54 protein-coding genes, 10 tRNA genes, 3 rRNA genes and 1 pseudogene (2 of these 68 cut by a window edge) are annotated in these 57,671 nt (G+C 37.7%); 61 read left to right on the top strand and 7 right to left on the bottom strand.

Features of this window, described 5'->3' with window-relative positions; genetic code table 11:
- The 16 genes from ABC371_RS04730 to fni all read left to right on the top strand — a co-directional run.
- Nucleotides 1–103: the end of an adenylate kinase gene (locus ABC371_RS04730; RefSeq protein WP_412895778.1), read on the top strand. 548 nt of this gene lie to the left of the window's left edge; 103 of the gene's 651 nt are visible here — the last part of the coding sequence; the start codon falls outside the window, past its left edge; it ends in the stop codon at nt 101–103.
- Nucleotides 104–850 (top strand): type I methionyl aminopeptidase, encoded by a 747-nt coding sequence (gene map, locus ABC371_RS04725; protein WP_412895777.1) that lies wholly within the window; start codon nt 104–106, stop codon nt 848–850.
- Between the two features lie 172 nt (nt 851–1,022).
- A complete protein-coding gene (gene infA / locus ABC371_RS04720) occupies nt 1,023–1,241 on the top strand; it encodes a translation initiation factor IF-1 (protein WP_010285101.1) in 219 nt (72 codons plus the stop codon).
- A gap of 32 nt (nt 1,242–1,273) precedes the next feature.
- Nucleotides 1,274–1,387, top strand: a complete 114-nt coding sequence (rpmJ, locus tag ABC371_RS04715) for a 50S ribosomal protein L36 (RefSeq protein ID WP_003156543.1) — start codon at nt 1,274–1,276, stop codon at nt 1,385–1,387.
- A gap of 23 nt (nt 1,388–1,410) precedes the next feature.
- Nucleotides 1,411–1,776: a 30S ribosomal protein S13 gene (gene rpsM / locus ABC371_RS04710; protein WP_010285107.1), complete on the top strand. Its 366-nt coding sequence runs from the start codon at nt 1,411–1,413 to the stop codon at nt 1,774–1,776.
- Between the two features lie 19 nt (nt 1,777–1,795).
- A complete protein-coding gene (gene rpsK, locus ABC371_RS04705) occupies nt 1,796–2,185 on the top strand; it encodes a 30S ribosomal protein S11 (RefSeq protein WP_099352759.1) in 390 nt (129 codons plus the stop codon).
- A 289-nt stretch (nt 2,186–2,474) separates the two neighbouring features.
- A complete protein-coding gene (locus tag ABC371_RS04700; RefSeq protein ID WP_412895776.1) occupies nt 2,475–3,419 on the top strand; it encodes a DNA-directed RNA polymerase subunit alpha in 945 nt (314 codons plus the stop codon).
- A 113-nt stretch (nt 3,420–3,532) separates the two neighbouring features.
- Nucleotides 3,533–3,895 carry a 50S ribosomal protein L17 gene (gene rplQ, locus ABC371_RS04695; RefSeq protein ID WP_116354123.1) on the top strand — a complete coding sequence of 121 codons (363 nt, stop codon included), beginning with the start codon at nt 3,533–3,535 and terminating at the stop codon, nt 3,893–3,895.
- A 312-nt stretch (nt 3,896–4,207) separates the two neighbouring features.
- On the top strand, nt 4,208–5,047 hold the full coding sequence (locus ABC371_RS04690) for an energy-coupling factor ABC transporter ATP-binding protein (protein WP_412895775.1): 840 nt from the start codon (nt 4,208–4,210) through the stop codon (nt 5,045–5,047).
- Nucleotides 5,023–5,898, top strand: a complete 876-nt coding sequence (locus ABC371_RS04685; protein ID WP_412895774.1) for an energy-coupling factor ABC transporter ATP-binding protein — start codon at nt 5,023–5,025, stop codon at nt 5,896–5,898. The genes ABC371_RS04690 and ABC371_RS04685 overlap by 25 nt, the downstream gene beginning before the upstream one ends.
- Entirely contained in the window at nt 5,895–6,686 is a 792-nt protein-coding gene (locus ABC371_RS04680; protein WP_412895773.1) for an energy-coupling factor transporter transmembrane component T family protein, read from the top strand. Before ABC371_RS04685 ends, ABC371_RS04680 begins: the two co-directional genes overlap by 4 nt.
- Before the next feature lie 11 nt (nt 6,687–6,697).
- Entirely contained in the window at nt 6,698–7,450 is a 753-nt protein-coding gene (gene truA / locus ABC371_RS04675) for a tRNA pseudouridine(38-40) synthase TruA (RefSeq protein WP_412895772.1), read from the top strand.
- 171 nt (nt 7,451–7,621) lie between these two features.
- Entirely contained in the window at nt 7,622–8,059 is a 438-nt protein-coding gene (gene rplM, locus ABC371_RS04670) for a 50S ribosomal protein L13 (RefSeq protein ID WP_116354118.1), read from the top strand.
- A 20-nt stretch (nt 8,060–8,079) separates the two neighbouring features.
- Complete coding sequence (gene rpsI / locus ABC371_RS04665; protein WP_116354117.1) at nt 8,080–8,472, top strand: 30S ribosomal protein S9; 393 nt, start codon at nt 8,080–8,082, stop codon at nt 8,470–8,472.
- A 407-nt stretch (nt 8,473–8,879) separates the two neighbouring features.
- Nucleotides 8,880–9,692 carry a squalene/phytoene synthase family protein gene (locus ABC371_RS04660; protein ID WP_412895771.1) on the top strand — a complete coding sequence of 271 codons (813 nt, stop codon included), beginning with the start codon at nt 8,880–8,882 and terminating at the stop codon, nt 9,690–9,692.
- Nucleotides 9,693–9,768: 76 nt separating this feature from the next.
- Nucleotides 9,769–10,797, top strand: a complete 1,029-nt coding sequence (gene fni, locus ABC371_RS04655) for a type 2 isopentenyl-diphosphate Delta-isomerase (protein ID WP_412895770.1) — start codon at nt 9,769–9,771, stop codon at nt 10,795–10,797.
- A gap of 88 nt (nt 10,798–10,885) precedes the next feature.
- Here fni and ABC371_RS04650 read toward each other — a convergent pair whose 3' ends face one another.
- From ABC371_RS04650 to ABC371_RS04630, 5 genes are read right to left on the bottom strand one after another with little or no spacing between them, the layout of a single operon-like run.
- Nucleotides 10,886–11,521, bottom strand: a complete 636-nt coding sequence (locus tag ABC371_RS04650) for a response regulator (RefSeq protein ID WP_412895769.1) — start codon at nt 11,519–11,521, stop codon at nt 10,886–10,888.
- 12 nt (nt 11,522–11,533) lie between these two features.
- Complete coding sequence (locus ABC371_RS04645) at nt 11,534–12,652, bottom strand: GAF domain-containing sensor histidine kinase (RefSeq protein ID WP_412895768.1); 1,119 nt, start codon at nt 12,650–12,652, stop codon at nt 11,534–11,536.
- A gap of 43 nt (nt 12,653–12,695) precedes the next feature.
- The gene (locus ABC371_RS04640; RefSeq protein ID WP_412895767.1) at nt 12,696–13,049 is read right to left on the bottom strand and encodes a VOC family protein; all 354 of its coding nucleotides are present in this window, start codon (nt 13,047–13,049) and stop codon (nt 12,696–12,698) included.
- 4 nt (nt 13,050–13,053) lie between these two features.
- Nucleotides 13,054–14,088 (bottom strand): S-adenosylmethionine:tRNA ribosyltransferase-isomerase, encoded by a 1,035-nt coding sequence (locus tag ABC371_RS04635; protein ID WP_412895766.1) that lies wholly within the window; start codon nt 14,086–14,088, stop codon nt 13,054–13,056.
- 2 nt (nt 14,089–14,090) lie between these two features.
- Nucleotides 14,091–14,810 (bottom strand): SDR family NAD(P)-dependent oxidoreductase, encoded by a 720-nt coding sequence (locus ABC371_RS04630; protein WP_412895765.1) that lies wholly within the window; start codon nt 14,808–14,810, stop codon nt 14,091–14,093.
- A 239-nt stretch (nt 14,811–15,049) separates the two neighbouring features.
- Here ABC371_RS04630 and ABC371_RS04625 point away from each other — a divergent pair, with 239 nt between their 5' ends.
- The 4 genes from ABC371_RS04625 to ABC371_RS04610 all read left to right on the top strand — a co-directional run bounded on the left by ABC371_RS04625 (nt 15,050) and on the right by ABC371_RS04610 (nt 17,915).
- The gene (locus tag ABC371_RS04625; protein ID WP_412895764.1) at nt 15,050–15,280 is read left to right on the top strand and encodes a hypothetical protein; all 231 of its coding nucleotides are present in this window, start codon (nt 15,050–15,052) and stop codon (nt 15,278–15,280) included.
- Between the two features lie 242 nt (nt 15,281–15,522).
- Entirely contained in the window at nt 15,523–15,966 is a 444-nt protein-coding gene (locus ABC371_RS04620; protein WP_412895763.1) for a YbaK family protein, read from the top strand.
- Between the two features lie 66 nt (nt 15,967–16,032).
- A complete protein-coding gene (cwlD, locus tag ABC371_RS04615) occupies nt 16,033–16,746 on the top strand; it encodes an N-acetylmuramoyl-L-alanine amidase CwlD (RefSeq protein WP_412895762.1) in 714 nt (237 codons plus the stop codon).
- 119 nt (nt 16,747–16,865) lie between these two features.
- Nucleotides 16,866–17,915, top strand: a complete 1,050-nt coding sequence (locus ABC371_RS04610) for an Mrp/NBP35 family ATP-binding protein (RefSeq protein ID WP_412895761.1) — start codon at nt 16,866–16,868, stop codon at nt 17,913–17,915.
- Between the two features lie 49 nt (nt 17,916–17,964).
- On the opposite strand, the gene gerD is transcribed toward ABC371_RS04610, so the two are convergent.
- Complete coding sequence (gene gerD / locus ABC371_RS04605; RefSeq protein WP_412895760.1) at nt 17,965–18,561, bottom strand: spore germination lipoprotein GerD; 597 nt, start codon at nt 18,559–18,561, stop codon at nt 17,965–17,967.
- 148 nt (nt 18,562–18,709) lie between these two features.
- Here gerD and ABC371_RS04600 point away from each other — a divergent pair, with 148 nt between their 5' ends.
- Entirely contained in the window at nt 18,710–19,306 is a 597-nt protein-coding gene (locus ABC371_RS04600; RefSeq protein WP_412895759.1) for a KinB-signaling pathway activation protein, read from the top strand.
- Nucleotides 19,307–19,332: 26 nt separating this feature from the next.
- On the opposite strand, the gene pdaB is transcribed toward ABC371_RS04600, so the two are convergent.
- Nucleotides 19,333–20,097 (bottom strand): polysaccharide deacetylase family sporulation protein PdaB, encoded by a 765-nt coding sequence (gene pdaB / locus ABC371_RS04595; RefSeq protein WP_412895758.1) that lies wholly within the window; start codon nt 20,095–20,097, stop codon nt 19,333–19,335.
- Between the two features lie 144 nt (nt 20,098–20,241).
- On the opposite strand from pdaB, the gene ABC371_RS04590 reads away from it, so the two are divergent.
- The 40 genes and pseudogenes from ABC371_RS04590 to ABC371_RS04395 all read left to right on the top strand — a co-directional run.
- Nucleotides 20,242–20,472: a hypothetical protein gene (locus ABC371_RS04590; RefSeq protein ID WP_058000176.1), complete on the top strand. Its 231-nt coding sequence runs from the start codon at nt 20,242–20,244 to the stop codon at nt 20,470–20,472.
- Nucleotides 20,473–20,751: 279 nt separating this feature from the next.
- Nucleotides 20,752–22,300: ribosomal RNA gene (locus ABC371_RS04585) — 16S ribosomal RNA — on the top strand.
- Nucleotides 22,301–22,576: 276 nt separating this feature from the next.
- Nucleotides 22,577–25,507 (top strand): 23S ribosomal RNA (locus ABC371_RS04580).
- 55 nt (nt 25,508–25,562) lie between these two features.
- Nucleotides 25,563–25,678: ribosomal RNA gene (gene rrf, locus ABC371_RS04575) — 5S ribosomal RNA — on the top strand.
- The 16S, 23S and 5S rRNA genes sit together here with 10 tRNA genes alongside, the layout of an rRNA operon.
- A 6-nt stretch (nt 25,679–25,684) precedes the next feature.
- Nucleotides 25,685–25,759, top strand: a tRNA-Asn gene (locus ABC371_RS04570).
- A gap of 2 nt (nt 25,760–25,761) precedes the next feature.
- A tRNA-Thr gene (locus ABC371_RS04565) sits at nt 25,762–25,834 on the top strand.
- 21 nt (nt 25,835–25,855) lie between these two features.
- Nucleotides 25,856–25,930: transfer RNA gene (locus tag ABC371_RS04560), tRNA-Glu, on the top strand.
- Nucleotides 25,931–25,933: 3 nt separating this feature from the next.
- A tRNA-Val gene (locus ABC371_RS04555) sits at nt 25,934–26,009 on the top strand.
- A gap of 161 nt (nt 26,010–26,170) precedes the next feature.
- Nucleotides 26,171–26,246 (top strand) — tRNA-Thr (locus tag ABC371_RS04550).
- A gap of 8 nt (nt 26,247–26,254) precedes the next feature.
- Nucleotides 26,255–26,339, top strand: a tRNA-Tyr gene (locus ABC371_RS04545).
- A 187-nt stretch (nt 26,340–26,526) separates the two neighbouring features.
- Nucleotides 26,527–26,601, top strand: a tRNA-Gln gene (locus ABC371_RS04540).
- Nucleotides 26,602–26,606: 5 nt separating this feature from the next.
- A tRNA-Lys gene (locus ABC371_RS04535) sits at nt 26,607–26,679 on the top strand.
- An 8-nt stretch (nt 26,680–26,687) separates the two neighbouring features.
- Nucleotides 26,688–26,762, top strand: a tRNA-Gly gene (locus ABC371_RS04530).
- A 24-nt stretch (nt 26,763–26,786) separates the two neighbouring features.
- Nucleotides 26,787–26,862: transfer RNA gene (locus ABC371_RS04525), tRNA-Ala, on the top strand.
- A gap of 172 nt (nt 26,863–27,034) precedes the next feature.
- Nucleotides 27,035–27,937: an arginase gene (rocF, locus tag ABC371_RS04520; RefSeq protein WP_412895757.1), complete on the top strand. Its 903-nt coding sequence runs from the start codon at nt 27,035–27,037 to the stop codon at nt 27,935–27,937.
- A gap of 172 nt (nt 27,938–28,109) precedes the next feature.
- Nucleotides 28,110–28,673 (top strand): RNA polymerase sigma factor SigW, encoded by a 564-nt coding sequence (gene sigW / locus ABC371_RS04515; RefSeq protein WP_116354749.1) that lies wholly within the window; start codon nt 28,110–28,112, stop codon nt 28,671–28,673.
- 12 nt (nt 28,674–28,685) lie between these two features.
- A complete protein-coding gene (locus ABC371_RS04510) occupies nt 28,686–29,309 on the top strand; it encodes a zf-HC2 domain-containing protein (RefSeq protein ID WP_412895756.1) in 624 nt (207 codons plus the stop codon).
- Between the two features lie 141 nt (nt 29,310–29,450).
- The gene (cdaA, locus tag ABC371_RS04505; protein ID WP_412895755.1) at nt 29,451–30,272 is read left to right on the top strand and encodes a diadenylate cyclase CdaA; all 822 of its coding nucleotides are present in this window, start codon (nt 29,451–29,453) and stop codon (nt 30,270–30,272) included.
- Complete coding sequence (locus ABC371_RS04500) at nt 30,265–31,503, top strand: CdaR family protein (protein WP_412895754.1); 1,239 nt, start codon at nt 30,265–30,267, stop codon at nt 31,501–31,503. Before cdaA ends, ABC371_RS04500 begins: the two co-directional genes overlap by 8 nt.
- A 32-nt stretch (nt 31,504–31,535) precedes the next feature.
- Entirely contained in the window at nt 31,536–32,882 is a 1,347-nt protein-coding gene (gene glmM / locus ABC371_RS04495; protein ID WP_412895753.1) for a phosphoglucosamine mutase, read from the top strand.
- Between the two features lie 451 nt (nt 32,883–33,333).
- Nucleotides 33,334–35,136, top strand: a complete 1,803-nt coding sequence (glmS, locus tag ABC371_RS04490; RefSeq protein WP_412895752.1) for a glutamine--fructose-6-phosphate transaminase (isomerizing) — start codon at nt 33,334–33,336, stop codon at nt 35,134–35,136.
- Between the two features lie 352 nt (nt 35,137–35,488).
- Nucleotides 35,489–36,328 carry a TnsA endonuclease N-terminal domain-containing protein gene (locus tag ABC371_RS04485; protein WP_412895751.1) on the top strand — a complete coding sequence of 280 codons (840 nt, stop codon included), beginning with the start codon at nt 35,489–35,491 and terminating at the stop codon, nt 36,326–36,328.
- Entirely contained in the window at nt 36,325–38,517 is a 2,193-nt protein-coding gene (locus tag ABC371_RS04480) for a Mu transposase C-terminal domain-containing protein (protein WP_412895750.1), read from the top strand. The genes ABC371_RS04485 and ABC371_RS04480 overlap by 4 nt, the downstream gene beginning before the upstream one ends.
- Nucleotides 38,514–40,220, top strand: a complete 1,707-nt coding sequence (locus ABC371_RS04475) for an ATP-binding protein (RefSeq protein WP_412895749.1) — start codon at nt 38,514–38,516, stop codon at nt 40,218–40,220. The genes ABC371_RS04480 and ABC371_RS04475 overlap by 4 nt, the downstream gene beginning before the upstream one ends.
- Nucleotides 40,221–40,231: 11 nt before the next feature.
- Nucleotides 40,232–42,094, top strand: coding sequence for a TnsD family Tn7-like transposition protein (locus ABC371_RS04470; RefSeq protein WP_412895748.1), 1,863 nt, complete (start codon nt 40,232–40,234; stop codon nt 42,092–42,094).
- 27 nt (nt 42,095–42,121) lie between these two features.
- Nucleotides 42,122–42,327: pseudogene (locus tag ABC371_RS04465) on the top strand (4-hydroxyphenylacetate 3-hydroxylase C-terminal domain-containing protein); the annotation flags it as partial.
- A 497-nt stretch (nt 42,328–42,824) separates the two neighbouring features.
- Nucleotides 42,825–44,303: a TniQ family protein gene (locus ABC371_RS04460; protein WP_412895747.1), complete on the top strand. Its 1,479-nt coding sequence runs from the start codon at nt 42,825–42,827 to the stop codon at nt 44,301–44,303.
- Nucleotides 44,304–44,706: 403 nt separating this feature from the next.
- Complete coding sequence (locus tag ABC371_RS04455) at nt 44,707–45,033, top strand: hypothetical protein (RefSeq protein ID WP_412895746.1); 327 nt, start codon at nt 44,707–44,709, stop codon at nt 45,031–45,033.
- A 229-nt stretch (nt 45,034–45,262) separates the two neighbouring features.
- Nucleotides 45,263–45,457, top strand: a complete 195-nt coding sequence (locus ABC371_RS04450; RefSeq protein WP_412895745.1) for a hypothetical protein — start codon at nt 45,263–45,265, stop codon at nt 45,455–45,457.
- A gap of 163 nt (nt 45,458–45,620) precedes the next feature.
- Nucleotides 45,621–45,803: a hypothetical protein gene (locus tag ABC371_RS04445; protein WP_412895744.1), complete on the top strand. Its 183-nt coding sequence runs from the start codon at nt 45,621–45,623 to the stop codon at nt 45,801–45,803.
- A 123-nt stretch (nt 45,804–45,926) separates the two neighbouring features.
- Nucleotides 45,927–46,481: a hypothetical protein gene (locus tag ABC371_RS04440; RefSeq protein WP_412895743.1), complete on the top strand. Its 555-nt coding sequence runs from the start codon at nt 45,927–45,929 to the stop codon at nt 46,479–46,481.
- Between the two features lie 171 nt (nt 46,482–46,652).
- Nucleotides 46,653–46,868, top strand: a complete 216-nt coding sequence (locus tag ABC371_RS04435) for a hypothetical protein (protein ID WP_412895742.1) — start codon at nt 46,653–46,655, stop codon at nt 46,866–46,868.
- Between the two features lie 205 nt (nt 46,869–47,073).
- Nucleotides 47,074–47,970 (top strand): DUF2268 domain-containing putative Zn-dependent protease, encoded by an 897-nt coding sequence (locus ABC371_RS04430; RefSeq protein ID WP_412895741.1) that lies wholly within the window; start codon nt 47,074–47,076, stop codon nt 47,968–47,970.
- Nucleotides 47,971–48,173: 203 nt separating this feature from the next.
- Nucleotides 48,174–48,479, top strand: coding sequence for a hypothetical protein (locus ABC371_RS04425; protein ID WP_412895740.1), 306 nt, complete (start codon nt 48,174–48,176; stop codon nt 48,477–48,479).
- A gap of 94 nt (nt 48,480–48,573) precedes the next feature.
- Entirely contained in the window at nt 48,574–48,864 is a 291-nt protein-coding gene (locus ABC371_RS04420) for a hypothetical protein (protein WP_412895739.1), read from the top strand.
- 613 nt (nt 48,865–49,477) lie between these two features.
- Nucleotides 49,478–50,953, top strand: coding sequence for a type I restriction-modification system subunit M (locus tag ABC371_RS04415; protein ID WP_412895738.1), 1,476 nt, complete (start codon nt 49,478–49,480; stop codon nt 50,951–50,953).
- Nucleotides 50,946–52,115 (top strand): restriction endonuclease subunit S, encoded by a 1,170-nt coding sequence (locus tag ABC371_RS04410; RefSeq protein WP_412895737.1) that lies wholly within the window; start codon nt 50,946–50,948, stop codon nt 52,113–52,115. Before ABC371_RS04415 ends, ABC371_RS04410 begins: the two co-directional genes overlap by 8 nt.
- 17 nt (nt 52,116–52,132) lie before the next feature.
- Nucleotides 52,133–55,537, top strand: coding sequence for a DEAD/DEAH box helicase family protein (locus ABC371_RS04405; RefSeq protein WP_412895736.1), 3,405 nt, complete (start codon nt 52,133–52,135; stop codon nt 55,535–55,537).
- A gap of 602 nt (nt 55,538–56,139) precedes the next feature.
- Nucleotides 56,140–57,336 carry a hypothetical protein gene (locus ABC371_RS04400; RefSeq protein WP_412895735.1) on the top strand — a complete coding sequence of 399 codons (1,197 nt, stop codon included), beginning with the start codon at nt 56,140–56,142 and terminating at the stop codon, nt 57,334–57,336.
- A 16-nt stretch (nt 57,337–57,352) separates the two neighbouring features.
- A protein-coding gene (locus ABC371_RS04395; RefSeq protein ID WP_412895734.1) for a hypothetical protein crosses the window boundary here: on the top strand, nt 57,353–57,671 show its 5' portion. 287 nt of this gene lie beyond the right edge of the window; only the first 319 of its 606 coding nucleotides appear in the window; its start codon is at nt 57,353–57,355; the stop codon falls past the right edge of the window.

Below are 57,671 nucleotides of genomic sequence, written 5' to 3'. Positions count from 1 at the left end.
TGACTTTTATCAGGAAAAAGGCTATCTTCGCAATATTGATGGACAACAAGAAATTAACAAAGTTTTTGGTGATGTAGAGGAGCTCCTTGGGGGATTAAAGTAAATGATTATTTGCAAGTCACCAAGAGAGATTGAAATATTGCGCGAAGCTGGCAAAATCGTTGCATTGACACACCAAGAATTACAAAAATATATTACTCCAGGGATTTCAACGAAAGAACTGGATACAATTGCTGAAAAGTTTATTCGTGGATATGATGCAATTCCTTCTTTTAAAGGGTATAATGGTTTTCGCGGTAGTATCTGCACTTCTGTTAATGAAGAGCTGGTACATGGTATACCAGGTGATCGTGTCTTACAAGATGGAGATATTATTAGTATCGATATCGGAGCTAAGTATAATGGTTATCATGGTGACTCAGCTTGGACTTATCCGGTAGGTGCGATTTCACTAGAAAATCAAAAACTTCTTGAAGTGACGAAAAATGCTCTTTATCAAGGATTAGAAGAAGCAAAACCTGGTGTGCGTCTTTCAAATATTTCTCATGCAATCCAAGTTTATGTCGAGACCCATGACTTTTCGATTGTTCGGGAGTATGTAGGTCACGGTGTAGGCAAAGAATTACATGAGGAGCCACAAATTCCACATTATGGTCCTCCGAATAAAGGACCTCGTTTAAAACCAGGAATGGTACTTGCCGTTGAACCGATGGTAAATGCAGGTAGTCGATACGTGAATACGTTAGCAGATAACTGGACTGTTGTAACAGTCGATGGCAAAACGTGTGCGCATTTTGAACATACGATTGCTATTACAGAAACAGGGTATGAGATCTTAACAAAATTGTAAGGCACAAACCCTATTCATTAGAATAACATTCATCTAATTTTTGATTACGTATCTCCGGAAGTTCAGAGCAGTATTAATAAAACTGGTCGATGGCAAACGTATAGGATGATTAGTGTGTATCGATGTTTGTCAATGAGCAAGTTACTGATTTGAAGAAGGGAGAACAATTCCAATGGCGAAAGATGATGTAATTGAAGTTGAAGGTACTGTTGCAGAGACATTACCTAATGCAATGTTTAAAGTTGAATTAGAGAATGGTCATACTGTTTTGGCTCATGTTTCTGGTAAAATTCGCATGCACTTTATTCGTATTTTACCTGGAGACAAGGTTACGGTTGAATTATCACCATATGACTTGACTCGCGGTAGGATTACGTACCGTTTTAAATAAATGCGCTCCGAACTATCAAGGAGGTTTGAAAAATGAAAGTGAGACCATCTGTTAAACCTATCTGCGAAAAGTGTAAGGTTATTCGTAGAAAAGGTAAAGTAATGGTAATTTGTGAAAACCCAAAACATAAACAAAAACAAGGCTAATAAATAAGGAGGTGTACGTCTATATGGCACGTATTGCTGGTGTTGATATTCCACGTGAAAAACGTGTGGTTATATCTTTAACATATATTTTCGGAATTGGACGTCCAACTGCACAAAAAATTCTAGCAGAAGCTGGTGTCTCTGAAGATACACGAGTTCGTGATCTAACTGAAGACGAATTAAATAAAATTCGTGATATCGTTGACCGTTATAAAGTAGAAGGTGACCTTCGTCGTGAAGTTTCACTTAACATCAAACGTTTAATCGAAATCGGTTCTTACCGTGGTCTACGTCATCGTCGTGGATTGCCTGTAAGAGGCCAAAACACTAAAAATAACGCTCGTACACGTAAGGGACCTCGTCGTACTGTAGCAAACAAGAAGAAATAGTAAGGGAGGTAATGGATAAATGGCACGTAAAACGAATACTCGTAAACGTCGTGTAAAAAAGAATATTGAATCTGGTGTTGCACACATCCGTTCAACATTTAACAATACGATCGTAACAATTACAGATGCACACGGAAATGCAATCTCTTGGTCAAGTGCTGGTGCACTTGGTTTCAAAGGTTCACGGAAATCTACTCCATTCGCTGCACAAATGGCTGCTGAAACAGCTGCAAAAGCTTCAATGGAGCATGGTATGAGAACTCTTGAAGTAACTGTAAAAGGCCCTGGCGCAGGACGTGAAGCTGCAATTCGTGCTCTTCAGGCTGCTGGTCTTGAAGTTACAGCTATTAAAGATGTTACTCCAGTACCACATAACGGATGTCGCCCACCAAAACGTCGTCGTGTGTAACATTCATTCAAATACGACAAGACGTATTTCATCTTTTTCTGTATAAGATTTATGATCCAAGGCTATAATGGATTAATGGGTTTTGATAAACTTTTTTATTCTTATAAGTGTAACAAAGGCGTGAGTGAGATAAATTTTACGAATCGCCATGTTTTGTTTATAAGTTCTTTACAGAATGAATTGAGTTGTTGTTGTGCACAGATAGGGAACTTAACTTTTGGGAATTTCGGTTAGACGTCATTGATCATGGTCTAGCCGAGGTTTCGACGTTTTGAAGGAGGGTTTATAAATGATCGAAATTGAAAAACCAAAAATCGAAACGGTTGAAATCAGCGAAGATGCCAAATACGGTAAATTCGTCGTCGAGCCACTTGAGCGTGGATATGGAACTACTTTGGGTAACTCCTTACGTCGTATCCTATTATCTTCTCTTCCTGGTGCCGCTGTAACGTCTATCCAAATAGATGGGGTACTGCATGAATTTTCAACAATTGAAGGCGTCGTCGAAGATGTAACATCTATTATCTTAAATGTGAAGAAATTAGCTCTTAAAATCTACTCTGATGAAGAGAAGACTCTTGAGATTGATGTTCAAGGTGAAGGTCCGGTAAAAGCTTCTGATATCACACATGACAGTGATGTTGAAATCTTAAACCCAGATTTACACATTGCAACACTTGCTAAGGACTCACATTTTCGTGTGAGATTTACTGCGAAGCGTGGACGAGGATATACTCCAGCTGATGCAAACAAGCGTGAAGATCGACCAATCGGTGTAATTCCGATTGATTCAATCTATACTCCAGTTTCACGTGTTAATTACCAAGTGGAAAAGACACGTGTTGGACAGGTCGCGAACTTTGACAAACTGACTTTTGATGTTTGGACAGACGGCAGTACTGGTCCGAAAGAAGCGATTGCACTAGGTGCCAAAATCCTAACAGAACATTTAAATATTTTTGTGGGATTAACGGATGAAGCTCAAAATGCAGAAATTATGGTTGAAAAAGAAGAGGATCAAAAAGAGAAAGTCCTCGAGATGACAATTGAAGAATTGGACCTCTCAGTTCGTTCATATAACTGCTTAAAGAGAGCAGGAATCAATACGGTTCAAGAGCTTGCTCATAAAACTGAAGAAGATATGATGAAGGTACGTAACCTTGGTCGTAAATCTTTAGAAGAAGTTAAGGCTAAACTAGAAGAGCTTGGTTTAGGCTTACGTAAAGATGATTGACTCGCTTTGAATTAGAGGAATCTTTCTCATCGCGCACTGTCATACTTGTTACAAGAGCCTAGTTATCTAATGCTTTGTCTTTCATAATAATTCAACAAAGGAGGGAATACCTCATGTCATACCAAAAATTAGGACGTACAAGCGCGCAACGTAAGGCGTTATTACGTGACCTTACTACTGACTTAATCATCAACGAGCGTATCGAAACAACTGAAGCTCGTGCGAAGGAATTAAAATCAGTTGTAGAAAAAATGATTACATTAGGTAAGCGTGGTGACCTACACGCTCGTCGTCAAGCTGCATCTTACATCCGTAACGAAGTAGCTAACGAAGAGTCTGGTCAAGATGCGCTTCAAAAATTATTCAGTGACATCGCAACTCGTTATGAAGAGCGCCAAGGTGGATACACTCGTATCATGAAACTTGGACCTCGTCGTGGTGACGGTGCACCAATGGTTATCATTGAATTAGTTTAATTCTTATTTATTATAGGGCGGGACAGTTTTTTAAACTGGTCTAAGCCCTTTTTATTTTATGTTTATTATTTTTCGAAAAAGATAGAATTATCTACAAATAGCATTTTGCTCTCCTTATTGAATACACACAATATAAACAAACATCTCCTGAAATATTGGAATAACGCTTCTTATTCCCTTGACAGATAAGGTAGAAACGAATAATTTGGAAGGTAGTAAGTTGAGACGAGAAAAGAATTTATTTCTATGGAAATAATTTTATTCAGTACTTGCGAAAATGCGAAGAGCATTTGATTTTAGTGAGGGATGAGAATGAGTGAAAACCTTTTAGTTGTTGATCAGATAAGCTATAAATATCCAGAGAGTACAAGGCTGGCATTGGAAAATCTAGCATTCTCTGTTGAAAAAGGAGAATGGCTTGCGATTGTAGGTCATAATGGATCTGGGAAATCTACATTAGCTCGAATCCTAAATGGCTTATTGTTACCGCAAACGGGAAGTGTAACGATAGAAGGGGTACAGCTAAACGAAGAGACTATTTGGGACATTCGAAGAAAAATCGGTATGGTTTTTCAGAATCCGGATAACCAATTCGTTGGAACTACTGTAAAAGATGATATCGCTTTTGGTATGGAAAACAATGGAATACCTCGCGAAACGATGGTATCGAGAATAGAAAGAGTGATTGATCTGGTTAAAATGCGAGAGTTTCTTGAGCATGAGCCACATCAGCTCTCAGGTGGTCAAAAGCAAAGGGTAGCAATTGCAGGTGTTCTAGCTGTTCAGCCTGATTTAATCATTTTAGATGAAGCAACGTCGATGTTAGATCCTATCGGACGGACAGAGGTTTTAGAAACAATAAGGGAAATCAAAAGTGAAAGCCAAATCACGGTTATGTCGATTACCCATGATTTAGAGGAAGCCGCAAGGGCGGATCGAATGATTGTGATGAACCAGGGGCGATTATTTGCAGAAGGGAAGCCTGAGGAAATTTTTGCGTTAGATGAAAAACTTGTAGAAATTGGACTAGATTTACCTTTTTCTGTAAAGGTATCTAAAAAACTACGAGCTATGGGTGTTCCTCTTTCTAAGAATCATATAACAGAAGAAGGCTTGGTGGATGAGTTATGGACATTACAATCGAAAAACTAGAGCATCGTTATCAGATTCGTTCACCTTTTGAAAGATTAGCATTATATGATGTGAATGCGAAAATAAAATCTGGGTCATACACAGCGATAATAGGTCATACAGGTTCTGGAAAGTCGACTATTTTGCAGCATTTAAATGGTCTCCTACAACCTACTTCTGGCTCAATCACGATTGGTGACCGTACAATCACCTCGAAACAAAAAGAAAAAAATCTTAAGCCTCTTCGAAAGAATGTGGGAGTAGTCTTTCAATTCCCTGAACACCAGTTGTTTGAGGAAACAGTCGAAAAGGACATTTGCTTTGGTCCCTTAAATTTTGGTGTGCCAGTAGAGGAAGCAAAGGAAAGAGCAAAACAAACGATAAAAATGGTAGGTCTTTCTGAGGAATATCTAACAAAATCTCCGTTTGATCTAAGCGGTGGTCAAATGAGACGTGTTGCGATTGCGGGAATCCTAGCTATGAATCCACAGGTACTCGTATTGGATGAGCCTACTGCAGGACTCGATCCACGAGGTCGTTTTGAAATTATGGAGATGTTTTATAAACTCCATAAAGAACGAGGGCTAACAACCATCCTCGTAACCCATAGTATGGAAGATGCTTCACGTTATGCTGATCAAATTCTTGTAATGGAAAAAGGAACGATTAAATTTCAAGGGAGCCCTGTTGAGATTTTCTCAAACCCTGAGCAGGTTCTGCATCTCGGATTGGATGTTCCTGAAGCAGTAAGACTCAAAGGGTTACTTGAAGATAAATTAGGAATCGATATCCCGCGGAATGCTAGTCTATCAGTAGATGAAATTGTCCGTTATGTCGGGGAAGCAATTAAAGGGGAGGAGACCCATCAATGAATATCATAATAGGTCGCTATATTCCAGGTAACTCCCCCCTTCACCGAATGGATCCAAGGGCAAAGCTATTATTAATTTTCTTTTATGTGTTTATTGTTTTTATCGCAAATTCTGTTCTTACCTACGCGTTACTAGGGATCTACACTTTGTCGATCGTGTTATTAACAAAGGTTCCATTACGCTATATATTGTCAGGATTAAAACCAATTTTATGGGTCATCCTTTTTACATTCATTCTTCATATCTTTTTAACAAAGGAAGGAGACCTCTTATTCGATTTTGGTTGGCTTAAAGTGTATGAGGGTGGCGTGAGACAGGGGATTTTTATCTCATTACGGCTATTATATTTAATTATTATGACCACTATATTAACATTAACAAGTACGCCAATTGAGATTACTGATGGCATGGAAAGTTTATTAGCACCCTTTAAAAAAGTGGGTCTACCCACACATGAACTTGCTCTAATGATGTCGATTTCACTTCGATTCATTCCGACATTAATGCAAGAAACAGAGAAGATTATGAAGGCACAGGCTGCAAGGGGTGTCGAATTTACGAGTGGCCCAATTAAGGATCGCATGAGGGCGGTTGTTCCTTTACTGATCCCTTTGTTTATTAGTTCCTTTAAACGAGCAGAGGAACTCGCAATCGCCATGGAAGCTAGAGGCTATCGCGGAGGGGAAGGACGAACCAAGCTTCGTCTATTACAGTGGCGTGGTCTTGATACTCTAATGCTTGTGTTGCTATTTGTAACTGCAGCCGTATTATTTTTATTACGTGGATAAAGAGGGAAAAGATGAATCGGTACAAATGTATCATTTCGTATGATGGAACCCAGTTTTCAGGATACCAAGTACAACCGAATAAACGAACCGTTCAATCGGATTTCGAACAAGCGTTACAGAAAATGCATAAAGGGGAACCTATAAAAATTGTTGCATCAGGTCGAACGGATGCATCTGTTCATGCTCTTGGACAGGTTGTTCATTTTGATTCTCCTTTATCAATTCCTGTCGAAGGGTGGAAGAAGGCTTTGAATTCAATGCTCCCTGATGACATTCGCGTACGTTCGGTGGAAATCGTTGACCCTGATTTTCACGCACGTTTTGATGTGAAGGCGAAAGAATACCGATATCGATTGTGGATCAGTGAAGAGCCTTGCGTTTTTAAACGTCAATATACTCATCATTATCCCTATCCACTTAATCTTGGGGCGATGAAAGAAGCTGCAGCACTTCTGGTAGGAACACATGATTTTACGAGTTTTTGTGCGTCAAAGACAGAAGTGCAGAATAAGGTTCGTACCATTTACCAAATTAACATGGAAAAGCAAGACAATGAACTTATTCTATCGTTCATTGGAAATGGTTTTTTGTATAATATGGTAAGAATCATTGTAGGCACTTTACTGGAGGTTGGAAGTGGGCAAAAAGAGGCAAAGATGATGCCGTCTATTTTGACTAAAAAAGACCGATCACTTGCAGGAAAGACTGCTCCAGGTCACGGATTATACCTATGGCAGGTGTTTTATGAGGGTTGGAAGGAATAGGAAATAAAAAAATACCATAACAACTAATCCTGGTGTAACATTTCCTTGACATTACACCCTGAAAGTTATATTATATTTTAGGTATGATATTTAAACCCCACGTTAAAGCCCCGGAACTTTAATCGTGATTAAATACAATATGAAACGTTAGTAAAATTAGGAGGGAAACTCATGCGTACAACATTTATGGCTAATGCTAATAATATAGAGCGCAAATGGTATGTTGTAGATGCTGCAGGCAAAACTTTAGGTCGTTTATCAACTGAAGTTGCAACACTACTTCGTGGAAAACACAAACCAACTTTCACACCACATGTTGACACTGGTGATAATGTGATCATTATCAATGCTGAAAAAATCGAATTAACAGGTAATAAATTAAACGATAAAATTTACTACCGTCACAGCCAATTCCCAGGCGGATTAAAATCAAGAACTGCATTAGAAATGCGCACAAACTATCCAACAAAAATGCTTGAACTTGCGATTAAAGGAATGCTTCCAAAAGGTTCACTTGGTCGTCAAATGTACAAAAAATTGCACGTTTATGCTGGAAGCGAACATCCACATCAAGCTCAACAACCTGAAGTTTACGAACTTCGCGGTTAATTATTAAGGAGGGTATTAATTTGGCACAGGTACAATATTATGGCACTGGTCGTCGTAAGAGCTCTGTTGCACGTGTACGTCTAGTTCCTGGCGACGGACGCATCGTAATCAACGGTCGTGACATTGCAGAATATATTCCATTTGAAGCTTTAAGAGAAGTTGTAAAACAACCTCTAGCTGCTACTGAAACTGTAGGACGTTATGACGTTCTTGTTAACGTAAATGGTGGTGGTTACACAGGTCAAGCTGGCGCAATCCGCCACGGTATCGCTCGTGCGTTACTACAAGCTGATCCTGAATTCCGTCCAACTTTAAAATCAGCTGGACTATTAACTCGTGACGCTCGTATGAAAGAACGTAAAAAATACGGTCTTAAAGGCGCTCGTCGTGCACCTCAGTTCTCAAAACGTTAATTTGGGATTATCAAAGACTCTCAACCTTTTGGTTGGGGGTCTTTTTTATAATTGTTAAAGATAGTGAACAAAAGTCATGTAAGGTTCCATAATCTTGGATTCAGGTGTTTATTTGGACAGAGGACTGGCTTTATGGATAGACTGTGTCAAAATCAAGCCACCATTTGGAAGTTCTATCATTCGCGCATTGGGTCTAATGTTAGGTATAATGAAAGGTAAAAGAGAAATCCTGATAGCAAAATATGGTTTTTTCGAAAGTGTTTTATCTGAATGTTTTTGTATATAACAAAGAGGCGAGAGTTTATACTGATTTATAAGGTGTACATTCGATGTTTTGTTTGTTTTATCAAGTATTAATGAGTTACGATGTTGAGTATGGATGGTTTTGATATGGGAGGTAAGGAACAATGAGTGGGTTTCCAAAAGATGCAATGCGAATGTTAAAAGAGACAAGTCGTACTTTTTATATTCCGATTACTTTTTTGCAGAAGGAATTAAAATATTCGGTAGCATCTGCTTATTTAGTATTTCGTGCAATTGATGAAATTGAGGATCATGAAGAAATAGACAATGAAATAAAATATACAATTTTAATGCGAGTAGGCGAATTATTTAAACGTCCATTTGATAACGAAGAATATTTAAAAATACTAGGACCGACAAAAGAACAACTACCGGAAGTGTCGCTTCGTTTAGAAGAATGGCTACAAGCTTGTCCTAAGGATGCCTTGCCAATCGTCATGAACGCTGCATATGAAATGGCATCTGGTATGGCAAAATGGGCAAAGGCTAATTGGAATATCCGTACACGTGAAGATTTGGATGACTATACATATTACGTTGCAGGTCTTGTTGGGGTTATGCTTTCAGATCTATGGGAGCTCTATGGAGAAGAAAAAACAGATCGAGATCTTGCTATCGGTTATGGACGCGGACTTCAGGCTGTAAATATTTTGCGCAATCAGAAGGAAGATTTGGATGAACGTGGAGTCAGCTTTGTACCTGATGGGTGGAATCGGGCGGAACTATTTAAATATGCAGAAGAAAATCTAACCAAGGCAGATGAATATATGAAATCTCTTAATAAGAGAAGCATTATTTTATTCTGTCGACTACCTCTTGCCTTGGCCCATAAAACGTTAAAAGCGTTAAAAGAGGGGCGCGAAAAAATGTCGCGCACGGAAGTAGAAGAAACGGTGGAAGAAGTGCAAACTAACTAATTCTTGTAGAAACAGGGGTTCAAGATGCAGGATCTGCCGTCCTTTACTAATTTTGATAAAAGGGCAGGTGTTGGTGATGTCCAACTCAATCGAGCAAAGAAAATCGCAACATATAAAAATCACATTGAACGAAAAGGTTACGGGGGAATCCATTACAACTGGATTAGAGACACTTACGTTCGTTCACAACGCGCTCCCTGAAATTGATTTTGACGAAATCTCAATTGATACAGGATTCCTCGGGTTTGAATGCAAAACGCCATTTCTTATTAGCTCCATGACGGGTGGGACAGCCTTTGCTGAGACAATTAACCGAAATTTAGCTGTAGCTGCCGAAGAACGAGGCTGGGCGCTTGCGCTAGGCTCCACTCGTGCACTGCTTGACAACGACGGGCATTCCTCCTCTTTCCTGGTGAGAAAGTATGCACCAAGTGTCCCAATCATTGCGAATTTGGGCGCTGTGCAGTTCAATTACGGATTTGGCATTGAGGAATGTAGAAAGATTATTGAAATGACAGAAGCGGATATGCTCGTTCTTCATTTGAACAGTATTCAGGAAGTGATTCAGGAAAATGGAGATACGAATTTTAAAGGATTACTAAAGAAGATTGAACAACTTTGCAGTACGTTAGAGGTTCCGGTCGGAGTCAAGGAAGTTGGATGGGGTATTGATGACCAGACAGCGAATCGATTAATTAATGCGGGAGTTTCGTTTATTGATGTTGCTGGTGCAGGAGGCACTTCTTGGAGTCAGGTGGAAAAGTTCCGTGCTAAAGACAGGATCAAGCGAGTTGCTGCCGAGGCATTCAGTGAATGGGGAATTCCGACGTCAGAATCGATTAGGTTAGTTCGCGAAAGAGGCGGAGACTTTCCGCTGATTGCCAGTGGAGGAATCATGACCGGGCTAGACGCAGCCAAGGCTATTGCATTAGGGGCCGACCTAGTTGGATTTGGGCGATCCATCCTAAAAGAGGCAACGCAGAGTGCGGAAGATGTCCTTGAAGTGATGGAAATTCGAGAAATGGAACTTCGTATGACGCTGTTCGGAATCGGGGCGATGACCATTCAGGAGCTGAAGAACACCCCGCGCTTGAAGAAACTATAATAATGGATGATCAAGAGACTCTTAACCATTAGGTGGGGCTCTTTTTTCTATAGAAAGGCGGATGTAGAATTCCTTCCCACATCCGCATTTAGTCTACTAATTTATTTTTTACGGCATAAAGAGCGGCTTGTGTTCGGTCAGTCAATTCAAGCTTGCCCAAAAGATTTGAAACATGTGTTTTAACTGTTTTTTCGGTGATGAATAAGGTACTAGCGATTTCCTTATTGCTTTTTCCTTTGGCAATTTCTTTTAACACGTCTAACTCTCGATTTGTTAGTTCTTCCAATGTGTTTTTTACCTGACTTCGATTTAAACTGGCCAGTAGGTGTGAAGTTGCTTTTGGATGGAGCTGGTTTTCACCGCTCATTATTTTTTTAATGGATGTGACAAGATCATCAGGCTCAATGTCTTTTAATTGATAGCCGGAAGCACCTGCTTCCAGAGCGGGGATGACATGGTCTTGATCCGAAAAGCTGGTAAGCATCATAATTCTTATTTCAGGTAGTTCCTTTTTAATGATCCTTGTTGCTTCGATGCCGTCCATTTCTGGCATCACTAAGTCCATTAAGACGAGATCTGGTTTAAGAGACTTTGCCAATTCTATCGCTTCTATTCCGTTCGCTGCTTCTCCGACGATTTCTAATTCTTTTTGTGTTCGAAGAAAAAAGACTAGGCCACGTCTGACAACATGATGGTCATCAACGACTACTATTTTTATACTCACTACATAATCCCCCTAAAACGGAATGTGTATTCCAATTTCTGTCCCACTTCCAGGTTTACTTTGTAAAAGAAAGGTCCCATTCAAGCTTTCAGTCCGTGTTTTCATGTTTCTTAATCCCAGTGACGGGATTTCAAGGTCTTCTTCATAGTGGAATCCACAGCCCGTGTCCTTTATCGTCATTTTCACTTCAGCTTCAGAAGCCTGAAAATGCAAAACGACTTCAGTGGTCTGTGAATGCTTTTTACAATTCGCTAACGCTTCCTGCCCGATGCGCCAAAGAGCTTCTTCTACCTTTCCAGGAATAGTTGCAGCACCTGTCACCGTTGTATCGATGGATAAGCCTAGCATTTCAGCATAGCTTCGTAAGGCACTTACGAGTCCATATTCTAGACCGGCAGGCCGCAGTTGCCAGATCAGGGCTCTCATTTCTCCAAGAGCATCTTGAGCCATATCTTGTATATAGGTGAACGTCTGTTTAACATAGGTGCTATCAGTCATTTCTACACCAGCCCTAGCAGTAAGGCTTAGGGAAAATAGGAGTTGATTAACCGAGTCATGAAGGTCCCGAGCTAGCCGATTTCGTTCAGCCACAAGTGCGGTGTCTTGCTCGCGTTGAGTCAGTTTGATCCGTTTCAAGGCAGTTCCGATTTGATAGGCGACGGCTTCAAGCAAGGCAAGTTCATTTTTTTCAAAATGAGTTTTATGGGGGGCTCCCACATTCAAGATCCCAAATCGTTCCTCTCCAGCACGGAGCGGGACGGTAGCGTGATGCGTTAAGCCACATGTTTCACCAGCTTTTTCATTTAGGGCATCTTCAATTCTTTTACACTCAATAATATTGGTTGCCTTATTAAGTTGTTGATTATTGTATTTATTTACACACCAGCAGGTGCCATTGCACATCCGTCGCTTTTGGTCACTTGCTAATGCAGGTGGGAGTGCCTTGTCAGCAATAAGATGGTGCTTACCTTGCTCATCTATTAAAAATATCCAACCAGTTTGCAGTCCTGTTACTTGGAGTAGTTTGTTTAAAACAGATGCTAAAACGGTATTTGTGTCTGTTCCTTCATTTAACAGTTCGGCAATTTCCTTTAAAATGCTGATTTCCTCATATCTATCTTGGGCGGACATAGCTTCCCTCCACTATATTTTCTGCTTTTATTATAGCCTATTTCTAATTTTCGGACTTTTGATTTTTTGTAGTTTGTAAAAATTCAAGTAATTCTTTACTAGGTCCTTCATAAAAGACTGTCTGCCAACCATTTTCGAGTTGATAGGGGCCTTCGACTTTTCGAAGACCCGTAAGCGTAGGTATGAATCTATCAAGATTATTTATTTCAAAACAGATATGAGTATTTAGCGTATGACTAGCGATTAACTCTAATCTAATCTCACCAAGGGTTAAAAAAACGATTTCTTCTTCCATAAACGCAAAACGTATCTCTTCCGTAAAACCTAATTGAGCTTTGTAAAAATTGACAGAATCCTCAAGATTCCGTACCTCAAGACCATAATGGTGAAGTTTCAATGCATTACCTCCTAATAATCAGATTCATGTCTCCAAATTCATGCCATAAATATCTAGCGTCAATTGCTTGGTCGTATGCACGAAGAAGATGCTTTTCAGATATAAACGCGGTCAGCATATCAAGATGGCTCGCCTTTGGTTCATGGAATCCGGTAATTATTCCATCGGCTATTTTCAACGGAAACTCGCGATGAATGTATAAATTAGTTACCCCTGAAAGGTGCCCGAACTTTTCTGCGCTCTCAAGAGCTCGCACCACAGTCGTTCCAACCGTAATAACTTTCTTTCCAGCTGCTTTTGTTTCAAGTATCCGTTGCATGGTCTTTTCAGAAATGTGGTATTCTTCTTCGTTCTTCTCCGGTGACTGATGCCACTGGTCATCAAGCAAGTAACTTAGACCCGTATGAAGTTGAATAAAATCAACCTGTATTCCCTTCCGCATTAAGGTAAAAAGTAGTTCCCAGCTAAATGCCCTCCCTGCCGAGGGCATTTCTACGGAACCGGGATGACTAGCAAAAACTGTTTGGTAATAGTCTAATGACCAAGGGTAGTCGATATATTCATATCGAACCGGCTCGCCAAGTGTATAAATGATATTTAAGAGGTCAGATCCTTTTTTAGTAAACTTCAACTTTTTTAAAGGGGAGTTCATTTTAACGCCAATTACTGTTGCTACTAGTTCAGGTGAAAAAATGAATCGATCACCAATCTTTACGTGAGTTTCAACAATGAGTGCCTCCCATATATCATCATCACGACGTCTGGCCAGTCTGACCTCTGTATGCGTAGCTAATTGAACCTTGTTTCTATACCATTTGGCATGTAAAACAGCGGGGATGGTTCGGCTGTTATTTAAAATGACTAAATCTCCTGCCTCGAGATAATGCGGTAATTGGAAAAAACGGTCGTGCTCAATGTTACCGGAACTTCGATCAAGCACCATCATTCGGACATGGTCTCTTCTAATCCCCCTCTTTTCAGGAGGGTGAGAAGCATTCAGCTGATTTGGAAGGTAAAAATCTAAGGCTTTTGCAACCATTCTTACACCTCCTCATGTGCTTGAGCTGAAAATCGTTTACCATTAATCCCTTTAGACTGATCAGATGCAAGATATAAAAAGATATCGACCACATCTTCTGGTTTTGCTAAAGGATAATCACAATCTGGTACAGCCAAATGGTGCATTTCTGTATCCATTTCTCCGGGATCAATCATATTGATCCGAACACCAGTCTCGCTTAATTCGTCAGCCCATGTTTCGGTAAGACCTTCAACTGCAAACTTTGATACGCCGTATGCTCCCCAGCCTGCATAACCAATATGACCAGCTTCTGAAGTAACATTGATAATAGAGCCTTGATTACGTTGAAGCATCCCAACAACAACTCTTCTTGTTACTAAAAATGGTGATAATGCATTTACCCTTAAAACCTCCATAAAATCTTCTTCCGGGTAATCGAGTAATAAAGGCATTGGGCTAGGACCTAACATGGAGGCGTTATTAATCAAAATATCAATCTTTCCATACTTCTCTTCTGCCAGAGCAACAAACCGTTCCACATCTCTCGTCTTTGAAACGTCAGCGGGCACTGCAAGAACCGTTGACCCTAATTTTTCAGCATCCTGTTTTACTTTTAATAAGATATCTTCTGTCCTCGCACAGATTGCCAACTTTGCCCCTTCTTTGGCGAAAGCGAGTGTCAATGCTTTTCCTAATCCTTTTGATGCCCCAGTAATCATGACAACTTTATTTTTCATCATCGCAATCTCTCCTTATGTTCTTTATGACTTAAGCATACTGGCAACTGGGAAATTCTTCTTCGGGAATAAGCTTGAATTTTATCTACAACTTTTGGATGAGAAACAATAAGAAAGGACATGAATTTAGAGAAAACTGTGGATACCGGACAACCATCCGCCAAAATTCAAGTTATTTCGAGCAATTCACCCACATATGATGAATGTAGGTATGGTAACAAACCTGAAGGGGTGGATGGAAAATGAGTCGAATCCAAAAGTCAATGCTCGGTGCTTTTATTGGTGCTTCGTCGGCTGGAATGTGGTTAATCGTGGATCTCTTACTTCCGGATCCAATTGGAGATTATTTATTATTTCTGATTATGGGTGTCGTCCATACGGTCATTGGCTGGCAGGTAGCAAGGTTAGTTGGGAAACAAAAAGAAAGTTCATTACCAAAAACGTCAGAAAATTTAAAGACATCGGATATATAGAGAAGTTGGCTCTCAATCAGGGGATTGAGAGCCTTTTTCGTAAATTTGATGAGAGGCGAAAAGGAGTTTAGAAACTAGGCGAAATGCTCTTCGTAGCCCCGATGGAATGGAAAATCATGCTATGAGTGAGGCGGAGTCGTTTCATGTATACATACTTTTATTTGGCAATGGAGGTAGTTTGTGTTCGGCGCATGTTTACGAAGATGCAGTAGGAAACTATCATCAAAGGGGGTTCTTAATTTATGAACGTTATTACAACCTTCAAGGAAAAACGGAAAGAGAAACAAATCAAGTATGAACGAAAAATGCTACGGGAGCTTTCGTTAGAGGAACTTAAAAAGAGCGTCGTGGATAACTTTGGTAGTTTTTTTAGAATGGGCTCCATACTGGGGAGTGCGATTGAAGAGGGATGCATTGATGTTGCAATCGAATCATACCTGTTAGGGGCGAAGTATAGCAAATTTGGGTACTACGGTGAATCTGTAGAAGAAGTGAGAATGCGATGTTATAGATTTGAAAAGAACCTGATTGATGCATTATATGAGTTCATATGCTACTGGGGTCATATTGGCGACCAAGGCTTTGTGAATGAGTCTCTTTACTATTCATGTGAATACTATGTGACATATTGGTGGACGGAAGGATTTCAAAAAGGGGAAAAAAGATACCGGCTAAAATTGCATTAGATTTTTTAATCATATATACTCTCCTTGTCCCATATAGTTAATGTAGGGACATGCAGGAGGGAAATGATGAATAAGAAACTAAAAATTACGGGAATCCTTTTAGGAACTGTTGTTTTATTTATATTTATACAATATCGATATATGGATAAAGATGTGTGGGACCCATGGAGTTTACCTCTATCAGGGAAGTTCATTATTATTGATCCTGGTCATGGTGGACCTGACGGGGGAGCTCAAAGCGGTGATATCCAGGAAAAGGAGATTGCCCTTGAGATATCCCATAAACTCCGCGATTATTTACAGCAGCAAGGTGCGCTTGTACAAATGCTACGGGAAGAAGATACAGATTTAGCGAAGGACGGAACAAAAGGGCTTAGCCGACGAAAAACAGAGGATTTGAAGAAACGTGTTCAAATCATTAATGAATCGGAAGCGGATTTATTTATAAGTATTCATTTAAATGCTATCCCTTCTCCAAGGTGGAGAGGTGCACAAACTTTTTACTTTAGTACCTTCAAGGAAAATGAAGAAGTGGCCAAATTTATTCAAGATGAACTTCGAAACAATCTCGGAAATACAACACGCCAAGCAAAAGCGATCAATGGTGTATATTTATTAAAAAGTGCAAAGAAACCTGGTGCACTTGTAGAAGTAGGGTTCCTTTCAAATCCAGAAGAAAAAGCCCTATTAATAAAAGATGACTACCAAGATAAGGTCGCAGCCTCCATCTATACCGGAATCAACCGATATTTCTCTAATGAATCAAACCCACCTGAATAACAGGTGGGTATTTTCGTGTATTTTTTACTATGCTATGACACTCCTCACACTGTAAATTCGGACAGGTATGGTATAATGAGAAAGGAGTGAAACCGAATACAGAGTTAGGTGGTGTTTTTATGTTAACTGAGCAACAAGTCAGAGAAGTACTACATCAATTGCAAGATCCATTCTTACATAGAACATTCGAGGAAACGAATGCAATCCAAGAAATTAAGATAAAAGAAGAAAAGAAACATGTTAGTGTAAAAATTGCCCTATCAAAAACTGGCACAGGTGAGCAACTTCAGCTTCAATCCACAATTGTAAATGCATTAAAACAAGCGGGGGCAGAATCTGTAGGTCTTCGTTTTACTGACCTATCACCAGAAGAACTAGCGAAATTTAAGACTGAAACTGCAGGGGAATCAACTCCTTTATTATCTCCGGTAAATCAAACGACCTTTATCGCGGTTGCAAGTGGTAAGGGAGGAGTTGGTAAATCAACCGTTTCCGTTAACTTAGCCGTATCATTGGCTAGACTGGGAAAAAAGGTTGGAATCATTGATGCAGATATCTATGGATTCAGTGTTCCAGACATGATGGGAATTACAAAGCGCCCAGCCGTTCGAGGTGAAAAAATTATACCTGTAGAAAGAAAAGGCGTAAAAGTGATATCAATGGGCTTCTTTGTAGAAGACAATTCACCGGTCATCTGGCGTGGCCCTATGCTTGGAAAAATGTTGAATAATTTCTTTAATGAAGTTGAGTGGGGAGACCTTGATTACTTAGTTCTTGACTTACCACCAGGTACAGGCGATGTAGCATTAGATGTTCATACGATGCTTCCACATTGTAAAGAGATTATTGTCACAACACCACATCCAACTGCTGCTTTTGTAGCAGCCAGAGCGGGTGCAATGGCGCTTCGTACAGAGCACGAAATTCTAGGTGTCATCGAGAATATGTCTTATTTTGAAAGCAAGGTAACAGGTGAAAAGGAATATGTATTTGGTAAGGGTGGTGGAGAGAAGCTTGCGGAAGAGCTTCAAACATCTTTATTAGGTAAAATTCCATTGGGACAACCTGATTGGAATGATGATGACTTTGCACCATCTGTTTATGACGAAGATCATCCAACCGGAAGAATCTATAATGAAATTGCGAAACGAGTCATTGACGCAATCTAATCAAAAGACCCTCCAAAATATTTTGGAGGGTCTTTAATCTATTGATGATTTAGCTATTACCGCTTCCTTGGCCTTCATCCTTTTTTGCTTTTTCCTGTTTTTCCATATCTTCTGCAGCTTTTATAAGAATATCTTCAATCTTCGCTTTGTATAACGGACTCTCAAGTGTTTCACTAATTACAGTTTGAAGATGCTTTCTAAATTCCTGACTTTTAACAACATCTGTGAATTGTTGTTCCATTTCAGGGTTTTTTAAGATATCCATCACCATTTTTTGATAATCCGGATCCTTCATTAAGTCTTTAATGAGCTTTTCGTGCTCCGTTTTCATACTTTTTGCGTATTCTTCTACAAACTTCGTATCCTCGAATGTCTTTTTCCAGAATTCAACTCCATTGTCAGAGGTAAGGGTTTCCTGGATGGCATCTTTTACGACAACTTGATCCATGACGAGGTGCTGCTTCAACTTTTCATCCCGCATGAGTTCCTCGATTGCTTTTTTACCATCATCTGTTTTTAATATATCGACAACCATCTTCTTCGTTTCTTCATAATCCATTCGATTTTGTTCAACATTTGCTGGGGCGCACCCTACAATAATCAATAACAAACTAAAAATGAGGAGGAGCGACATCTTTTTTTTCATTCCCAAAGCTCCTTTCATAAGGGATCCTTACTTGTTAATATGCTTTTTTTGTAAGAAAATATTCACGTATTGCATGGTGAGAAACTGGCATTCATCCCCTCCGTTTTGGTACAATCATATTTGAATATATGGAGTGGGGGATTTTGTCGTGAAAAGTCGAAATTGGGTAAGGTTATTTCTTTCTACCTTACTAGTAGGTGCGATTAGCACAATCTTTTTTGGATTTGCCGTTAAATGGAGTGAATATAAAGAATTATTTTTAGCAGCTGATGTCGTTGAAATCCTTCTAGTCATATTTTGGTTTATTGGTGCTGGATTTATTTTTAGTATTATTAGCCAAATGGGCTTCTTTGCTTATCTGACTGTACACCGTTTTGGACGTGGATTATTCAAAGGGGCATGGGCGCCGGCGCAGATTGTGTTAATTGCTTTTGTTTTCTTTGATTTAATTTATTTCCGTTTTAAGGTGTTTGCAACAGAGGGCGAAACCATTTCGTCATATGTATGGATTCCGATTTTGATGTTAGTATTTGCATTAATCATTGCATACTTTAAAAGTAAACAAACAAATAACAAGGCATTCATTCCAGCAGTCTTCTTTATGTTTGTTGTGTCTGTGATAGAATGGATGCCGGCAATCCGAGTGAATGATACAAGTTGGTTGTATTTAATGATCTATCCTATTTTAATTTGCAACGCCTATCAATTATTAATACTGCCAAAAATAACAAACCAAAAAAGCTGATCTAATGGATCAGCTTTTTTAATTTCTTATTCAACTACTTCACTTCTTACATCAGCGTTATTAAGCATATCACTTACCGTCACAAATGAGAGACCTTTTGCTTTGATTCCTTTTAATACACATGGGAGAGCTTCGGCTGTTTGTTTGGCAGAGTCTGAAGCGTGGAATAATATAATATCCCCACCTTTTACCTTATCTAAAACATTGCTCGTAATTATTGCAACTCCAGGATTATTCCAATCATTTGAATCTATGCTCCAATGAATAAGGGTATATCCAAGAGAGTCTAATACTTTAACAACTCTAGAATCGAAATTTCCGTCAGGTGTTCGAGCAAATGAAACGGTTTTGACCCCCATTTTTTTAAATGCATCCTGAGCCTTGTAAATATCCTTTTTAATCTGTGCATCCTCTAATCCTGTATAGTTTTTATAATCATATCCCTTGACGCCAATCTGATGTCCATCCTTCACAATCCGTTCTACTATCTGTGGGTGACGCTCAGCCCAAGAAGCGGAAAGAAAGAACGTTGCATTCTTGACCCCTTCCTTTTTTAAGGTGTCGATAATTGGGAGTGCCTTTGTATCTCCCCAACTAATATTAAAAGTAAGTGCAACTGTCTTTTCGCTCTTTTCTCCTGTGAATATTACTCGTGGGCCATTTTCTGTTGAAAAAACAGGAGAAATATTGCCTTTTTCTATATAAAAAATACTGGCTGTAAATAAGGAAGCGAAAAGAATAATTAAGGTTTGTTTAATCCTTTTGCTACTCAGGATGTAGAAAAAATTCATTTTTATCCTCCTTGTCCAATACATCTTCTGTAAAAATAATATGCTTGTCACCGCATTTGTATGTGTAAAACTCTAAGGGAAAATGATTCATAAAATAACTAATTTTGGTAATAACTAGAATTACATTAAACTTGGGGTGAAATTATGATTGGATTATTAGTTGATCAGAAGGAAGTTAAAGAATTAGAATACCTTCTAAAAAGAGAGATGGACGAAATCCTATTTGATGTGGGCGATGCAAGGATTGACCACATCGTAAAAAGAGCTATGGAAGAAAGATATCAGATCTTGTTTCGTTTATTTAAAAGAATTGCTGATCCATCAGAATGTAGCAGGTATATTCGTTCAAAGAAGGTAAATAGTAAAAAAGGATAAATGGAGTGGAGGATTATATTAAGTCGATATGATCCTCTTTAAATAATATAAAATAGATTATTGACACTCGTTTTAGATGATGATATATTAATAAACGTCGTCGATGACGATCAATAATTTTAAAAAATGTTTTAAAAAAATGTTGACTTTAATTTGTCAGCATGTTATATTAATAAAGTCGCTTCTGAGCGATTATTCAAAAAAGTCCTTTGAAAACTGAACACAATACAAGCGTCAACGTTAATTCTAAGTAACAAAATTATTGAGCAATCAATACTCTTATTGGAGAGTTTGATCCTGGCTCAGGATGAACGCTGGCGGCGTGCCTAATACATGCAAGTCGAGCGAACCTGAGGGAGCTTGCTCCCAAAGGTTAGCGGCGGACGGGTGAGTAACACGTGGGCAACCTGCCTGTAAGACTGGGATAACTTCGGGAAACCGGAGCTAATACCGGATAATATATGAGACCACATGGTCTCGTATTAAAAGATGGCTTTTGCTATCACTTACAGATGGGCCCGCGGCGCATTAGCTAGTTGGTGAGGTAACGGCTCACCAAGGCAACGATGCGTAGCCGACCTGAGAGGGTGATCGGCCACACTGGGACTGAGACACGGCCCAGACTCCTACGGGAGGCAGCAGTAGGGAATCTTCCGCAATGGACGAAAGTCTGACGGAGCAACGCCGCGTGAGCGAAGAAGGTCTTCGGATCGTAAAGCTCTGTTGTTAGGGAAGAACAAGTATCGTTCGAATAGGGCGGTACCTTGACGGTACCTAACCAGAAAGCCACGGCTAACTACGTGCCAGCAGCCGCGGTAATACGTAGGTGGCAAGCGTTATCCGGAATTATTGGGCGTAAAGCGCGCGCAGGCGGTCCTTTAAGTCTGATGTGAAAGCCCACGGCTCAACCGTGGAGGGTCATTGGAAACTGGGGGACTTGAGTGCAGAAGAGGAGAGCGGAATTCCACGTGTAGCGGTGAAATGCGTAGAGATGTGGAGGAACACCAGTGGCGAAGGCGGCTCTCTGGTCTGTAACTGACGCTGAGGCGCGAAAGCGTGGGGAGCGAACAGGATTAGATACCCTGGTAGTCCACGCCGTAAACGATGAGTGCTAAGTGTTAGAGGGTTTCCGCCCTTTAGTGCTGCAGCAAACGCATTAAGCACTCCGCCTGGGGAGTACGGTCGCAAGACTGAAACTCAAAGGAATTGACGGGGGCCCGCACAAGCGGTGGAGCATGTGGTTTAATTCGAAGCAACGCGAAGAACCTTACCAGGTCTTGACATCCTCTGACACTCCTAGAGATAGGATTTTCCCTTCGGGGACAGAGTGACAGGTGGTGCATGGTTGTCGTCAGCTCGTGTCGTGAGATGTTGGGTTAAGTCCCGCAACGAGCGCAACCCTTGATCTTAGTTGCCAGCATTAAGTTGGGCACTCTAAGGTGACTGCCGGTGACAAACCGGAGGAAGGTGGGGATGACGTCAAATCATCATGCCCCTTATGACCTGGGCTACACACGTGCTACAATGGATGGTACAAAGGGCAGCAAAACCGCGAGGTTAAGCCAATCCCATAAAACCATTCTCAGTTCGGATTGCAGGCTGCAACTCGCCTGCATGAAGCCGGAATCGCTAGTAATCGCGGATCAGCATGCCGCGGTGAATACGTTCCCGGGCCTTGTACACACCGCCCGTCACACCACGAGAGTTTGTAACACCCGAAGTCGGTGGGGTAACCGTAAGGAGCCAGCCGCCTAAGGTGGGACAGATGATTGGGGTGAAGTCGTAACAAGGTAGCCGTATCGGAAGGTGCGGCTGGATCACCTCCTTTCTAAGGAAACTGAAGTTCTACGAACTTCATAAAAAGACGCTTTGTATTGTGGTCAGTTTTGAGAGTGCTTTTGTGCTTTCAAATTCGTTCTTTGAAAACTAGATAACGTAACAAAACATTCATTGAAGTAGTAAAAGTTCTTTAAAACTTAAAGGTGAATGAGAAGCGAGAAGGTCGAGGAACCGATTGAGGAATCACCGGAGCGTACTTTAACGTACGTGAGGATGATGACGACAAGTGGTGACGAAGAGATTCGAAGCTTATCAAAGCCGAATAGGTTAAGTTATGAAGGGCGCACGGTGGATGCCTTGGCACTAGGAGCCGATGAAGGACGGTACTAACACCGATATGCTTCGGGGAGCTGTAAGTAAGCATTGATCCGAAGATTTCCGAATGGGGAAACCCACTGCTCGTAATGGGGCAGTATCCTTACCTGAATACATAGGGTGAGAGAAGGTAGACCCGGGGAACTGAAACATCTTAGTACCCGGAGGAAGAGAAAGCAAACGCGATTTCCTGAGTAGCGGCGAGCGAAACGGAAGATAGCCCAAACCAAGAGGCTTGCCTCTTGGGGTTGTAGGACACTCTATACGGAGTTACAAAAGAGCGAAGTAGACGAAGTGACCTGGAAAGGTCCGTCAGAGAAGGTAACAACCCTGTAGTTGAAACTTCGTTCTCTCTTGAGTGGATCCTGAGTACGGCGGGACACGTGAAATCCCGTCGGAAGCTGGGAGGACCATCTCCCAAGGCTAAATACTCCCTAGTGACCGATAGTGAACCAGTACCGTGAGGGAAAGGTGAAAAGCACCCCGGGAGGGGAGTGAAAGAGAACCTGAAACCGTGTGCCTACAAGTAGTCAAAGCACATTTATGTGTGATGGCGTGCCTTTTGTAGAATGAACCGGCGAGTTACGATCCCGTGCAAGGTTAAGTTGAAGAGACGGAGCCGCAGCGAAAGCGAGTCTGAATAGGGCGACATAGTACGTGGTCGTAGACCCGAAACCAGGTGATCTACCCATGTCCAGGGTGAAGTTCAGGTAACACTGAATGGAGGCCCGAACCCACGCACGTTGAAAAGTGCGGGGATGAGGTGTGGGTAGCGGAGAAATTCCAATCGAACTTGGAGATAGCTGGTTCTCTCCGAAATAGCTTTAGGGCTAGCCTCGAGTTAGAGTCTTGGAGGTAGAGCACTGATTGGACTAGGGGCCCTCATCGGGTTACCGAATTCAGTCAAACTCCGAATGCCAAAGACTTGATTCTCGGGAGTCAGACTGCGAGTGATAAGATCCGTAGTCAAGAGGGAAACAGCCCAGACCACCAGCTAAGGTCCCAAAGTATACGTTAAGTGGAAAAGGATGTGGAGTTGCTTAGACAACCAGGATGTTGGCTCAGAAGCAGCCACCATTTAAAGAGTGCGTAATAGCTCACTGGTCGAGTGACTCTGCGCCGAAAATGTACCGGGGCTAAACGTATCACCGAAGCTGTGGATTGTTCTTACGAACAATGGTAGGAGAGCGTTCTAAGTGCAGCGAAGTCAGACCGAGAGGACTGGTGGAGCGCTTAGAAGTGAGAATGCCGGTATGAGTAGCGAAAGAGGGGTGAGAATCCCCTCCACCGAATGCCTAAGGTTTCCTGAGGAAGGCTCGTCCGCTCAGGGTTAGTCGGGACCTAAGCCGAGGCTGAAAAGCGTAGGCGATGGACAACAGGTTGAAATTCCTGTACCACCTCATTACCGTTTGAGCAATGGAGGGACGCAGGAGGATAGGGTAAGCGCGCTGTTGGATATGCGCGTCCAAGCAGTTAGACTGGTAAGTAGGCAAATCCGCTTACCGTAAGGTTGAGCTGTGATGGCGAGGGAAATAAAGTACCGAAGTTCCTGATTCCACACTGCCAAGAAAAGCTTCTAGCGAGGTAGAAGGTGCCCGTACCGCAAACCGACACAGGTAGGCGAGGAGAGAATCCTAAGGTGATCGAGAGAACTCTCGTTAAGGAACTCGGCAAAATGACCCCGTAACTTCGGGAGAAGGGGTGCTTTTTAGGGTGAATAGCCCTGAAAAGCCGCAGTGAATAGGCCCAGGCGACTGTTTAGCAAAAACACAGGTCTCTGCGAAGCCGCAAGGCGAAGTATAGGGGCTGACACCTGCCCGGTGCTGGAAGGTTAAGAGGAGGGGTTAGCGTAAGCGAAGCTCTGAATCGAAGCCCCAGTAAACGGCGGCCGTAACTATAACGGTCCTAAGGTAGCGAAATTCCTTGTCAGGTAAGTTCTGACCCGCACGAAAGGTGTAACGATCTGGGCACTGTCTCAACGAGAGACTCGGTGAAATTATAGTACCTGTGAAGATGCAGGTTACCCGCGACAGGACGGAAAGACCCCGTGGAGCTTTACTGCAACCTGATATTGAATTTTGGTACAGCTTGTACAGGATAGGTAGGAGCCTTGGAAGCCGGAGCGCCAGCTTCGGTGGAGGCGTCGGTGGGATACTACCCTGGCTGTATTGAAATTCTAACCCGAAGGCCTTATCGGCCTTGGAGACAGTGTCAGGTGGGCAGTTTGACTGGGGCGGTCGCCTCCTAAAGAGTAACGGAGGCGCCCAAAGGTTCCCTCAGAATGGTTGGAAATCATTCGTAGAGTGTAAAGGCACAAGGGAGCTTGACTGCGAGACCTACAAGTCGAGCAGGGACGAAAGTCGGGCTTAGTGATCCGGTGGTTCCGCATGGAAGGGCCATCGCTCAACGGATAAAAGCTACCCCGGGGATAACAGGCTTATCTCCCCCAAGAGTCCACATCGACGGGGAGGTTTGGCACCTCGATGTCGGCTCATCGCATCCTGGGGCTGTAGTCGGTCCCAAGGGTTGGGCTGTTCGCCCATTAAAGCGGTACGCGAGCTGGGTTCAGAACGTCGTGAGACAGTTCGGTCCCTATCCGTCGTGGGCGTAGGAAATTTGAGAGGAGCTGTCCTTAGTACGAGAGGACCGGGATGGACACACCGCTGGTGTACCAGTTGTCCTGCCAAGGGCATAGCTGGGTAGCTATGTGTGGAAGGGATAAGTGCTGAAAGCATCTAAGCATGAAGCCCCCCTCAAGATGAGATTTCCCATAGTGTTAAACTAGTAAGATCCCTCGAAGATGACGAGGTTGATAGGTCAGAGGTGGAAGCATGGTGACATGTGCAGCTGACTGATACTAATCGATCGAGGACTTAACCAAAATGATGAATGTAGGAGCGTTATCTAGTTTTGAAGGAATGAATCCTTCAACATAGTCTAGTGGCGATAGCGAAGAGGTCACACCCGTTCCCATACCGAACACGGAAGTTAAGCTCTTCAGCGCCGATGGTAGTTGGGACTTTGTCCCTGTGAGAGTAGGACGTCGCTAGGCAATTATTCCGCAGTAGCTCAGTGGTAGAGCTATCGGCTGTTAACCGATCGGTCGTAGGTTCGAATCCTACCTGCGGAGCCATTGCTTCCATAGCTCAGCTGGTAGAGCACTTCCATGGTAAGGAAGAGGTCAGCGGTTCGAGCCCGCTTGGAAGCTTAAAAAAGGGAATTGTTAAATGGCCCGTTGGTCAAGCGGTTAAGACACCGCCCTTTCACGGCGGTAACACGGGTTCGAATCCCGTACGGGTCACCATTTGGAGGATTAGCTCAGCTGGGAGAGCACCTGCCTTACAAGCAGGGGGTCGGCGGTTCGATCCCGTCATCCTCCACCATTAATTTTATCTTTTGCCGGTTTAGCTCAATTGGTAGAGCACGACCGAATAAGCTTCTTGAAATTACATCAGCGTACTAATCGAACCACTTCTTGAATTAGCTTTTTGAGATTAGGACGACTATACACAATCAAATATTTATTGGTTTGAGATCTTAATATGCCGGTTTAGCTCAATTGGTAGAGCAACTGACTTGTAATCAGTAGGTTGGGGGTTCAAGTCCTCTAGCCGGCACCACCTTAAATGGAGGGGTAGCGAAGTGGCTAAACGCGGCGGACTGTAAATCCGCTCCCTCAGGGTTCGGCGGTTCGAATCCGTCCCCCTCCACCATTTATAGTTTTCGAAAAGCCTTTATTCTTTCTTTGGACAAGTTCAAAAGGATGAAGTAGGCTATTTTTATGGAAATTGTAGATTTAATTAGTAAAATTACTCATATATTGCAGGTAATTGTGCAAGATAATAGGGTAATTGAATACAACAAATTTCCGGTTAATAACTTGAGATGAAGTTTAATTAATGGGCTATAGCCAAGCGGTAAGGCAACGGACTTTGACTCCGTCATTCGTAGGTTCGAATCCTGCTAGCCCAGCCATTTTAGAGCCATTAGCTCAGTCGGTAGAGCATCTGACTTTTAATCAGAGGGTCGAAGGTTCGAGTCCTTCATGGCTCATCTCATATGCGGAAGTAGTTCAGTGGTAGAACACCACCTTGCCAAGGTGGGGGTCGCGGGTTCGAATCCCATCTTCCGCTCCACGAACTACTTCTTTTTCGTATTTAGGGGCCTTAGCTCAGCTGGGAGAGCGCCTGCTTTGCACGCAGGAGGTCAGCGGTTCGATCCCGCTAGGCTCCACCAATTGAATGACGTATATCGTATAAACCTTAAAGGGTTTATTTTTTTTGCATAAATCCAGAAATATCCTCATCCCTCCCCGGTCATAGTGTATAGATATACATGATTTTGTTGAGTTGAGTCAATCTATTGAAAGCAGTTACAATAGAGTATATGGGAGAGGGGGCATTTAATCATGAAGAAGGATATATCGATTATTGGAGTACCAATGGACTTAGGTCAGATGCGTAGAGGCGTCGATATGGGACCAAGTGCCATTCGTTATGCTGGTGTGGTTGAACGATTAGAAAGGCTTGACTTTGATATAGATGATTTAGGTGATATCGAAATTACTCGTCCAACTCGTGAGGAAGTGGCCAATGATGAAAATTTAAAAAATCTTGAGAAAGTATCTGAAGCCAATGAGAAGCTTGCTGCTACGGTTGATGAGGTCATACTGAATGGAAGATTTCCACTTGTTTTAGGTGGCGACCATAGCATTGCCATTGGAACACTTGCTGGGGTTTCAAAACATTATAAAAATTTAGGGGTCATTTGGTATGATGCTCATGGTGATTTAAACACGGCAGACACCTCACCATCTGGCAATATTCATGGAATGCCACTTGCGGCAAGCCTCGGACTTGGCCATAAGCGTCTCACTGATATTGCTGGATATACTCCAAAGCTCAAAACTGAAAACGTTGTCATAATAGGGGCGAGATCACTCGATGATGGTGAGAAAGCATTAATTAAACAGCTAGGGATTAAAGTGTATACGATGCATGAAGTTGATCGTTTAGGTATGACAAAGGTCATGGAAGAAACGATTCGTTATCTGAAAGACAGAACAGATGGTGTACACTTATCATTAGATTTAGATGGTCTTGATCCACATGATGCACCAGGCGTGGGAACCCCTGTACTTGGCGGGATTAGTTACCGTGAAAGCCATTTGGCGATGGAGATGTTAGAGGAATCGAAATTAATTACGTCTGCTGAATTCGTGGAGGTTAATCCAATTTTAGATGATAAAAATAAAACAGCTTCAGTTGCTGTTGCTTTAATGGGTTCTTTATTTGGAGAAAAACTTCTGTGAGGACTTCACAGTATCTCGGGGATTAAGGGGTACTGTGTTTTTTATTTTTAAAGATTTGAATTCTGCCACATAAACTAGCCAAAATTTGTTAAAATGAAAATTATGGAGAAAATGAAACCTTTTTTAAGGTCAATCGTAAATAATGATACCCGCAGTGGCGGAGGTATACAAAATGGAGACTATCATCAAAAACAGAATTAGGCAGATAAAAAATGGAGATCAGAATGCATTTGCGGAGATAGTAGAATTTTACAAAGACAAGGTTTTTCAAATATGCTATCGTATGCTTGGAAACCGACATGAGGCGGAGGATATTGCACAGGAAGCCTTTATTCGGGCTTATGTTAATATTCATAGCTATGATTTGAATAAAAAGTTTTCAACATGGTTATATCGGATAGCAACGAATCTGTCGATTGACCGCATTCGTAAGAAAAAGCCTGACTACTATCTAGATGCTGAGCTTGCGGGCTCAGATGGACTAACTATGTATTCGCAGATTGCCGCAGATGCTGCATTACCGGAGGACGAGCTAGAAACGATGGAGCTTCAAGAATTAATTCAATCAGAAATAATGAAGCTTCCGGATAAGTATCGTTCGGTTATTGTTTTAAAATACATCGAGGAGTTTTCGCTAAAGGAAATTAGTGAAATTCTTGACCTACCGGTGGGTACGGTAAAAACAAGAATTCACAGAGGTCGAGAAGCATTACGAAACCAGCTTCGACATGTATAGGGGTGAGAAAGAATGAACTGTTCAGAAAACAACATGATTGAATTAATGCACAATTACCTAGATGAAGACATTTCTGAAGAGGAAGAGAAGCTACTACGTGAGCACTTGCTAACATGCGAATCATGTCATCAACATTTTCATGAGCTAAAGAAAACCATTGCGTTGGTACAAAGTACTTCTCACATTTCCGCACCTAACGATTTCACATTAAAGGTCATGCAAAATTTACCGAAGGAAAAACGTACTGTGAGTTTTAGACGCTGGTTTAGAGAGCATCCAATGTTGACAGCAGCCTCACTCTTTCTTTTATTAATGGCAGGAAGTCTTTTTTCAGTCTGGAGTGAAAGTGAGCAATTCTCTGTTTCAAAGCAACCTAATTTAATTGTAGAAAACAATACCGTCATTGTTCCCGAAGGCGAAACTGTAAAAGGCGATGTCGTTGTAAAGAACGGAAAGATCGTAATTGAGGGAGAAGTAGACGGAGATGTTACAGTTATAAACGGTGAGAACTATATGGCCTCAGCTGGAAATGTTACTGGTAATATCAAAGAAGTCAACCAGATGTTTGAGTGGCTTTGGTACCATATAAAAAAGGTAGGAACAGATGCAATTCACATTTTTGATCAAGAAGAATAGACCATCGCACACGGTGGTCTTTTTTCTTTTTTGAATTTGAGCTTATCCTCCTACCAATTTGTAATTGGTACATGAAAGTTATATGATATAATATTATAGCTAACTATGTTTTTTGGATTATTTCATAGAGGAAGTGTGAGAATGTCATTTAATGAACTCCCATTACTAGGTTACCTCGGCATTTTTTTAGATGTTCTCCTTGTCTGGTATGTGATATATAAATTATTATCCCTTATACGCGGAACAAAAGCTGTTCAGTTATTAAAGGGTATTATCGTAATCGTTTTTATCCGCTTATTGAGTAGCCTATTAGAATTACATACATTGTTTTGGTTAGTGGACCAGGTAATGGATTGGGGATTCTTGGCGATTATCGTCATCTTCCAGCCTGAATTGCGAAGGGCATTGGAACAGCTGGGGCGCGGAAAAATATTCTCCAGAAGTGGTACGGATGAAGATGATCAGCAGGCCAAATTAATTGAAGCAATCACAAAAGCTACCGATTATATGGCAAAACGCCGTATTGGTGCACTCATTTCAGTTGAGCGACAAACGGGAATGGGGGATTATGTAGAAACTGGAATCCCACTTCATTCAGCGATCTCATCTGAGTTACTAATTAATATTTTCATTCCAAATACACCTTTACATGATGGAGCCGTTATTATTCAAAAAAATCAGGTCGCGGCTGCGGCTTGTTATTTACCGCTTTCTGAGAGTCCATTTATTTCAAAAGAATTAGGAACTCGGCACCGAGCTGCACTTGGGATTAGTGAGGTAACAGACAGCATTACCATCGTTGTATCAGAGGAAACGGGAAGTGTGTCATTAACAAAGAACGGAGAATTACACCGTGATTTGAAGCCTGATTCATTTCGAGATTTACTAAAACAAGAACTAATTACAAACGAAAGCAATACCTCTCATCCACTTTGGCAATGGAGGGGGAAAAAGAATGGATAAATTAATGGATAACCGTTGGGTTACACGGATTATTGCCTTATTAATTGCTTTGCTCTTATTTGCATCTGTCAGCTTTGAAAATCAACCTTCATCTAAGAGCCCTGCAGGATTGCCGTTGTTTTCAAACTACACGGAAACATTAACGGAAATTCCGGTCAATACATACTATGATGATCAAAATCTAGTGGTATCGGGAGTTCCGCAATATGTGAACGTCACAATTGAGGGTCCTTCCGGTGTTACAAAAAGGGAAGGTCTTCAAAAGGAAATTGAAGTATATGCAGATCTTACTCAGTTATCTGTTGGTACTCATAAGGTAAAGCTACAATACCGAAATATATCTGATAAAATTAAAGTGAAAATTGACCCTGCAGAAATTACCGTCGTTATTCAGGAAAAGGTGACAAAGGAATTCCCTGTTGAAGTTGACTTTGTTAACCGCGATCAAGTAGCAGAAGGATATACGATTGAACAACCAGTAGTTTCGCCTCGCGTTGTTAAAATTACCGGAGCCCTGGAGGAAATCGAAAGAATTGCGTTAGTAAAAGCAGTTGTCGACCTTAAGGGAGTCACTAAAAACTTTACACAGGAATCAAGAGTCGCTGTGTATGATAAAAATCAAAATGTATTATCAGTATCTGTTGAGCCGAATATTGTCGAAATCACGGTTCCAATTAAAAGTCCGAATAAATCCGTATCATTTACCCTTAAACAAAAAGGAAAGCTGGCGGATGGGTTGAGTTTAGTCAATATCACGCCAACCCCAAATGAGGTTACAATATTTGGTCCAAAAGAGGTCATCGATGCCATCTCATCTATTGAAGGTGAGATTGACCTTGATAAAATTAAAGAAGATTCAACAATTAAAGTGAAGGTTCCGATTCCGAAAGGGGTTATACAGGTATCCCCACAGGAAATTGAAGTAATAGTCGATGTCGAAGCGGAGATATCGGAAACCTTCCCAGATTTATCAATTAGAAGCCAAGGATTAGGAGCCCAATATACACTAACTTTTTTAAATCCTGAAGCTGGAACCCTTGATTTAGAAATTCAAGGTGCACCAAGTGTCATAGAAGGGACAAGTCCTACTAACCTTGATGTATTTATCGATGTAACTGACCTAGGAATTGGTGAACACGATGTAGATATAAATGTGAAAGGCCCAGATAATGTGAAATGGGCATTACCTCAAGAAAAGGCAAAGATACGAATCACCGAAATAGAAGGGTAAGGAAGTATCTGCAAAAGGAGAGATCATTTAAAATGGGAAAATATTTTGGTACAGATGGTGTACGTGGTGTTGCAAATAGCGAATTAACGCCAGAGCTTGCATTTAAGGTTGGAAGATTTGGAGGTTATGTGTTAACAAAGGATAAAGAAAGACCAAAGGTTCTAATTGGGCGCGACACCCGAATTTCAGGTCATATGCTAGAAGGGGCGCTTGTAGCAGGTCTTTTATCCATTGGAGCAGAGGTTATGCGTTTAGGTGTTATCTCAACTCCAGGTGTAGCGTATTTAACTAAGGCATTGGGAGCTGAGGCAGGCGTAATGATATCTGCTTCACATAATCCAGTCCAGGACAATGGAATTAAGTTCTTTGGTCCAGATGGATTTAAGCTTTCTGATGAACAGGAAAATGAAATTGAAGCATTATTAGATTTACCTGAGGATCAGCTTCCACGTCCAGTTGGGGCTGAGCTAGGGCTAGTGAATGACTATTTTGAGGGTGGTCAAAAATACCTTCAATTCTTAAAACAAACAGTGGAAGAGGATTTCACAGGTATCCATGTGGCATTAGATTGCGCTCACGGGGCAACATCTTCCCTTGCTACGCATTTATTTGCTGACCTAGATGCAGATATTTCAACAATGGGGACTTCTCCAAACGGTCTAAATATCAACGATGGCGTAGGTTCTACGCATCCAGAAGCACTAGCAGCCTTCTTAAAAGAGAAAGGTGCAGATGTTGGATTGGCATTTGATGGTGATGGTGACCGTCTTATTGCAATTGATGAGAATGGCGATATCGTTGATGGCGACCAAATCATGTATATTTGTGCAAAGCATATGAAAGAACAAGGTCGATTAAAGCAACAAACAGTGGTTTCAACGGTAATGAGTAATTTAGGCTTCTATAAAGCTTTGGAAGAGAATGATATTGCGAGTGTGCAAACGGCTGTTGGTGACCGCTATGTTGTAGAGGAAATGAAGAAGAGTGGATACATCCTAGGCGGGGAACAATCAGGACATATCATCTTCCTAGATTACAATACAACTGGTGATGGGCTATTAACAGGTCTGCAATTAGTGAATATCATGAAGAGCACAAAGAAACCTCTATCAGAGCTTGCAAGTGAAATGAAAAAGTTCCCGCAGCTATTGGTGAATGTGAAGGTTACGGATAAATACCATGTTACAGATAATCCGGTAATCAAAGGGGTTATCGAACAGGTAGAAGCTGAAATGAATGGAAATGGTCGCATCTTGGTACGACCTTCAGGAACTGAGCCTTTAGTAAGGGTAATGGCGGAAGCTCCAACCGAAGAGCAATGTAAAGAATATGTAGACCGTATCGTAGCTGTTGTAAAAACAGAAATGGGTGCGGAGTAATTATACAATTTGATTAAAAATATGCAAACTTGGCACAACCTGTTCCACGTTTGCATATTTTTTTAGTATACATGGAAAAGTTATTCCATGTTTTATTGACGATTTTGGATTTTCTGTGTAATATTGTTCTTGTTCTTTTTATTGTGGAGGAGGGATAAGACTGATCATTAATAATCATTTTTAAAGCGCCAGAACTAAACCATGAACGGAAATAGTAACAAAGCATAGGCTATTGTTACAGGTTTAGTTGACGAGGAGGAGGTTTATCGAAATTTCGGCGGATGCCTCCCGGTTGTAATCAATCACGACCGCAATTCCTATCGGTAAAACAGAGGGGTGACTCTCTGCACAAACGAAAGGATATGATTGAGTAAACAGATAAATACGGAAAAAAAGGGGCAAGTAAGCCCCGTGCTTTCTTGTTCCCTTTTTTAGGGAGGAAACTTAATTTATGTGCGGAATTGTGGGTTTTATTGGACAAAAAGACTCTAAGGAAATTTTGTTAAAGGGACTAGAAAAGCTCGAGTATCGTGGATATGATTCAGCTGGAATTGCAGTGATGAATGATGAAGGTGTTCATGTTTTTAAAGAAAAAGGTCGTATTGCAACGCTTCGTGAGGCTGTAGATCAAAGTTTGTTTGCTACAGCAGGGATTGGCCATACACGTTGGGCGACACATGGAGTGCCAAGTAAAGTCAATGCACACCCTCATCAGGCAACATCTGAACGATTCACACTTGTTCATAATGGAGTCATTGAAAACTACACTCAGCTTAAGGACGAGTATTTACAAAACGTTGAGTTAAAAAGTGATACGGATACTGAGGTCGTTGTTCAAGTACTAGAGCAATTCGTAAAACAGGGACTTGAAGTAGAAGAGGCATTTCGTAAGACGTTAAGCCTTCTAAAGGGATCCTATGCAATTGCAATGCTAGATGAGCAAAACAGCGAAACAATCTATGTTGCGAAAAACAAAAGTCCACTACTTGTTGGTCTTGGTGACAACTTTAATGTAGTAGCAAGTGATGCAATGGCCATGCTTCAGGTAACCGATCAATATATCGAGTTAATGGATAAAGAAATTGTCATTGTTAAAAAAGAGTCAGTTACAATCAAAAATTTAGCGGGTGAAACAATCAACCGTGATCCATATACAGCAGAGCTAGATGCAAGTGATATTGAAAAGGGAACCTACCCACACTATATGTTAAAGGAAATTGACGAACAGCCTTTGGTAATGAGAAAGATTGTTCAAGAATATCAAAACGATAATGGTACATTGTCAATTGATCCTTGTATTGTCGAAGCAATGAAGGGAGCAGACCGTATCTACATCATTGCTGCTGGAACTAGTTATCATGCTGGTCTTGTTGGGAAGCAGTTCATTGAAAAAATGGCGCACATTCCAGTAGAGGTTCATATTTCTAGCGAATTCTCTTATAATATGCCGCTACTATCTGAGAAACCACTATTCATCTTTATTTCACAAAGCGGGGAAACTGCAGACAGCCGTGCTGTGCTGGTGCATGTAAAAGAAATGGGTCACAAAGCCATTACGATTACGAATGTCCCTGGTTCAACACTTTCTCGTGAAGCCGACTACACATTGTTATTACATGCAGGTCCTGAGATTGCAGTGGCATCAACAAAGGCATACACTGCCCAGTTAGCCGTACTTGCAATCCTTGCCTACGTAACAGCAGAATCAAAGGGAATAATGGTGGGTATGGACCTGGTCAAAGAGCTTGGTATGATCGCAAACAGCATGGAGGCTCTTTGTGATGACAAAGAAGTAATGGAAGCAATCGCGTGGGAGTATTTCACAACCACTCGTAACTGCTTCTTCATCGGTCGTGCGATGGACTTCTTTGTAGGCTTAGAGGGTGCCTTAAAGCTAAAAGAAATCTCCTATATCCAAGCAGAAGGTTTTGCTGGAGGAGAATTAAAGCACGGAACAATTGCCTTAATCGAAGAAGGAACGCCGGTTATCGCTCTAGCTACACAAGAGCATGTGAACCTAAGCATTCGTGGGAATGTCAAAGAGGTCGTTGCGCGCGGTGCACATCCATGTATCATTTCTATGAAGGGCTTAGAAACAGACGAAGACCGTTATGTGCTCCCGGCTGTTAACGAAATGTTAACACCACTAATCTCTGTCATTCCATTACAGCTTATCTCTTATTATGCAGCACTTCACCGTGACTGTGACGTTGATAAGCCACGGAATTTAGCGAAAAGCGTAACGGTGGAATAAGGAATAAAAACTATTAGGCTGGATTGTTTAGAGACAAAAAAGATGGTAACTAACAAAAAAAGTTGAACACTAGAAAAAAAAGAGTGGAACCAACAAAAAAAGTTGTAAATTTTAATTAGTTGAATAATTAATAAGAAAGTTTACCATATTAATGCTTAATAAAAAAATAATTCTGGTGAAAAAATGAAAATTTATACGTTAATATTCATTAATAATAAAATAACAACTTTTTTAAAAAACTCTGTCCATAACAAGGGCAGAGTTTTTTTCTTTGTATAGAGTCTAATATTAGACTCTATACAAAGAACCTATACCTAGCAAGGGATTGACAGAACTTAAAAGGAGAATAAATGTGGCTAAAAGAAAAAGAGAAACTAATCAGGACCAAATAAGTCGGTGGATAAAAGAAGGGCGTGGAAAAGGAGAGGGTTCCAATTATAAACCCTGGTTAACTATTCATGATGTTCCTTCAAAGGGGATGGTAACTAGGTCTAAAGGATGGAAGACAGAAAGAATTCATCATGTACTATCTGACCTAGAATTACATTATTTTTTTACTTTAGAATGGTCTGACTCTGTAATTGATATAAGGGAACAGTATCCACTCCTTCCTATAGAAAGAACATTAGAAATTGCAGAGTTTTTAGGTGTTAAGCATCCAACTGATCCAAAATCAAATGAATTTGTTGTAATGACAACAGACTTTTTTATAACAGTAAAGACAGAAAAGGGAATTGGGTATAAGGCAAGGCAAATAAAACCTGCTAGTAATTTAAAGAAAAGAGAGGGTGAAAAATTTGCAATAGAACAACAGTTTTACAAAGAACTAGGAATTGATTGGGGCATTGTAACAGATAAAGATTTTTCTGAAATATTTATAAAGAATATGGATTTGATTTATAACGCGAAGTATTTAAGCTATTCAGGTTTGAATGAAAAAATAGTTCATAGGATTGCACCAACATTATTTAATGAAATCTCAACTTCTAAGGAACCCTTATCAATGGTTGCATTACAATGTGATGAAAAATTTGGATTTGAGCTAGGGACGTGCTTATTTATCGTAAAATATTTAATTGCAAATAAGTATTGGCTAGCCGATATGGAACAGGAAATCAACCCAACAAAAAAGGTCAATTTATCAATTAATAATAGAAGTCAATTATATAAAGGTAAGGAGATGTTCGGATGAATGAAATCTCGGTGAATTCAATAATAGAATGGTCTGATGAGGAGAATAAACATCTTTTTCTTGAAAGGGTATTATGGATATCTCCTAATTTAGAATATGTTGTAGTAACTAAAATTGGAGAGAAAAAGCAACAGATGCCAATATGGAGAACATATAGTGAAATTATTGAGGCGCTTGAAACCCCTTTTGTAAGGAAATTATCGAAAGAACCATTTATTAAATTACTTTTTCCTGAACAAGAGTATCTTCAAAAGCATTCTATAGAAAGGGACGAAGCGTGGGAAATCCTAGAGCCCGTTTTGCAACTAGAACCACAGATATATGACCGAAATTACAGAGGTGAATTAGTAAATGAACTAATTAGAAAACACGGTATAAAGAAGAAATGGATATATAAAAAAATGAAACAATATTGGGCTTTTGGAAAAGTGAAAAATGCGCTATTACCAATGTATGTAAATAGTGGTGGTCCCGGAAAAGAAAAAAAATTGGGCGATAAAAAAGTAGGAAGGCCACCAAAGAAAACACAAGAAGATATAACCTTAATTGGTGTAAATGTAACTGAGGCTGATAAAAAAATTTTTAAAATAGCTATTCGATTATATTATGAAAAAGCTGAAGTTCCTGATTTAAAGTTTACACACGACCAAATGTTGAAAAACTTTTATCACCAAGGATATCACATAGTAAATAATGTGAAAAGCCACATACTTCCCAAAGAAGAGGAAGCACCAACGTACAGACAATTCGTATACTGGTTTAATAAAGAATATAGCGTAAAAGATAAATTAATGATGAAGTTTGGGGAAAAAGATTACTTGTTAAATTATAGAGCGAAAACAGGGAATGCAACTAAACGGGCGGCTGGTCCAGGTGCAATTTTTGAAATTGATGCAACTGTTGCTGATGTGTATCTTGTTAGTTCACTAGCACGGAACAGGATCATTGGCAGACCAGTTGTTTATTGTGTAAAGGATGTTTTTTCGAGAATGGTGGTTGGATTATATGTTGGCTTAGAGGGGCCATCATGGATTGGTGCAATGATGGCATTAGAAAATTGTTCTCTTAATAAGAAAGAGTATTGTCAATCTTTGGGGATAAATAATATTGGTTCAAGTGACTGGCCAGCCCATTATTTACCTTCCTCTATTACTGCTGATAGAGGGGAACTAGAAAGTGGCAATATAGAAAATTATATTGATGGACTTGGGATATTTGTTAAGAATACTCCTCCATATAGAGCTGATTTAAAAGGTATTATTGAGCAACATTTTCGAACTATCAATACAAAAATAAAAAAATGGATTCCAGGAGCTGTACATAAAAATTACAAAGAAAGAGGTAGCAAAGATTACAGGCTAGATGCAAAACTCACATTGAAATCATTCGAGAAAATAATGGTTCTTTCGATTATTGAGCATAACAAAAAACTTTTAAAAGATTATCCTCTTTCACCAGACATGATAAAGGATAATATAACGCCTACTCCATTAAATTTATGGGAATGGGGTATTAAAAATAGGTATGGACACCTAAAAGAAATAAGTAGAGACTTAGTTCGTTTGCATCTAATGCCCAGTGGTAATGCATCAATAAGGGAAGCGGGGGTATATTTTAACCGTCGGTATTATTCCTCTGAATATGCTATAAAAAATGAGTGGTTTGAAGCGGCTCTAATAAAAGGGAGTAAGACTATTACAGTCTCTTATGATCCAAGAAATATTAATAATATTTATTTTCTTAAACCTGATGGAGAGTTTGAAAGGTTCGACATGACTGATAGTCTTCATGACGGTGAGGAAGTTACACCGAGAGTTGAAGATTTACTAGAGTATTATGAAGACAAATTCGTTAAAGAAGAACTTTTGAAAGGAGAACAGAGGCAAATGTCAGCAGATACTGATGCACAGGTTGAGGCTATCATTGAAGAGGAGTCAACTAAAACAAATAACGCTCAAATTCCAGGGCAAAGTAAGCATAGTAAAACAAAAGATATTAGGAAAAATCGGGGTATCGAAAAAGAGACTTTAAGAAAGAAGCAGGCCTGGAATGATACTCTAAAACCAAATAACCCGACTAAATCGGCAGAGATTATAGATATTAAAATGCATGTCCCGTATGAAAATAAAGATGAAAAAGGAATAATAAATTTATTAAAAAATTTAGGAAGTGGTGAAGAAAATAAGTGAAAAAAGAATTAAATATAGGAGGTAGTATTATCTATGCTCTCATGGGGAGACAATGTAGAGCGATTTATAAAGAACAGGAAATAGATGACTATAGTAAAAATCCCTTGATAGAGGCACTACCAAAAATATATACAATGAAAGAGGTAGCAGAACTACTATTTAATCTACCAAAATTAAGAGAAGGTGATTGTGATAAACCACCTGAAATTAGATTACATATCGTTGAACAGATTCGTAATTTTATGCAACCATTACCTCTCCATTTAAAAATAGAATTTGAGATATCCTTATTAATTAGGAGAGGGTACGTTGGTAGGAATCCATTATCGCCTTTTTATGCAAGGCAATTTGCGGTGGGTGTAAAAAATATTTTGGACCATGATTTAGATGAAAGTGGTAAAAATTTGATTGGAAATCGTTCAACAGCTAATTGTTATACAGTAATGGGGATAAGTGGTATTGGTAAAACAACCGCTGTTGAAAAAATATTATTAATGTACCCTCAAGTAATAGTTCATACCAATTATCAAAGAGGGGAATATTCCTTAGGGTACTTAAAACAAATAGTTTGGATTAAAATAGAATGCCCTTTTAATAGTAAACGGAAATCTTTATGCCAGAACTTTTTTAGGGTAGTAGATCAAATTTTACAACAAAATTATTTTGATAAATTCGTAAAAAGTCGTTCTACAGAGGAAGAGCTAATTGATGATATGGCTCATATCTGTGCATTACATTGCGTAGGAGTCTTAGTTATTGATGAAATCCAACGGATGAAGCCTGGGGAATCTGGACAAGAAATGATTGATTTTTTTGTTGAGTTATCAAATAAGTTGGGTATTCCTATACTATATATAGGTACTTATAAAGCTGCTACGCTATTTAATAAGTTAATGGCAAACGGGAGGAGGGCTGAAGGTAACGGTGCAACGTTCCTAGATCCAATGATTAAAGGAGAAGAATGGGAATTATTTATTAATAAATTATGGGAACTTCAATTTACTAAAGAGAGTGTTGTACTTTCTGAAGAGATAAAAGATACATTTTATGAATTAACTATGGGTATTACCGATTATATAGTAAAACTCTTCATTAAGTCACAACAACATGCAATCGCTTTTGGGCAAGAAAAGTTATCTAGTAGATTAATTAGAACTGTTGCTCAAAACAATATGAAATTTGCTCAGCCTGTTATTCAAGCACTAAGGGCAGGAGATAAACAAGCAATTATCAAATACTCAGATTTAAAAGCTGATTGGGTGGATGTAAATGAGTATATAAAAGCACTCGGAGACAGGTTAGATATATATGGTAAGGGGGAATTAGAACATAAAAGGGCAATGAATCAGGTTAAGAATCATATAAATTTCGATAACTTGGTAGAGATAGCAATGAACCTTGGTTTAAATGATGATGAAGCAATAAGAGTTGTATCTGAAATAATGGAATCTAATATTGCTATGGATAATATTGTTGAAGTACGAAAAAGAGTTGCTAGTATCGCACTTCAAATGCAGGATTCCGAAGTTAAAGATTCAAACACTTCTAAAGGAAAAAAATCAAAAGGAAAGAAAAATATTCATTATTCAGGTAATGATGATATTCGTTTAATCATGCAAAAGGCTTTAGAAAAAGATAGAGCTATTGAGGAAGCACTTAGGGAAGTAGGTATAATTAAACCTTTTAATGAATTTATAAGTTAGGGTGAGAAAAAATGCTAAGTTTTTTCCCTAGATGTTATGACGATGAGTTACTTTATAGTGTTCTTTCTAGATATCATTTGCGAAGTGGGAACCACAGCTTTAAAAGAACAATAATGGAGCTATTTAGTATTGATAGCCTAATACCTACATCAGATTTACCATGTAATTTAGTAGAATTATGTAAAAATATAGGTTTTTTGTATGATCCAATTTACCTAAGAGATAACCATACATTATTGCCATATTACCGTCCTTTTTTGAAAGAGAGCATTGTAGAAAAGGTAGAAAATATGATGCTTTATGAAAAAGGGAGTAGTTTGCATATGAGTCTTGGAATAATGGGTAGTAATATTTCATTTCCGAAAAATCTCAAATATTGTTTAGACTGTTATAATCAAGATCAATTAAGATATGGTGAACCTTATTGGCATAGGAGTCATCAATTGCCAGGTGTATATATTTGTCCTATCCATAATTCTCAGTTAGTATGTTCTGATGTGTCATTTAAAATCCAAAGTACTAGACAGAAATTCTATGCTCTAAGTGAGGTTGATATTGTAGAACCATATGAAGGTTTATTACACCACTTTGAAATCTTAAAGTTTATTTCTAATGAATCTCAAGCACTCCTTAAACTAAATCTTGATGTAATTGGATTAAAAAATTTAAGAAATTATTATTTGATGAAATTAAAAGAATATAGTTATACGACGACTTCTTCCAGAGTTAATATGGCTAAATTTGTGCCACAATTTATAAGTAAATTCGGACGTGATGCCTTGAAATTATTGGAGTGTAATATTAATTCTAATGATCAAGATACATGGTTACACAAAGTACTGAGGAAACCACGTGTTTCGTGTCATCCTTTAAGACATTTATTGTTGCTATATTATTTCAATACTAATATTAGTTCATATCGTATTGTAAAAAAGCATTCGAACCTTTTCTTTAATGATCCTCCTTACCCATGTTTAAACAAAGCATCAGATCATTTTGGAAAAGCAATAGTTACTAATATCAAAGAAAAATTTGAAAGGAAAAATGGGCAACCGATAGGAATATTTACTTGTAAGTGTGGTTTTGTATATACAAGGGTAGGACCTGAACGATGTTATTCAGATAGATATACTAAAAGAAGAATAATATCCTTTGGTGATATCTGGATTAGTAAAGTAAAGTATCTATACGCGAAAGGTGACTCCATATACAAAATAGCAAAAAAATTAGAAGTTGATTACAACACTGTAAAAAGTATTATACAACGTAAAGATATAGTGGAAAAGCCTAATCAAGTAAATAATTCAGCCTATAACAGGAAGTTTGAGTATAGAGGAAGATGGATACATCACAAAGAAAACGCAATAGGATTAAGTAGAACTGAATTAAGAAAGTCATTGCCTAGTGTTTATATTTGGCTTTACCGTAATGATAGAGAATGGTTATTTAAAAACTTACCACCAAAATTAAAACCGGTTTGTAAAAAAAATATCATCAATTGGGAAAATAGGGATAATGATATTTTTTTACTAATAAACAATGAATTTTTGAAGTTGATTAATACTGTACCGTTAGTAAGGATAACGAAAAGTAAGATAGGAAGAGCGGTTGGGAAGATATCATTATTAGAAAAACATTTGGATAAGTTGCCTAAGTCTCGTAAGCTTTTGGAAGAGGTTACAGAAACAGTAGAAGAGTTTCGAATAAGGAGAGTTAGGCACGCTGCTAAAAGTCTTAGGAACAAACATTCCAGAATAACGAGATCGAAGTTAGTTAGAGCTGCAAACTTGCCTCAAAATTTTGGAGTTAATGTAAATGAAATAATAAGTGAAGAATTAAAAAAAAATAAAAATAATCAATTTGATATTTCATAAAAGAGAAGAGGTTTTAAAGTGGGAGGGGTCCAGGCATACAGTAAGAATGCTGAAGAACGAGTAAAACTATTCCGTTTAGCATGGGAATTAACAATGAGTCCATTTGGCACAAGGCAAACCCAGTATGAAAGGTACTTCTTTGGTGATCCCATTCGAAAAGCCATACTTTGGACTCAATATATCTCAAGGATAAACACGTAGAAAAAGTCCGTTCATTTTTAGATTTAGGCTGATTGTGAAGTAATGTATTTAAAGTAACGGGTGCGATGCTTCAATAGCGAAGATCGCCCTTTCTTGTTGAAGTAAAGGTCCAGGTTATTTGAAAAGAGAAATTTTAAAAAGATTGTTTTTTTGCGTTAGAGTTAATTACAACCTTTCATATTCTGGACCAACTCTTCAATTTGAAATTAGGTAATAATGATGATAAATATAGGAAATTGTATCCAAATGTTTTTGTTGTAGGAACTGGCTTAAGAATAATATGGTATAGGTCATTTTTTGAAGGTACCCTTTTTTGTTAATTTATTTTAGTAACGAGGCATGATAGTTCAACAAGGTTCGCAGCTAAAAACCTTAGACAGAAATTTGGAAATATAAAAAAGTGGATCCTAATAAGAGAGGCTAACTTAAGTCTTAATTATGATCCTCTTGTAGATAAGATTCTAACAGATGAAATTAATACAAAAACTTGGTTATTAGAGTAGTGAAAAACACTTTAGGGGGATTCTTTTTGTTTGAAACTATCGCATTTTTCCCTGTACCTTATAAAGATGAAGATTTTAGAAGCATTGTTCATAGATACCATATCCGTTCAGGAAATCCATCATTTAAATTAACAAAGCTCGAATTGTTAAATTTTAATACACATAAAAATTTACATTTTCCAAGGAACTTGGACTATCTAATAAACAAGTTACCAAAGGATAATTTCATTTCAAAAAATAAAATAATAAATGAGCATACTGTATTTCCAATAATCAAGCCTTTTATCTCTATGGATAGATTGCCAATAATTTTTGAGGATTTAGGGGGAGGAACCAGTAGAAAAACTTTTAATGTGGGGGGTCTCTTAGGTAGGCGGAATAACAAAGTAATTCATGAAAAGATTCATTATTGTCCGGAGTGTTTAACTTTTGATGATAATAATTTTGGTGAAGTATTTGTTCATCGGTTGCATCAAATTAGTTTTTTGAAGCATTGCCCAACCCATAAAAAGAGATTATTATCTAAATGCCCAATTTGTAATGATCATTTATCAAAATCAAATGATACCAAACTAATTACTACTCCATATTGTTTTAATGGGCATAAGTTATATAGTGAAGATAGTTTAGGCATATCCAATGTTATTCAATTAATGATAAAGAATATAAATAGGTTAATAAACTACTCAAATGAAATAAATAAGAATATCTTTGTTTCTAAACTTAAATTTTGGTTAAAAATAAGGGGATATTCATTTGGAAAAAACAAAATAGATAGAAAAAAGTTTATTTTTGACTTGTTGCGGTATGCATCAATAGATCTTGAAGAGCTTAATTTATCTAGCGATTATATAAATTCTAAAGATGTATATACGAGTTTAATGTCACAGGAAATTATTTCAGATATGAGACTAAATTTATTAGTAATACAATTTCTTGTAGGGTCAGTTGATGATTTTTTTTATGGAGAATATGATGTAAACCTAAACGAAAATAAGCTTAGATTCGATATAGAAAAATTGGCGAAGACAGAAATTCTAGAAGGATTTAAAGAGGTTTCTGCAACAGTTGAGAAAGTAACAGATATTAAATCTAAAAATAGAAGAACGTTAAATTTGCAAAATTTCACACTTGATTGGGTCAGCATTGATATTGAACTAAGTGCGAAAATCAAGAAAGCAGCTAATAAAGCATATCGAGAAAACCCAAATATACCAATCAAAAAGAACACAATAATTAGATATTTATCATCATTAGAAAGAGGGAGAATAAGAAGAACAGGTAGTAATAATATTTTGCCGATAAGTAATCGAACTTTAGAAGAATATGTTGAAACTCTAGAAGACTATCTAATAAAAAAGATTCCAATGGTTATACGTCAGCTTAAGAGAAAAGGATGCAAAAATATCACATTTAAGACTATTGTTAGTCATAGACCAATATATAAAGATTGTAGTCAAAAAGTTATAAATGAGATTGAAAAGAAATTATTGATGGAAGGTTAAAAGGGTGTTTGCTATTTATTGATAACTAAAAAAAGACAAAAATAATTTATTGAGGAAATTAGTATATAAAACTATTAAACGTATTAAATTATCTTTATTCTATATTAAGGGTGCGATTCTACTATAACAAAAGATTATTTTCCTTATTCAATTAACGGTGCAGGATTGTTTAATAAGGAATTTAAAATAAGGATTCAATTTTCATTTGTAAAAACCATTTTATTATTCATATGGATTCTTTTTTATAAAACTCTACAAAACATAATTCCTAGAAAAGATAATCATATTAGAAAATGGCGAAGAAAAAATTGAATCTATTGATAGCGACTTTAAAGATATTGATGAAGCACTTAATTATTTCTTAGAATTTGATACGTCTAAGTTTCCGATTAACGCAAATAGGGTGACATTTAATTTATATGAAGACAAAGATGACGACTTTGTCCAATCTGTTTTTTTTAGTAAATTCAAAGATGAATGGTATGGAAGTGCATATCATTTTAATTTTAAAGGTTTCTATATGAATAATCTTCTATTTTCAGTTGATGGAACTGAAATAGATGTCGCTGATTATCTTTATAAAAATATCTCTAAAATCAACAGTGAGTGTAATTTAAAACTCAATATAGAAGATTTTAAATCCAAAATTGAACCTGATGATATGATAATTGAAGAATTAATAGATGAAATGAACACAAACGAAGCCAAATTTGAATTCTTAGATATATAAGAAACTCTTACAATCTGTTTCCGCAAATCGAAGTGCGAATACAAAAAAATTTGTATTCACTTGCCAAAGAGTTCGATTAAATTTTGTTAAGCTAAAGGGGGCTATTCTTCAAGAAGGAGAATGGCTTTTTCTTATTGAAGTAAAGGGGCAGTTTAGTGCAATAAGAAGGAATACTGTAAACTTCTAATTAAAGGCGAATTTATGCAGGCTTAAATAGGAGGATGAACCAATGGATAAGACAGTTACTTTTTCATTCAGTAGTACAAAATATGAAGATACAGAGGCGTCAGAAACATTTACTTTTAAAGAATTAGGTATTGTTGAAGGTTTGGATGATGAAGCACTAAAAAAAGAAATAGATAGAGTTTTTCAGGTTTGGATTTGGGATAAACTTAATATTTCATATAGTATAGTAATAGGTTAAGGGAAATACCTATAGCAGATAATGTACATTAACAATATTTTACAAACGGGTGCGGTAATCCAAGAAGGATTATCGCTTATTTTTGTTGAATTTATTCTACAAACGAAGCAGGTTAATTGAAAAAGCAAAGAGGAATTTTATGTAAAAAATGGGAGGGAGTATAATGTCCGAGGAAGAAAGAGAAAGGTTAAAAGCTAAAGAACAACGAAAAAACCCTGGTGGTGCTTTGAATAATGGGTGGGCTCAAGCACATACGGGCACACCCAGTAGTGGGTGTTTAGTAAATATTCTATCAATAGTAATAATTGTAGCAGGTATTCTGCTGGTAAGAGCGTGTTCAAATTAATATTATTGTAGTAACGGGTCCAAGAGTTTAAGAACAGAGCTGTCAGGGTAGCTTTTTCTTGTTGTACTACTGGAGCAGTTTAGTGGAAAATAATAAGAGAATTTGGAGGGGGATAAAGTCAGAATGAAAATAAAAATATTGTTTTTTCTTTTAGTGTTCGGCATTGGATTTTCATTTTACTATTTTAATGAATATAAAATTGAAAATGATAAAGAAGCTATCCAATCAAGTTTAAAAGTTTGGCTAAATAGAGGGTATAGTATGGAAGTTTATGAACCTAATATACTAAAAGTGGTACAACTTGATGATTCAAAATCATATGTATCATTATTTCAATTCCATGAAGGGTATGGATACGCTCACCTTGTTGAAGGAGTAAATGGTAAGTTGAAAATAGTTACGAGTAGTCATGGCGGGAGTCTAATTAATAATCGGTTAATAGAAACAAGTGAAGGTAAGTACATAGTTTTGTATGGGAAAAACCCTAATTTGAAAATTAACACTATTTTAATCAATTCAAGAAATAAGATACATGACCTTAAATTGAACATGCCTGATGACGAATCATTACTTATATACGAAAAAGTACCTGACCATTTTGAGAACCCTCTTCCTGATGAATTTATACTATTAGATGGAAACGATAATGAAATTGAATTAGTCTATTACTTCAACTAACGGGTGCGTTGATCCAAGAAGGATTACGCACCTTTTTGTTGAAGTTATTAAGTTAACGAAGCAGGTTAGTGGAAGAAGAAATGGAAAAAATATCCCAAATATAAGAGGCTGAGTGTTACACTTAAAGTGTACTAATTAGTGAATTAAACTATGTATTAGGGGGGGATAGTGTTGATCGAGAAAAAACCAAGGTTGTCTTTGACAGGTGCAATAGTTATTTTAAGTATATGCATACTATTTTCTGCTTTTACTATATCAAGTGCCATAAGGGATTCAACAAGAAACAATACAGGTAACGGATCTTATGATTATGAATTAAACAGATTTAATGAGAATTTTGAAGAACTGATAAAAACACTACAAGAAAATAATGAGGTGGGACAATAACCTTTATTTGAAGTGATTGCTGAATGTAAAACGCGTTAAAGAAAAGGGTGCGTTAATCCAAGAAAGATTAAGGCACTTTTTTGTTGAAGTTATTAAACTATAGGGGCAGTTTAGTTTAAGAAGAAAAACTTCACATTCCTATTGACTTTGACGTAGCGTAATACTTTATCGTGAAGGTTAAAGTTTAATAGAAAGTGGTGGGAGAATGAAAGTAGTAATTGAAGATACAATTAAACAATATGAAGAACTATTCCGATTGGAAGAGGGGCATGCAAATTTCTTTAGATACTCAATGATGAAGCCCTTTGAAAAAATGTGGAGAACAATAAATGTCCCTATAGAAGCAAAGGAACCAAATGGTTATGATGTATTAATGGCAACAAGTATGCTTGGATATCTTGACGTTACAGAAACTGTAAAGGGCAACATGGCATTAAACAAACTAAAGGATATTAAAGCAATCCAAATAGCCACTGACACATTAGAAAAATGCGTTCACTTTCTTCAAAGTAACGAAATGAGAATTAATGCTGACGAATTGAAATTTGGTTTGTATATAGCTGATCCTGACAGACTCAAGCTCCAAAAGGGGTATTGTGGATTTGGGGGAATTCCTGGATTCATTCAAGTTTCTATATTTCCTGATGAATATAACATTCCAAGGATACCAACTGTCATCGCACATGAATTCCATCACAATATTCGTTTTTCTTATTTTGACTGGGATCATGGGAATGTCACTGTAGGCGACTATTTAGTGATAGAAGGGCTTGCAGAATCATTTGCTAAAGAATTATATGGAGAAGAACTCTTAGGCCCATGGGTTACCTCATTTGATGACGAGGATCTGAAATATTCTACAGAAATAATCAAAGAAGCATTAAATGTAAAAGGATTTTCTGAAGTAAGTAGTTACATGTTCGGAGACGACATTGCTAAAGAACAAGGGTTTCAACCTGTTGGTCTATCTCCATTTGCTGGGTATGCAGTTGGTTACCAAATCGTACAATCATTTATGGAACTGAATAAAGTAGGCATAGCTGAAGCAACCTTGTTAAATTCTAATACAATCATAAGTAATAGTGGTCTGTTTTCTAAGTAACTGTTATTTGTTTTGGACTTTATCCAGGAAGGGATATACGTCTTTTTTGTTGAACTTATTGAACTAAAGAGGCAGTTTAGTTCAATAAGAAAATGGACTTCGCTTAAATAAAAATGGAGAAATAATGGAAAATGGAACTTTGATTAGTTTCGCACGTATTAAAGTATAGGTTAGAAAGAAGTTATAAATGGGGTGGAAATTTAATGAAAAACAATGATACTATTTATAATATTGTCGTGCATGTTGTCAATTTAATCCTATTGGGAGCTATCGGATTACTCGCATTTTTCTCTGTCTTTAATATTAGTCCAAACCAAAACATGACCTCTGGCATGGTTGCATTGGTTACGCTTACTCTCCTAACGGTAATGTGGGCAATCAATTACTGGTTCCAAGTCAAGAAAAGAAAATGGATACTACCAATAGTTGGAACCATCCTTTTTGTCGCCATCGCTTTTCTTATCCTGGATGTAGGCATCCCATTCCTATACGACGTTATTATTAGATAAGCCCGAAAGAAGTTACTTCCAGAACCCCATTGGTAATCAAACGGAAACATTTAATAGTGGTTCTTTGGAACATCTAAAATAGGAGGCGATATAATTGAATACTAAAATTATTTCATGGAAAAGCTATGTTCTTTTAACTCTGAGTGTATTAGTTACGCTAACTTGGTTCTTACTTGACCCAATTGCACAAGTGACAAATGAGGGTGCAACAGGATTTATGTTAGTCTTTATATTATTTGGGACTATAATATCTCTTATTTTGGCTATTGTAACGTTCTTTACAAAGAATGAGAAAAAACTATTACCGAGCATAGCATTAATTCTCACCTTAGTTAATGCGGGTGTAATTATTTTCTTTGCTTGGTTTGGAGCAAATTTTGCATAAGAAATAAAGATATTCAAACCTCTATAGAAATAATCACTTAACCTTATTCAACTAAAGGGTAGCTTTAACACAATAAGGAATAAAATAAAATAGCCTAAAATATGCAGTGTTTTATGCATTACCTGCGTATTTTAGGCTTTCTTATATTCATAAGAGATACTGCCATTAACATCATTTTTAAAGTGCCAAATACACATGTGGAAACTCTGTAGCAGATAATTGATCCACTTTTCTTAATAAAAAAATTCCGATGGTTATATGTCAGCTTAAGAGAAAAGGCTGCAAAAATATCACATTTAAGACTGTTGAAAGTCATAGACCAATACATAAAGATTTGAGTCAAAAAGTGAGAAATGAGATTGAAAAGAAATTATTGATAAAAGGTTAAAAGAGTGTTTTCTATTCATTGCTATTTTGAAAAATAGACACTTATTGAAAGAAATTGGATGTTTATTATATTGTCTAGTCAATGGATAATTAGATATAGGTGAAATTTAATTAAGTATAGTAAAAGTGTTTTGCCTATTAATATGGTATTATATTGGTAAATAAGTTCTATTAGTAGAGACTAAGAAATTTTATTATTATAACAGAAAGCATTAGGTGAACCAAGATGATTACTGGAGAAATAAAACATAAAATTGATAAAATTTGGACGGATATATGGGCAGGGGGAATTACACAACCTCTCACCGTTATTGAACAACTGACTTATTTGATGTTTATCCGCTCTTTAGATGAAAAAGAAATTGAATATGAAAGCCTTGAAGCAATTGGTGTGGAAGAGAAAAACAAGATTTTTCCACAGACCGAAGAAGGTCAAGCAATGCGTTGGTCAAAATTCAAGGATAAGGATGCAAGGGAAATTTATGAAATAATTGGTCAAAGGGTGTTCCCTTTTATCAAATCCATAAATAGCAATAAAGCATCAGCATTTTCACGATATATGGAAGATGCCATGTTCCTTATTCCAACACCACAAGTGTTACAGAAAATAATAACTGGGTTAGATGAATTATACGAACATGACATTAAAGATCTCGATATGCAGGGAGATTTATACGAGTATATGCTCGGCAAACTGTCTGTAGCGGGTCAAAATGGTCAGTTCAGAACACCGAAGCACATACGAGATATGATGGTTAAGTTACTTCAACCTACACCTGATGACAAAGTTTGCGATCCAGCATGTGGAACAGCTGGCTTTCTAGTTTCTGCTGCTGAATATATTAGAAATAAATATGAAAGTGAAATGACAACAGAACAGTGGGAGAAGTTTGAAGGTGAGGCTTTTAGTGGATTTGATACGGACCGTACAATGCTTCGTTTATCTGCAATGAATCTTATGCTACATTCTATCTCAAACCCACAAATCAATTATTCTGATAGTGTATCAAAGGAAAACGATGTAACAGATACATACGATGTTATTTTAGCAAATCCACCATTCACAGGGACTATAGACGCTGAAAGTATACATGATAATTTAAAAGCAATTAGCAATACGAAAAAGACAGAGTTACTCTTTGTTGCATTGTTTATTAGAATGCTGAATTTAGGTGGAAGATGTGCATGCATTGTTCCAGATGGAGTACTATTTGGTACTACAAAAGCTCATAAAGCACTAAGAGAGGAATTAGTTGATAACCAAAACCTTCAAGCAGTTATTTCTATGCCTAGTGGAGTATTCAAACCATATGCAGGTGTTTCTACAGCTATTCTTGTGTTTGCAAAGACAAATGCAGGTGGAACAGATAAAGTATGGTTTTATGATATGAAGTCAGATGGCTATTCACTAGATGATAAGAGAAATAAGTTGGGGAATGAAGGTGATATCCCTGATATTATTAACAGGTTTCATAATCTCGAAAATGAAATGGCAAGGAAGAAAACTGAACAAAGCTTCCTAGTTGATAAAGAAGAGATTGAGAACAATGGATATGATTTGTCGATAAATCGATACAAAGAAATAGAATATGAAAAAGTAGAATATGATAAGCCAGAAGTTATAATGGCTCGCCTTGATGAATTGGCAATCGATTTAGGTTCCAAGATGGAGGAATTGAGGGGGCTACTGGATAATGAGTAAGTGGGAAAATGTGAAATTAGGGGAAGTGTGTATTATCGAAAGAGGAGGTTCCCCAAGACCCATTTCTAGTTTTATTACTGATGAACCAAATGGGATTAATTGGATTAAAATTGGTGATGCCGAATCAAATTCTATGTATATAAATAGTACAAAAGAAAAAATCAAGCCAGAAGGAATGAAGAAGTCCCGTTTTGTTAAAAAAGGAGATTTTATTTTATCAAATTCAATGAGTTTTGGTAGACCTTATATTCTAAATATTGACGGTTGTATTCATGACGGTTGGTTATTAATTCGAGATAGTAACAGTTCTTTCGAAAAAAGATTTTTATATTATGCTTTAAGTTCTCCATTTGTTAAAAGACAGTTTATTAAAGCAGCAGTCGGCGGTGTAGTTAATAATCTAAATAGTGAACTAGTTCGTAAGACAAAGGTTCCAATGCCACCAAAAGATGCACAAAAGGAAATAGCAAATACATTAGATAAAACTCAAGAAATAATTGAAATTCATAAAAAACAGCTACAAGAACTTGATAATTTAGTTGAAGCCACTTTTTATGATTTATTTGGAGACCTTGTTATAAATGATAAAAAGTGGAAAATTACCACTGTTGAAAAGGTTTGTGAAAATATTTTTGGTGGAGGAACACCATCAAAAAGTAAACCTGAATACTATGTTGGTGATATTCCGTGGGTTACACCAAAAGATATGAAAACTATTTTTATCTCAGACAGCATAGACCATATAAATGAGGACGCTATTAGTAATAGTTCAGCGAAATTAATACCTTCGAATTCAATACTAATGGTAATTAGAAGTGGAATTTTAAAGAGAAAATTACCTGTTGCAATAAATAAAGTACCTGTTGCGGTAAATCAAGATATGAAAGCCTTTGTTGTCAATAATACTATTAAGTCAGAATATCTTTTGTACTATTTTATAATGACACAAATGAATTTTTTGAAAAATGTTAGATCTGTAACTGCTGATAACATTGAATTTAATTTGATAAAAAATGCCATTTTACCATTACCACCGCCAGAACTACAGGATAAATTCGCCGAAATAGTATCAAAAATTGAAGAACAAAAAGATATCGTTAAACAATCAATCATAGAAAGCCAAAATCTTTTCAATAGTCTTATGAGTAAATATTTCGATTAGCGAAAGCAGGTGATTATGTGGCAACCAATTTTCAATTTTTAAAAGATAGCACTGAATATAAGCTATTTTCCAAAGCTTGTTTGGATGCCGAAAATGTATTAATAACTTCTCCTGCCATGTCTGCAGTTGGAAGTAGAAAGGCGTTCGAGTTAGCTGTTAAATGGGTTTATTCTGCAGATACTACCATGAAAATGCCATATAAAGACAACCTGCAGGCTCTAGTGCACGAGGAATCATTTCGTTATGCCGTAGATCCGACTACCTGGGGGAAACTTCAGTATATTGTTAAGGTTGGAAACATGGCTGTACATACGGAAAAATCAATTTCTCATAATGATGCTATTCTATCACTTTCAATTTTATTTGAATTTATCCAATGGATTGATTATTGCTATGGATCTGATTATGAAGATAGAAAGTTTGATGAGAAGCTTATACCTAGAACTGATGCCAATGCGGAATTAGCTAAGAAAATAGAGACTCAATTATCCAATGAACTTAAGAACTTTAAAAAGAAAACGGATAAACTAATCAATGAAAAAGATAAGGAAATTGCAAGACTTGTGGCAGAACTCGAGAAAAAGAGCGAGGAATACACTGCAAATAAGGATGAGAATAAAGCAGAAAGAAAATTCACAAGCAAAGATCTCTCAGAATTTGCAACACGAAAAAGGTATATCGATGTAGACTTAAAAACACTAGGTTGGAGTTTTTCTCAAACGTCAAAAAAAGATTGTGTAGAAGTAGAAATGCCAGTTGTTGGAATGCCAAAGGAATTAGGTTCTGGTCAGGGCTTTGTTGATTATGTACTTTGGGGGAAGGATGGTACTCCTATTGCATTAATTGAGGCGAAAAGAACAATCAAGGATCCAAAACAGGGTACTCACCAAGCATGGTTATACGCTAACTGCATTGAACAAATGACAGGTCATCGGCCAATCATCTTTAATACGAACGGATATGATTACTTTATATGGGATGATAAGACTAGTCCACAAAGAGCGGTTAGTAGTGCATTTTCAAGAGATGATTTACATAAAATTTATAACCGGAGGTTTTCGAGAAAAAATTTAAGTGAGGTCAAAATAGATGATAAGATAACTGACAGATATTATCAAAAACAAGCGATAAGAGCTGTTGCTGAGAATATTGAAAAAGGACATATGAGGTCTCTTTTAGTTATGGCGACTGGGACGGGAAAGACAAGAACGGCTGCTAGTTTATCAGATGTTCTTTCAAGAGGCGGTTATATTACGAATATATTGTTTCTAGCTGATAGAACGGCATTAGTATCTCAAGCAAAGAGCGACTTTAAAATTTATCTCCCGGATATGTCCTTATGTAATCTTATATCCAATAAAGATGATAAAAATGCACGGGTAGTATTCTCGACCTATCCAACGATGCTGAATTCTATAGACAGTGCTAGAAATCCTGATGGTAGTCGCTTATTTACTCCTGCACATTTTGACCTTATCATCGTTGATGAGAGTCATAGAAGTATTTTCAAGAAATATAAAGCTATATTTGATTATTTTGATGCATATGTGGTTGGTTTAACGGCAACACCAAGGGAAGACGTCCATAGTAGCACTTATGACTTTTTTCAAGTCCAAAAGAATGTGCCAACTTTTGCTTATGATTATGACACGGCAGTGTATAAGGATCATGTATTGGTTCCGTTCCATAATATTGAGGTAACTACAAAGTTTTTATCTGAAGGGATTACCTATCAGGATCTTTCAAAGGAAGAAAGAGAAAGATATGAAGAAGACTTTACGGATGAAGATGGTACGATGCCAGACGAAATTCCTGCACCTGAAATTAATAAATTTATCTTTAACCAGAATACGGTTGACCATGTAATCAATGATCTTATGACGAATGGCTTGAAAAATGCGAGTGGCACACGCTTAGGAAAAACGATCATTTTTGCTACTAACAAGAGACACGCTCAGTTTATTGTGGACCGTTTTAATGAGCTTTACCCAGAGTATAAAGGTGGATTTTGTAAACGTATTGTTAGCGATGATGATTATGCCCAGGATTTAATTTTACAATTTAAAGATCCAACCAAAGAACCGCATATAGCAGTATCCGTTGATATGCTAGACACGGGAATCGATGTTAGGGAAATAGTAAACCTTGTATTCTTTAAACGTGTACGTTCAAAAATTAAATTCTGGCAAATGATTGGTAGAGGGACAAGAATACGCCCTGATCTTTTTGGAAAGGGAAAGGATAAGGAATACTTTTATATATTTGACTATCTTGGGAATTTTGAGTATTTCAGAGAGAAAAAGAATGGAATTGAAGCAAGTGCAAGCATGTCTACACAAGCGAATATTTTTGCTAAGAGAATAAAGCTAATTTTCCATATGCAGGACTCAGCTTTTGTGGAAGAAGACTTTCAAAAGCTAAGGAATTCAATGATTGATGAAGTTTTTCAGCAAATTGTTAGGCTTTCTGTTGATAGAATCGATGTAAAAATGAAAAGAAAACATGTTGTTAAATTTAATTCGAAAGAAGCTTTTATTTGCCTTACTGAACAAGATAAATCCGATTTAATCGGAAATATTGCTGACCTAGTTTCAATGCATGACAATGATGAAAAGGCGGTTGAATTTGATAACTTAATCTATGGGTTGATGTTGTCTCAAATAGAGGGAACGAAGATGTTAACAAGATTCAAAAACGCTACAATTTCAAAAGCCTCAATCCTTTTAAAGAAAGCAACGATTCCAGCGGTTAAAGCGAAGATCCCTATCTTAAAAGAGGTTACAGAAGATGAGTTTTGGGATGGAGCAGATATCCTGAATTTTGAAAGAATTAGGAAAGAGCTTCGTGATTTGATGAAATTTGCAGTAGAAGATGCACCTAAGTTTGTTTATACAAATCTTGATGATGTTGAATTAGAGCGTACAATAGGAAAAGAATTTGAATTATCTTATGATTTTGAGGACTATAAGCTTAAGGTCAATAAGTATATAGAGGAAAACAAGAACAATTTAGCAATTCATAAATTACGAAACAATATCCCTCTCAATGAGTCTGATTATAAAACACTAGAAAAAATTTTCACTGGCGAACTTGGGACAAAGGAAGACTACGAACATAATTTTAAAGACACGCCGTTTGGTTTACTTGTCCGGAGAATTGCAAAGATGGAAAGAGAGGCAGCATTAAAAGCTTTCTCCTCATTCATAAATGAGGAGAGTCTTAATGCAAATCAAATTGCTTTCGTAAACAAAGTCATTGATTATATAGAGCATAACGGTTATTTTGAAAATGCTGCTGAACTTACCAAACCACCTTTCGATAAGCCGCAGAGCTTTATCAAATTATTTGATCCAGGCAAACAGAAGAAACTTGTTCATATAATCAATCAGGTTAAAGAGAATGCGACGAAAACGATTAGCTAAAAATGGTCAGCAGCCCTCAAAAGAATATAATATTGAACCCGTAGAATCCTACGGGTTTATGGGCTGTTTCACTTTTATATGATTCGTTGATTTATTAAGTATTTTGAGCATTATAATTATTCATCCGTAACTTAAGTTATTTGAAATTTATTAACGATAACACATTACTATAGTTTATACTATTTCCCCAAAAGGTGCTTAAACACAACAAAAAATATAATTAAAGATCCAAAAATATGCAATGTTTACTGCATTATTGTGTATTTTTAGGTACTAGTTATATTCATAAAATATACTCCAATTAACAGTATTTTTGATTATCGATTTCCCTACGGAAATGATTTTATCAAAAACACTAATCAATCATACCCACCTCTACGAAAAACACGCGTTTCTAACTGAAAAAAAGTGTTTCAACATACCAAGCAAAAATTTTATCGTCCTAAATGGCGGTCACAGGTCCATATGTTGGGGATTAAAAAAATTATTAAGAGATAAGGATAAGATTAATTATCCATGACATATCTAACATGATATTATATAGATAATTATATTTTCTTTTTATTAAGAATAATTGAAAACTAATGAAAAAGAGGATAAGTATGGCAAAAGATGGACTAAATACACTAGTAATAACTCATAAACCCTTAAATGAATTGATTCTAAAGAGGCTCATTTTATTGTTTGATAAGGTTTCAATCCTGCATCCTCAAGAAAACAATTTCCTAATTCCTAGTGATGTAGCTTCTCTAGATTTTGGCAATATGGAAATATCAATGGCTAATTACGCTCCGCTATATAATGGTAGTAAGTATTTACAAAGTGAAGAACTTTTAATAAATCAGTTCGACTATGCCTACAAAAAAGGAATTTTAAATATTATTAATTTAAAGGCTCGAAGATTTTATGAGAATCATTGGCTTTCACTTCGTTTGGCATATGAATTTGATACTGGTAATCCTAATCTCATGCAAATGACTAAAAAGTTAATGGAAAACTCAGATGATTATTCAATCCATAGCGCCGCTGTACGTGGTATGTTTATACAACCAAACGGTATAAAAATATATCCTGATATACCTGAAGTGCCTAATATATATACCAATGAAGAGAGTATAAGATACGCCCACGAAATACAAGCTTTTTCAATCTTAGGTAAACTTAATCGATCTTTAATGGTTGCAGGTGTCCTAGATTTAACACCATCATTTATTGATTATGATATTTCAAATATATTTATCGAGAAATATCAAGTTGCTAAAAACAATCATGAACAACAAGTAATAGAAACGTTTCAACAACTAACTAATAATCATATACAAAACGTTCAATATTTACTTTATAAAATTTCGGAAACTATTATACCAGATACGATTCTAAATGAAATACCAGTAAGGGAATTGGTTTATGCTCGTAATAATAATTTTGAAAAATTATATAAGTTAAGAAGAAAATTAATTGAGTCAGCTAACTTTCTAGCAGAAAATGAATTTAATCACGACTTCATTAATGAAGTTGAAATATACATAGCGAAAGAAGTTGAACCCTATATAATCGAGTACACAAACAGCTTTAGAGATAATCTTATTCATTTCTTAAAAGTATCTGGAACTGCAGTGGGGGCTATGTCCACGACTGCAATAGGTTTTCACCAATCACTAAGTCCTATCCTTATTGCGGTACTATCTGGCATATCTGCTACTGTAGGTTCACACATATCAGATTTACCAAATTACATTAATAATAAAAATAGACAAAAGTTTCAAAACACATTTTCTTATTTTTTAAACTTTAGATAAACGGAGGGTGAGTAAATTGGGGATTAATCCCTTTTATATATTAATTTTGAATGCTCATTGGAATAACTATATATACATAATTGAGAAAATATTTATTTACATAAGTCCACTTGTTGGTATTATTGGTGGTTACCTTATTGCTAAAAAGTCCTTTGATTGGCAGATGAAGCAGCAAAAGAAAAGTGAGGAAAAATACATCACTACATTGGTTCAAAGAAGTCTTGATGAACTAAGCTATAATGGAAGTGTATTAAGGAACATGCTAGAAGCTTTCAATCAAAGTAACAACTCAAGGAATGACCATTGGGAATGGTTAGAAAAGATTGCAGATTCTC

Source organism: Bacillus jepli (genome assembly GCF_047238305.1).
Classification (GTDB): domain Bacteria; phylum Bacillota; class Bacilli; order Bacillales; family Bacillaceae_L; genus Ferdinandcohnia.
The sequence above is the reverse complement of the archived record's forward strand: the minus strand, read 5'-3'. Positions and strand labels throughout refer to the sequence as shown.

What these genes read in the sequence shown, in the direction of transcription:
- rpsM (WP_010285107.1), top strand. Translation starts at nt 1,411, where the DNA reads ATGGCACGTATTGCTGGTGTTGATATTCCACGTGAAAAACGTGTGGTT.
- gerD (WP_412895760.1), bottom strand. Translation starts at nt 18,561, where the DNA reads ATGAAAAAAAAGATGTCGCTCCTCCTCATTTTTAGTTTGTTATTGATT.
- fni (WP_412895770.1), top strand. Translation starts at nt 9,769, where the DNA reads ATGTCCAACTCAATCGAGCAAAGAAAATCGCAACATATAAAAATCACA.
- ABC371_RS04610 (WP_412895761.1), top strand. Translation starts at nt 16,866, where the DNA reads ATGTTAACTGAGCAACAAGTCAGAGAAGTACTACATCAATTGCAAGAT.
- ABC371_RS04500 (WP_412895754.1), top strand. Translation starts at nt 30,265, where the DNA reads ATGGATAAATTAATGGATAACCGTTGGGTTACACGGATTATTGCCTTA.
- glmS (WP_412895752.1), top strand. Translation starts at nt 33,334, where the DNA reads ATGTGCGGAATTGTGGGTTTTATTGGACAAAAAGACTCTAAGGAAATT.
- cwlD (WP_412895762.1), top strand. Translation starts at nt 16,033, where the DNA reads ATGAATAAGAAACTAAAAATTACGGGAATCCTTTTAGGAACTGTTGTT.
- ABC371_RS04645 (WP_412895768.1), bottom strand. Translation starts at nt 12,652, where the DNA reads ATGTCCGCCCAAGATAGATATGAGGAAATCAGCATTTTAAAGGAAATT.
- ABC371_RS04400 (WP_412895735.1), top strand. Translation starts at nt 56,140, where the DNA reads ATGGCAAAAGATGGACTAAATACACTAGTAATAACTCATAAACCCTTA.
- ABC371_RS04690 (WP_412895775.1), top strand. Translation starts at nt 4,208, where the DNA reads ATGAGTGAAAACCTTTTAGTTGTTGATCAGATAAGCTATAAATATCCA.
- ABC371_RS04430 (WP_412895741.1), top strand. Translation starts at nt 47,074, where the DNA reads ATGAAAGTAGTAATTGAAGATACAATTAAACAATATGAAGAACTATTC.
- cdaA (WP_412895755.1), top strand. Translation starts at nt 29,451, where the DNA reads ATGTCATTTAATGAACTCCCATTACTAGGTTACCTCGGCATTTTTTTA.
- ABC371_RS04480 (WP_412895750.1), top strand. Translation starts at nt 36,325, where the DNA reads ATGAATGAAATCTCGGTGAATTCAATAATAGAATGGTCTGATGAGGAG.
- ABC371_RS04660 (WP_412895771.1), top strand. Translation starts at nt 8,880, where the DNA reads ATGAGTGGGTTTCCAAAAGATGCAATGCGAATGTTAAAAGAGACAAGT.
- ABC371_RS04590 (WP_058000176.1), top strand. Translation starts at nt 20,242, where the DNA reads ATGATTGGATTATTAGTTGATCAGAAGGAAGTTAAAGAATTAGAATAC.
- ABC371_RS04445 (WP_412895744.1), top strand. Translation starts at nt 45,621, where the DNA reads ATGTCCGAGGAAGAAAGAGAAAGGTTAAAAGCTAAAGAACAACGAAAA.
- ABC371_RS04470 (WP_412895748.1), top strand. Translation starts at nt 40,232, where the DNA reads ATGCTAAGTTTTTTCCCTAGATGTTATGACGATGAGTTACTTTATAGT.
- rplQ (WP_116354123.1), top strand. Translation starts at nt 3,533, where the DNA reads ATGTCATACCAAAAATTAGGACGTACAAGCGCGCAACGTAAGGCGTTA.
- rplM (WP_116354118.1), top strand. Translation starts at nt 7,622, where the DNA reads ATGCGTACAACATTTATGGCTAATGCTAATAATATAGAGCGCAAATGG.
- ABC371_RS04630 (WP_412895765.1), bottom strand. Translation starts at nt 14,810, where the DNA reads ATGATGAAAAATAAAGTTGTCATGATTACTGGGGCATCAAAAGGATTA.
- ABC371_RS04410 (WP_412895737.1), top strand. Translation starts at nt 50,946, where the DNA reads ATGAGTAAGTGGGAAAATGTGAAATTAGGGGAAGTGTGTATTATCGAA.
- glmM (WP_412895753.1), top strand. Translation starts at nt 31,536, where the DNA reads ATGGGAAAATATTTTGGTACAGATGGTGTACGTGGTGTTGCAAATAGC.
- ABC371_RS04685 (WP_412895774.1), top strand. Translation starts at nt 5,023, where the DNA reads ATGGACATTACAATCGAAAAACTAGAGCATCGTTATCAGATTCGTTCA.
- ABC371_RS04620 (WP_412895763.1), top strand. Translation starts at nt 15,523, where the DNA reads ATGAACGTTATTACAACCTTCAAGGAAAAACGGAAAGAGAAACAAATC.
- ABC371_RS04510 (WP_412895756.1), top strand. Translation starts at nt 28,686, where the DNA reads ATGAACTGTTCAGAAAACAACATGATTGAATTAATGCACAATTACCTA.
- pdaB (WP_412895758.1), bottom strand. Translation starts at nt 20,097, where the DNA reads ATGAATTTTTTCTACATCCTGAGTAGCAAAAGGATTAAACAAACCTTA.
- ABC371_RS04415 (WP_412895738.1), top strand. Translation starts at nt 49,478, where the DNA reads ATGATTACTGGAGAAATAAAACATAAAATTGATAAAATTTGGACGGAT.
- truA (WP_412895772.1), top strand. Translation starts at nt 6,698, where the DNA reads ATGAATCGGTACAAATGTATCATTTCGTATGATGGAACCCAGTTTTCA.
- map (WP_412895777.1), top strand. Translation starts at nt 104, where the DNA reads ATGATTATTTGCAAGTCACCAAGAGAGATTGAAATATTGCGCGAAGCT.
- ABC371_RS04425 (WP_412895740.1), top strand. Translation starts at nt 48,174, where the DNA reads ATGAAAAACAATGATACTATTTATAATATTGTCGTGCATGTTGTCAAT.
- ABC371_RS04700 (WP_412895776.1), top strand. Translation starts at nt 2,475, where the DNA reads ATGATCGAAATTGAAAAACCAAAAATCGAAACGGTTGAAATCAGCGAA.
- ABC371_RS04635 (WP_412895766.1), bottom strand. Translation starts at nt 14,088, where the DNA reads ATGGTTGCAAAAGCCTTAGATTTTTACCTTCCAAATCAGCTGAATGCT.
- ABC371_RS04625 (WP_412895764.1), top strand. Translation starts at nt 15,050, where the DNA reads ATGAGTCGAATCCAAAAGTCAATGCTCGGTGCTTTTATTGGTGCTTCG.
- rpsK (WP_099352759.1), top strand. Translation starts at nt 1,796, where the DNA reads ATGGCACGTAAAACGAATACTCGTAAACGTCGTGTAAAAAAGAATATT.
- rocF (WP_412895757.1), top strand. Translation starts at nt 27,035, where the DNA reads ATGAAGAAGGATATATCGATTATTGGAGTACCAATGGACTTAGGTCAG.
- ABC371_RS04440 (WP_412895743.1), top strand. Translation starts at nt 45,927, where the DNA reads ATGAAAATAAAAATATTGTTTTTTCTTTTAGTGTTCGGCATTGGATTT.
- sigW (WP_116354749.1), top strand. Translation starts at nt 28,110, where the DNA reads ATGGAGACTATCATCAAAAACAGAATTAGGCAGATAAAAAATGGAGAT.
- rpmJ (WP_003156543.1), top strand. Translation starts at nt 1,274, where the DNA reads ATGAAAGTGAGACCATCTGTTAAACCTATCTGCGAAAAGTGTAAGGTT.
- ABC371_RS04450 (WP_412895745.1), top strand. Translation starts at nt 45,263, where the DNA reads ATGGATAAGACAGTTACTTTTTCATTCAGTAGTACAAAATATGAAGAT.
- ABC371_RS04680 (WP_412895773.1), top strand. Translation starts at nt 5,895, where the DNA reads ATGAATATCATAATAGGTCGCTATATTCCAGGTAACTCCCCCCTTCAC.
- infA (WP_010285101.1), top strand. Translation starts at nt 1,023, where the DNA reads ATGGCGAAAGATGATGTAATTGAAGTTGAAGGTACTGTTGCAGAGACA.